Annotated in this window: 44 protein-coding genes and 1 pseudogene (1 of these 45 only partly in view); 16 read left to right on the forward strand and 29 right to left on the reverse strand. The window is 74.9% G+C overall.

Annotated features, from left to right (window positions below):
* Both WCD58_RS28515 and WCD58_RS28520 read right to left on the reverse strand, forming a co-directional pair.
* Nucleotides 1-107 carry the beginning of a hydroxymethylglutaryl-CoA lyase gene (locus tag WCD58_RS28515; protein WP_337706505.1) on the reverse strand. Its footprint begins 781 nt before the window's first position, so 107 of the gene's 888 nt are visible here — the first part of the coding sequence; the start codon lies at nt 105-107; its stop codon lies beyond the left edge, outside the window.
* Nucleotides 108-123: 16 nt separating this feature from the next.
* On the reverse strand, nt 124-1,185 hold the full coding sequence (locus tag WCD58_RS28520) for a hypothetical protein (protein ID WP_337706506.1): 1,062 nt from the start codon (nt 1,183-1,185) through the stop codon (nt 124-126).
* 283 nt (nt 1,186-1,468) lie between these two features.
* Between WCD58_RS28520 and WCD58_RS28525 the strand changes: the two genes are divergently transcribed.
* Complete coding sequence (locus WCD58_RS28525; RefSeq protein WP_337706507.1) at nt 1,469-2,608, forward strand: lysylphosphatidylglycerol synthase transmembrane domain-containing protein; 1,140 nt, start codon at nt 1,469-1,471, stop codon at nt 2,606-2,608.
* A gap of 4 nt (nt 2,609-2,612) precedes the next feature.
* Here WCD58_RS28525 and WCD58_RS28530 read toward each other — a convergent pair whose 3' ends face one another.
* From WCD58_RS28530 to WCD58_RS28555, 6 genes are all read right to left on the reverse strand, one after another.
* Nucleotides 2,613-4,487, reverse strand: a complete 1,875-nt coding sequence (locus WCD58_RS28530; RefSeq protein WP_337706508.1) for an Hsp70 family protein — start codon at nt 4,485-4,487, stop codon at nt 2,613-2,615.
* Between the two features lie 60 nt (nt 4,488-4,547).
* On the reverse strand, nt 4,548-6,437 hold the full coding sequence (locus WCD58_RS28535) for a hypothetical protein (RefSeq protein ID WP_337706509.1): 1,890 nt from the start codon (nt 6,435-6,437) through the stop codon (nt 4,548-4,550).
* A gap of 31 nt (nt 6,438-6,468) precedes the next feature.
* Entirely contained in the window at nt 6,469-8,088 is a 1,620-nt protein-coding gene (locus WCD58_RS28540; RefSeq protein WP_337706510.1) for a dynamin family protein, read from the reverse strand.
* Nucleotides 8,088-9,995, reverse strand: a complete 1,908-nt coding sequence (locus WCD58_RS28545; protein WP_337706511.1) for a dynamin family protein — start codon at nt 9,993-9,995, stop codon at nt 8,088-8,090. The genes WCD58_RS28540 and WCD58_RS28545 overlap by 1 nt, the downstream gene beginning before the upstream one ends.
* A gap of 38 nt (nt 9,996-10,033) precedes the next feature.
* Entirely contained in the window at nt 10,034-14,260 is a 4,227-nt protein-coding gene (locus WCD58_RS28550) for a beta strand repeat-containing protein (RefSeq protein WP_337706512.1), read from the reverse strand.
* A gap of 224 nt (nt 14,261-14,484) precedes the next feature.
* The gene (locus WCD58_RS28555; RefSeq protein ID WP_337706513.1) at nt 14,485-17,124 is read right to left on the reverse strand and encodes a helix-turn-helix transcriptional regulator; all 2,640 of its coding nucleotides are present in this window, start codon (nt 17,122-17,124) and stop codon (nt 14,485-14,487) included.
* Between the two features lie 398 nt (nt 17,125-17,522).
* On the opposite strand from WCD58_RS28555, the gene WCD58_RS28560 reads away from it, so the two are divergent.
* The 3 genes and pseudogenes from WCD58_RS28560 (at nt 17,523) to WCD58_RS28570 (ending at nt 20,358) form a co-directional block, all read left to right on the forward strand.
* Nucleotides 17,523-18,266: a (Fe-S)-binding protein gene (locus WCD58_RS28560; RefSeq protein ID WP_337706514.1), complete on the forward strand. Its 744-nt coding sequence runs from the start codon at nt 17,523-17,525 to the stop codon at nt 18,264-18,266.
* A 17-nt stretch (nt 18,267-18,283) separates the two neighbouring features.
* Nucleotides 18,284-19,736: pseudogene (locus WCD58_RS28565) on the forward strand (LutB/LldF family L-lactate oxidation iron-sulfur protein).
* Nucleotides 19,723-20,358: a LutC/YkgG family protein gene (locus tag WCD58_RS28570; protein ID WP_337706515.1), complete on the forward strand. Its 636-nt coding sequence runs from the start codon at nt 19,723-19,725 to the stop codon at nt 20,356-20,358. Before WCD58_RS28565 ends, WCD58_RS28570 begins: the two are co-directional and overlap by 14 nt.
* Before the next feature lie 43 nt (nt 20,359-20,401).
* On the opposite strand, the gene WCD58_RS28575 is transcribed toward WCD58_RS28570, so the two are convergent.
* Entirely contained in the window at nt 20,402-21,922 is a 1,521-nt protein-coding gene (locus WCD58_RS28575) for a class I adenylate-forming enzyme family protein (protein WP_337706516.1), read from the reverse strand.
* Complete coding sequence (locus WCD58_RS28580) at nt 21,919-22,890, reverse strand: phosphotriesterase family protein (RefSeq protein WP_337706517.1); 972 nt, start codon at nt 22,888-22,890, stop codon at nt 21,919-21,921. The genes WCD58_RS28575 and WCD58_RS28580 overlap by 4 nt, the downstream gene beginning before the upstream one ends.
* Nucleotides 22,891-23,001: 111 nt before the next feature.
* Between WCD58_RS28580 and WCD58_RS28585 the strand changes: the two genes are divergently transcribed.
* Entirely contained in the window at nt 23,002-23,523 is a 522-nt protein-coding gene (locus WCD58_RS28585; RefSeq protein WP_337706518.1) for a class I SAM-dependent methyltransferase, read from the forward strand.
* Here WCD58_RS28585 and WCD58_RS28590 read toward each other — a convergent pair.
* A complete protein-coding gene (locus WCD58_RS28590) occupies nt 23,511-23,723 on the reverse strand; it encodes a hypothetical protein (RefSeq protein ID WP_337706519.1) in 213 nt (70 codons plus the stop codon). The genes WCD58_RS28585 and WCD58_RS28590 overlap by 13 nt on opposite strands.
* A 143-nt stretch (nt 23,724-23,866) precedes the next feature.
* Here WCD58_RS28590 and WCD58_RS28595 point away from each other — a divergent pair, with 143 nt between their 5' ends.
* Nucleotides 23,867-24,964, forward strand: coding sequence for an SPL family radical SAM protein (locus WCD58_RS28595; protein WP_337706520.1), 1,098 nt, complete (start codon nt 23,867-23,869; stop codon nt 24,962-24,964).
* A 285-nt stretch (nt 24,965-25,249) separates the two neighbouring features.
* Here WCD58_RS28595 and WCD58_RS28600 read toward each other — a convergent pair whose 3' ends face one another.
* Both WCD58_RS28600 and WCD58_RS28605 read right to left on the reverse strand, forming a co-directional pair.
* Complete coding sequence (locus tag WCD58_RS28600) at nt 25,250-26,053, reverse strand: thioesterase family protein (protein ID WP_337706521.1); 804 nt, start codon at nt 26,051-26,053, stop codon at nt 25,250-25,252.
* Nucleotides 26,054-26,070: 17 nt separating this feature from the next.
* Nucleotides 26,071-26,550 carry an Lrp/AsnC family transcriptional regulator gene (locus WCD58_RS28605; RefSeq protein ID WP_337706522.1) on the reverse strand — a complete coding sequence of 160 codons (480 nt, stop codon included), beginning with the start codon at nt 26,548-26,550 and terminating at the stop codon, nt 26,071-26,073.
* A gap of 188 nt (nt 26,551-26,738) precedes the next feature.
* On the opposite strand from WCD58_RS28605, the gene WCD58_RS28610 reads away from it, so the two are divergent.
* On the forward strand, nt 26,739-30,302 hold the full coding sequence (locus WCD58_RS28610; RefSeq protein ID WP_337706523.1) for an indolepyruvate ferredoxin oxidoreductase family protein: 3,564 nt from the start codon (nt 26,739-26,741) through the stop codon (nt 30,300-30,302).
* Nucleotides 30,303-30,348: 46 nt separating this feature from the next.
* On the opposite strand, the gene WCD58_RS28615 is transcribed toward WCD58_RS28610, so the two are convergent.
* The 9 genes from WCD58_RS28615 to WCD58_RS28655 form a co-directional block, all read right to left on the reverse strand.
* The gene (locus WCD58_RS28615) at nt 30,349-30,828 is read right to left on the reverse strand and encodes an OsmC family protein (protein ID WP_337706524.1); all 480 of its coding nucleotides are present in this window, start codon (nt 30,826-30,828) and stop codon (nt 30,349-30,351) included.
* A complete protein-coding gene (locus WCD58_RS28620; protein ID WP_337706526.1) occupies nt 30,828-31,229 on the reverse strand; it encodes a DUF3224 domain-containing protein in 402 nt (133 codons plus the stop codon). Before WCD58_RS28620 ends, WCD58_RS28615 begins: the two co-directional genes overlap by 1 nt.
* A gap of 36 nt (nt 31,230-31,265) precedes the next feature.
* Nucleotides 31,266-32,099, reverse strand: a complete 834-nt coding sequence (locus WCD58_RS28625; protein ID WP_337706527.1) for an SDR family NAD(P)-dependent oxidoreductase — start codon at nt 32,097-32,099, stop codon at nt 31,266-31,268.
* A gap of 93 nt (nt 32,100-32,192) precedes the next feature.
* On the reverse strand, nt 32,193-32,474 hold the full coding sequence (locus WCD58_RS28630; protein WP_337706528.1) for an antitoxin: 282 nt from the start codon (nt 32,472-32,474) through the stop codon (nt 32,193-32,195).
* A 25-nt stretch (nt 32,475-32,499) separates the two neighbouring features.
* Entirely contained in the window at nt 32,500-33,903 is a 1,404-nt protein-coding gene (locus WCD58_RS28635; RefSeq protein WP_337706529.1) for a carboxylesterase/lipase family protein, read from the reverse strand.
* On the reverse strand, nt 33,900-35,009 hold the full coding sequence (locus WCD58_RS28640; RefSeq protein WP_337706530.1) for a DUF3500 domain-containing protein: 1,110 nt from the start codon (nt 35,007-35,009) through the stop codon (nt 33,900-33,902). Before WCD58_RS28640 ends, WCD58_RS28635 begins: the two co-directional genes overlap by 4 nt.
* Before the next feature lie 38 nt (nt 35,010-35,047).
* Complete coding sequence (locus WCD58_RS28645) at nt 35,048-35,380, reverse strand: putative quinol monooxygenase (RefSeq protein WP_337706531.1); 333 nt, start codon at nt 35,378-35,380, stop codon at nt 35,048-35,050.
* Between the two features lie 53 nt (nt 35,381-35,433).
* Entirely contained in the window at nt 35,434-35,970 is a 537-nt protein-coding gene (locus WCD58_RS28650; RefSeq protein WP_337706532.1) for a hypothetical protein, read from the reverse strand.
* Nucleotides 35,971-36,037: 67 nt separating this feature from the next.
* Nucleotides 36,038-36,532: an inorganic diphosphatase gene (locus WCD58_RS28655; protein ID WP_133826150.1), complete on the reverse strand. Its 495-nt coding sequence runs from the start codon at nt 36,530-36,532 to the stop codon at nt 36,038-36,040.
* Between the two features lie 151 nt (nt 36,533-36,683).
* Between WCD58_RS28655 and WCD58_RS28660 the strand changes: the two genes are divergently transcribed.
* Nucleotides 36,684-37,718: a YihY/virulence factor BrkB family protein gene (locus tag WCD58_RS28660; RefSeq protein ID WP_337706533.1), complete on the forward strand. Its 1,035-nt coding sequence runs from the start codon at nt 36,684-36,686 to the stop codon at nt 37,716-37,718.
* On the opposite strand, the gene WCD58_RS28665 is transcribed toward WCD58_RS28660, so the two are convergent.
* Nucleotides 37,636-38,355 carry a hypothetical protein gene (locus WCD58_RS28665; RefSeq protein ID WP_337706534.1) on the reverse strand — a complete coding sequence of 240 codons (720 nt, stop codon included), beginning with the start codon at nt 38,353-38,355 and terminating at the stop codon, nt 37,636-37,638. The two genes, WCD58_RS28660 and WCD58_RS28665, sit on opposite strands and share 83 nt — an antisense overlap.
* A 223-nt stretch (nt 38,356-38,578) precedes the next feature.
* On the opposite strand from WCD58_RS28665, the gene WCD58_RS28670 reads away from it, so the two are divergent.
* Nucleotides 38,579-39,802, forward strand: a complete 1,224-nt coding sequence (locus tag WCD58_RS28670) for a protein kinase family protein (RefSeq protein ID WP_337706535.1) — start codon at nt 38,579-38,581, stop codon at nt 39,800-39,802.
* A 78-nt stretch (nt 39,803-39,880) separates the two neighbouring features.
* Here WCD58_RS28670 and WCD58_RS28675 read toward each other — a convergent pair whose 3' ends face one another.
* Both WCD58_RS28675 and WCD58_RS28680 read right to left on the reverse strand, forming a co-directional pair.
* Entirely contained in the window at nt 39,881-40,435 is a 555-nt protein-coding gene (locus WCD58_RS28675; protein ID WP_337706536.1) for a YceI family protein, read from the reverse strand.
* Between the two features lie 114 nt (nt 40,436-40,549).
* Nucleotides 40,550-40,984, reverse strand: coding sequence for a hypothetical protein (locus WCD58_RS28680; RefSeq protein ID WP_337706537.1), 435 nt, complete (start codon nt 40,982-40,984; stop codon nt 40,550-40,552).
* Nucleotides 40,985-41,181: 197 nt separating this feature from the next.
* Here WCD58_RS28680 and ilvD point away from each other — a divergent pair, with 197 nt between their 5' ends.
* The 3 genes from ilvD to WCD58_RS28695 all read left to right on the forward strand — a co-directional run bounded on the left by ilvD (nt 41,182) and on the right by WCD58_RS28695 (nt 44,157).
* A complete protein-coding gene (gene ilvD, locus WCD58_RS28685) occupies nt 41,182-42,876 on the forward strand; it encodes a dihydroxy-acid dehydratase (RefSeq protein WP_337706538.1) in 1,695 nt (564 codons plus the stop codon).
* Entirely contained in the window at nt 42,873-43,313 is a 441-nt protein-coding gene (locus WCD58_RS28690) for a GNAT family N-acetyltransferase (RefSeq protein WP_337706539.1), read from the forward strand. The genes ilvD and WCD58_RS28690 overlap by 4 nt, the downstream gene beginning before the upstream one ends.
* An 88-nt stretch (nt 43,314-43,401) precedes the next feature.
* Entirely contained in the window at nt 43,402-44,157 is a 756-nt protein-coding gene (locus WCD58_RS28695) for a hypothetical protein (RefSeq protein ID WP_337706540.1), read from the forward strand.
* A gap of 7 nt (nt 44,158-44,164) precedes the next feature.
* Here the strand turns inward: WCD58_RS28695 and WCD58_RS28700 are convergent, their stop codons facing one another.
* Genes WCD58_RS28700 through WCD58_RS28710 form a run of 3 tightly spaced genes read right to left on the reverse strand, consistent with a single transcriptional unit; the run spans nt 44,165 to nt 46,172 of the window.
* On the reverse strand, nt 44,165-44,764 hold the full coding sequence (locus WCD58_RS28700) for an SMI1/KNR4 family protein (protein ID WP_337706541.1): 600 nt from the start codon (nt 44,762-44,764) through the stop codon (nt 44,165-44,167).
* A complete protein-coding gene (locus tag WCD58_RS28705; protein ID WP_337706542.1) occupies nt 44,761-45,075 on the reverse strand; it encodes a protealysin inhibitor emfourin in 315 nt (104 codons plus the stop codon). The genes WCD58_RS28700 and WCD58_RS28705 overlap by 4 nt, the downstream gene beginning before the upstream one ends.
* Nucleotides 45,072-46,172: a M4 family metallopeptidase gene (locus WCD58_RS28710; protein WP_337706543.1), complete on the reverse strand. Its 1,101-nt coding sequence runs from the start codon at nt 46,170-46,172 to the stop codon at nt 45,072-45,074. The genes WCD58_RS28705 and WCD58_RS28710 overlap by 4 nt, the downstream gene beginning before the upstream one ends.
* A gap of 100 nt (nt 46,173-46,272) precedes the next feature.
* Here WCD58_RS28710 and WCD58_RS28715 point away from each other — a divergent pair, with 100 nt between their 5' ends.
* The 4 genes from WCD58_RS28715 (at nt 46,273) to WCD58_RS28730 (ending at nt 50,171) form a co-directional block, all read left to right on the forward strand.
* Nucleotides 46,273-47,940 carry a DEAD/DEAH box helicase gene (locus WCD58_RS28715; RefSeq protein ID WP_337706544.1) on the forward strand — a complete coding sequence of 556 codons (1,668 nt, stop codon included), beginning with the start codon at nt 46,273-46,275 and terminating at the stop codon, nt 47,938-47,940.
* 130 nt (nt 47,941-48,070) lie between these two features.
* Nucleotides 48,071-48,991, forward strand: coding sequence for a TIGR04222 domain-containing membrane protein (locus tag WCD58_RS28720; protein WP_337706546.1), 921 nt, complete (start codon nt 48,071-48,073; stop codon nt 48,989-48,991).
* Nucleotides 48,988-49,818 (forward strand): MbnB/TglH/ChrH family RiPP precursor modification enzyme, encoded by an 831-nt coding sequence (locus WCD58_RS28725; protein WP_337706547.1) that lies wholly within the window; start codon nt 48,988-48,990, stop codon nt 49,816-49,818. Before WCD58_RS28720 ends, WCD58_RS28725 begins: the two co-directional genes overlap by 4 nt.
* Nucleotides 49,815-50,171 (forward strand): SCO6045 C-terminal-like domain-containing protein, encoded by a 357-nt coding sequence (locus tag WCD58_RS28730; RefSeq protein WP_337706548.1) that lies wholly within the window; start codon nt 49,815-49,817, stop codon nt 50,169-50,171. The genes WCD58_RS28725 and WCD58_RS28730 overlap by 4 nt, the downstream gene beginning before the upstream one ends.
* Before the next feature lie 252 nt (nt 50,172-50,423).
* On the opposite strand, the gene WCD58_RS28735 is transcribed toward WCD58_RS28730, so the two are convergent.
* Nucleotides 50,424-50,918 carry an Hsp20/alpha crystallin family protein gene (locus WCD58_RS28735; RefSeq protein ID WP_337706549.1) on the reverse strand — a complete coding sequence of 165 codons (495 nt, stop codon included), beginning with the start codon at nt 50,916-50,918 and terminating at the stop codon, nt 50,424-50,426.
* Between the last annotated feature and the right edge of the window lie 196 nt (nt 50,919-51,114).

Genomic DNA, 51,114 nt, shown 5'->3' on the forward strand with positions numbered 1-51,114 from the left:
CCGGCCGCCGTGGCCCGCTCGATCAGCTCGATCTTCGCGCCCGTCTCCAGCAGCGCCCGTTCGTTCTGGAGCCCGTCGCGCGGGCTGACCTCCACGATCCCGACCACGGGCCCGATCCTGCCCCTAGCCGCGGACCGCGGCCACCACCCTGGCGTGCTCGCGCAGCGTCGCCGCGGGATCCTCGCCACGTTGCCGGCCCATGCCGCAGTACTGGGCGACGCCGAAGTCGGCGAGGTGGCGCGACGCCGTGGTCCGGCGCCGGCGCAGCCCGTCCTCGCCGTCGATCGGCAGCACGATGCCCAGGAAGACACGGGAGTCCGGGGCGTCGAGGTCGGCCAGCGGGGCGAAGAAGCGGTCGTCCTCGCTGCGCAGGTAGCGCGGACCGGCCAGGTGCACCCAGTCCAGCGGGCGCCCGGCGTGCGCGACGGCGTGGTTGGCCATCCGCACGATCAGCCCCATGTCGCGGGCCTCGAACATCGGCCACTCCGGGAACGTGCCGTAGCAGAGGTGCAGGCCCATGAGCACCTCCTCGGGCACCTGCGGCGCCAGGCGCGACCAGGGCCCGGCGAAGCGCTCCCACGCGTCCCCCTCGGTCCAGCCGACGACGCCCTCGATGTCGATCACCTCGTAGGCGAGGTCCCACTGCAGGGCGAGGTCGGCGGGCGGGATCACCGCGAGCAGCTCGCCGACCGCCCGGGCCCAGAGGTCCTCGAGCGCGGGCCCGACGACCGCCCAGTCGCGGGCGTAGGCGTCCTTGAACGCGCCGGTGAACACGCTCGAGGGGAACGGCAGCCCGACCTGGAAGCGCAGGCCCGGGGGGATCACGCCCTCGGCGCGCAGGGCGGCGAAGCGCTCGTAGGACGCGAGGGTCTCGGCGACGCGCGGCCAGGCGTCGAACCGCAGGTGGTCGACGCCGTCGCGCACCGTCAGCCGCGCGGTGTCGTAGGCGTGGCGGGCGCGGCCGGTCGGCGACCCGGTGGGGGCGAGCACGGTGATGTCCGGGTGCGGCTCGAGCAGCGTCGTGCGGTCGTAGCCGACCCACGCGCCGCGGGGACCGGACTCCCCGTCGGGCAGGGCGGCGACGCGGTCGGCGAACAGTTCGGCACCCCGCCGGAACCCCTCGTCGGTCGAGTCGACGGGCAGGCTCCCGACCAGGAGCAGGTCGCTGTCCACGCGGCGGGCCATCGGCGCGATGCCTCCTCGGACGGCCCCGGCGGGCCGGAAGGGACGCGGCGCGTCGGGGCGCCGGAGTCGTCGGACGGGTCGTCGGGCAGCATGTCACCGCCACGTCGTCGGATCACCCGGCGATCGCGGCGCCAGCAGGACCCAGCAGGACCCAGCAGGACCCGGAAGGACCGCTCGTCGCCGGCCGATCACCGGTCGGGTGATCTCCACGGCGGGCCGCGCGTGCGGCCGGACGTGATCGGTCACCCAACGGTGGACGTCCGGGCAGGAGGACACTGGAGGGGTGAGCGCGACCGTGACCACCGCGTCGGCGGGACCGACGGGCGCCTCCCCGCGCACCCGCAGAGTGCTCCGGATCGCGACCGGGCTGGTGGTGGCGGCGGCCATCACCACGGGCATCGTCATCGTCTGGCCGACCGTGAAGGACGCGGGCGCCGCGCTGATCGGCGCCGACCCGATGTGGGTCGCGATCGCGATCGCCTGCGAGGCGGGCGCCCTGGTCGCCTTCTCGATCCTGCACCACCGCCTGCTCGTGGCCGCCGCCGTCCGCGTCTCGCTGGGCGCGGTCACCATGGCCACGCTCGCGGCGAACGCGCTGCACCTCACCGTGCCCGGCGGCGCCGCGCTCTCGACGGCCTACACCTACAAGCGGCGCCGGGCGTGGGGCGCGACCGGCCCGGCCACCACGTGGACGATGGTCGCCGGCGGCGTCGCCGCGAGCCTCGCGCTCGCCGCGATCGCGCTGGGCTCCGCGCTCGTGGTCGGGGGCCGCCCGACCTCCTTGCCCTGGCTCGTGGTCCAGATCGTCGGCGTCGCCGCGCTGGGCGCCGGTGTGATCGTCGTGGCCAAGCGCCCGGGCCTGCTCGTCACGGGCGGGTCGTGGGGGCTGCGCCTGGTCAACCGCGTGCGCCGCCGGCCTCGCGAGGACGGCGTCACCGAGCTCGCCGAGCAGATCGCCGCGCTCCAGTTCATCGAGCTCCGCGGCAAGGGCCGGCTCGTCGTCGGCACGTCCGCGCTCGCCAACTGGATCCTCGACATCGGGTGCCTCGCCGCCTGCTGCGCGGCCGTCGGCGCGCGGGGGATGACGCTGGCGCTGGTGCTCGTCGCCTACGCCGCCGCCACCGCGGCCTCGAGCGCCGCGTTCCTGCCGGGTGGCCTCGGCCTCGTCGACGGCGCCCTGCTGGCCGCGCTGGTCGCCGGCGGCGTCCCGTCGCGCCCCGCCCTCGCGGCGGTGCTGCTCTACCGCCTCGTCAGCTTCGTCGGCGTCGCCGTCGCGGGCTGGGTCGCGTGGTTCGTCATCCACGCGAAGGAGACCCCGTCGTCGGCGGAGGTCGACGAGGACCAGGCCGCCGCGGAGGACCCGCGCGGGTCGATCGACACCGGCGAGATCGACGTGCCGAGCCGGGGCCACCGACCCCGCTGACCCCTCAGGGGGTCGTGCCGTCGGTCGTGCCCCCGTCGGTGGTGCCGCCGTCGGTCGTCCCGCCGTCGGTGCAGCAGTTGGTCTCGGAGTGGCTGGTGGTCGGCCAGGTCGTGCGGTGGCCACCGCCACCCCCGCCCCCGCCGCCTCCACCGCCGCCGCCACCGCCGCCACCCCCGGAGCTCGACCCGCCGCCCCCGCCGCTGCCGGCGGAGTTGCGGGGCGCCTGGGTGGGAGCGACGGAGGCCGCGGGCTGCTGGCTGGGGACCGGCTCGCTCGTCGTGGGCCCCGGCGCGACGGCCGTGGGCGGGCCGACCGGGGCGGTGGACGTGGCGTTGGAGACCTGCCCGTAGACGATCGCGCCCCCGCCGACGAGCAGCAGCAGCGCGGCCGCCGCGATGACGAGCGGCAGCCGGCGGCGCAGGGCGGCGGCGGCGCCGGAGCCGCCCGCGCCGCCCTTCGTGTCGGAGCCCGACCCGGACAGGGCCGGCGCCGGGATCCCGGCCGCCGGGGTGCCCGACGCGTTGAGCGCCGGCGGCGGCACCTTCGTGCCGGGCGCCACGGGACGCATGGGCGGGCCCATCCGCACCGCCCCGGTCCGGCCGGTGGGGATGGGGCCCGTCGGCGGGCGCATGCCCGGGCGGTTGGCGGCGGGGAAGCCGCCGGTCCGGTGCGCCACCGGGATCATGCCGCTGTTCGGGCCGGTCGAGGACCCGCCGGTCCGCGGGCCGGCGCCGGTGCGGGGCCCGCCCTGGTTCATGGTGGTCGTCACCGGCGCGGCGCCGCTGCGCGGCCCGGTGAACTTGCCGCGGTCGTCGGTGTAACCGCGGCCCGACATCGCCGCGGCGCCGAGGACGATCGCGTGCTTCGGGTGTGCGTCGACCGCGGTCGGCCTGCCGAGCTCCGCGGACACCATCTGGGAGACCAGCGGGATGCGCGACGAGCCGCCCACGAGCAGGACGGTGGTCAGGTGGTTCGGGGTCACCCCGGCCGAGAGCAGCGCCCGGTTGAGCGTCTCGATGGTGGCGCTGATCGAGGGCCGGATCATCTCCTCGAACTCGCCGCGCGTCAGGCGCACCTCGGTCTGCAGCTTCGGCAGCATCACCGGGATCGTCGCCTCGGTGTCGGCCGACAGCGCCTCCTTGGCCCGCGCGCAGTCCTGGCGCAGGCGGATGACGGCGCTGGTGTCGTGCGGGTCCGACGGGTCGAGCGCCGCGAGCGGGCCGCCGAGGCTGCGGTCGACGTGGTTGAAGACGGCCTCGTCGAAGTCGATGCCGCCGAGGCCCTCGAGACCCTCGGGCGTCCCGAGGATCTCGAAGCCCCGGCCCGCGGTGCGCAGGACGGTGGCGTCGAAGGTGCCGCCGCCGAGGTCGTAGACGGCGACGAGCGCACCCTCGTCGAGGCGCTCGTTCGAGGCGTAGTGCGCGGCCGCCGCCTCGGGCTCGGTGAGCATGCGGACGTCGCGCAGGCCGGCGTTCTGCGGGACCTGGCCGAAGAGCTCCTTCTTGTACGGGCCCCAGTTCGCCGGGTGCGTGAGGGTGACCGCGGACGGGGCGGCGCCCTCGCGCTCGCTGACGAGCTTGACCACGTCCTTGAGCTGCATGCTCATGATCTGCGCGGCCGCGTAGGGCGAGCCGCCGAGGATGAGGGGCATCGGGTCGCCGAGACGCCGCTTGACCTCCCGGGCGACCCGGTCCGGCTCGGTCGCGGCCCGGCGGTCGGCGGCGTCGCCGGTGAGGACGCCGCCGTCCTCGCGCACCAGGACCACCGACGGCACAGCAGCCGACCGGTCGCCGAGCGTCACCATCTCGACGTGACCGTCGCGCTCGACAGCGGCGGCGGTGAACGTGGTGCCGAGGTCGACACCGAGTCCGTATCCCACCGGTCTTCCCTCTCTGTCCGTGTCGTTGCGTGGCCCTGCGTGGCCGTGCCTGGAGGCCGATCAGCCGAGGTGCCCGAGCTGCTCGGACCCCTCCGCTCCTCCGCCCGTGTCGTGGCTCGACGCCGCGGCCTCGTGGCCGGAGCTCTCGTGCCCGGAGCTCTCGCTGCCGGAGCTCTCGTGGCCCGCGCTCTCGTGGCCACTGGTCTCATGCACGCCTTCGCCCGTGCCGCCGTCGTCGTTACCGCTCTCCGACCCCGAGCCCGCCGTCGGGCCCCCGGCGCCGCTGTCCTGCGGATCTCCGGTGCCGTGTCCGGTGGAGGCCGGGTCGTGCGTGCCCGTCGGGGCCGGGTCGTGCGCGGGCGGCGTCGTGCCCTGGAAGGGACCGGTGTCGGCCGGGGTCGTCGGTGCGTGCCCGCCGAACACCTGGTCGTGCGCCGGGGGCGCGCCGGGGTCGGTGCCGGTGGGAGCGGTCGTGGCGGGGCCGCCGATCCCGCCCGGGGGCGGCCCGTCCAGGTCGTGGGTGGGGCCGGCGAAGCTGACCGTGGTGGTGGGCGTCGAGGACAGCGAGCTCCCCAGGGGGACGACGCCCGTCGCGCCGGCCGCGCCCGCGGCCCCGGTCGCGCCGAGGACGGCGACGGGGCCGGCGGCGCCCGCGGCGGCGGCCGCTCCGACGGCCGGCGGCGCGTCGGGGAAGCCGGTGCTGGTCGGCTGGGTCGGGGGCTGGGTCGGGGGCTGGCTCGGCTGAGTGGTGGGCTGCGTGCCTGTGGTGGGCTGGGTTCCGGTGGTCGGCTGGGTTCCGGTGGTCGGCTGGGTTCCGGTGGCCGGCTGGGTGCCGGTGGTCGAGGTCCCGGTGCCCGTGGTCCCGGTTGTGCCCGTCGTGGGCTGGGTCGTGCCCGTCGTGGGCTGGGTCGTCGTGCCGGTGCCGTTGCTCCCGCCCGGCGTGGTGGTCTCGGTGCCGCTCGGGAGCCCGGCCCGGCCGCCGCTCTGGTTGACCTGGTTCCCCGCGCCGATCCCGGTGCTCTGGTCGATCTCGCTGAACGCCTCGTCGCCGGTGTCGTGGCTCTCGGTGCGCGCGTTCTCGGTGAGGACGACGGTGGTGTCGCCGGGGCTGGGACGTCCGTGCTCGGTGACCTGCACCGACTCGTCCTGGCGGATGGCGATCTCGTCGCGGCCGTCGCCGTCGGACCCGACGGTCACCGAGATGCTGTGGTCGACCGAGACCGGGGTGAAGCTGCCGTCGGGGTTCTCGACGATCTTCACGTGCCCGGACTCGTGGATCATCAGGTCGGTCTCCTGACCCGGCGGGTCGGGGACGGTGACCTGGAAGTGCTCGATGAACGTGTACTCGTTGCCCTGGCTGTCGGTGATGACGATGTACTGGAAGGCGTCGACCTGGAAGAAGCCGTCGGCGGTCTCGACGACGCTGACGTCCTGGAAGATCGAGACGCTGAGCGTGTGCTCGGGGCCCGGGGCGTCGTCCTGGTGGACCTGGAAGTGCGTGCCGAGGCCGGACGAGACCGGTCCGTCGCCCAGGTGACCGGACGTCTCGTGCGACGCGCCGAACCCACCGCCGCCGTGCCCGCCGGCGCCGCCGCCGTCACCGGAGCCACCGCCGGAGCCACCCGGTCCGCCGGGCTGGTCGAAGCCGTCGAGCCCGGCGAGGCCCGGACCCGGGGGTGGGACGGCGCCGTCGAAGCCCGCGAGGTCGACCGCCGGCTCGGCGGCCGCGGTGCCCGCGGTGAGCGCGACGGCGGCCGCGGCCGCGCCGAAGGTGGCGCTGGCGGTGGCCGCGCGGCGGGCGATGGCGCGGATGCTCGCCGGGGCGGTCTCGCTGTTGTCGGTCGCCTTCTTGATCCGCTCGGGCACCTCACCGTGGGCGTCGCGCTTGGCGAGCTCCCACAGGTGCGGCGGCATGCCGACGGGAGGTCGGCTCGCGGTCGATGCGGTCATGACGCCACCATGACCTGCCGGGTGTCCGTGGTCATGAGCAGCCGACTACTCGGTCGTGCCCGCCGCCGGTCCACCGATTGCTCATGGGTCCGCCGCCGTGACTACTCATGGGGCCGCCCGGCGCCTGGCCCATCGGGGTCCCGTTGGCCTGCAGGGCGCCCATGAGCAGGCCTTCTCCGGTGCGGACGAGCACGCGCGCGGCCTCGCGGACGTCCCGTGCCGACGCCGGGTGCTCGGCCCGTCGCTGCCACTGCGCCAGGGTCGCCTGGGCCGCCTTGACGATCTCCTGCTGCGGGGCGTCGGGCGGGAGCGCGAGCCGTGCCGCCGGTTCGACGCCGTCGACGCCGAGCACGCGCTCGGCGTCGGCGCGCTCCTGGGGCGTGAGCATGAGGCCGCCGCCGCGCAGCGTGTCGAGCAGGCGGACCTCGGCGAACTCGTGGGCCCCGGAGTTGATCACCTCGAGCTCGTGGCGGAGCCCGTCGGCGGCCGGGAACGGGTAGCGACGCAGGACCGACTCGGTGGCGAGCAGGGCCGAGCGCGCCTTGAGGACGTCCGCGCGCGCGGCGAAGCGGCTGATCAGCGCCTCGCGCAGGGGCACCAGGCCGCTGCGGGCGAGCAGCTCGCGGGACAGCGCCCCGGCGGTCGTCGCGACGCCGCTGTGGACGAGGCGCAGCGAGAGCCGCAGGCCGAACATGCCGTAGCGGTCGAGCAGCGCGGCGCGCAGGCCCGGGTTGAGGCTGATCTCGGTCTCCGCGGTGGCGAAGCGGTCGGCGCTGAGCAGCAGGCGCTCGACATCGGCCTCGGGGGCCTCGGCGAGCACGTTGATCGCGCGGAACTCGTCCTCGCGCAGCGTCGCCGCCGTGACGGCGAGGAGGCCGGCCACGGGCATGACGGTCTGGCAGAGGGCCCGCACGCGCGGGTCGTCCCGGTAGCGCCCGGCGATCTTCGCGGCGCTGTCGAGCGCGTCCGGACGCCCGTGGCCGACCTCGTCGGCGCGCGCGAGGACGCCGAGGGTGTTGATCGGGCGGCGCTCGGCGGGGTCGTCGCGGAAGGACTCGAGGAAGCGCACGTCGGCCGCGTGGACGTGGCGCATGAGGTAGACGACGGCGTCGGCCTCGGAGGCCTTCGGCTCGGTCTCGTCGTCGTCCTCCTCGCCGCTCGCGCCCAGCATCGACTCCGTCTTGCGGGAGAGCTCGGCCGACAGCGACCCCATGCCGGGGGTGTCGATGAGCGTCATCGTGCGCAGCGCGGGCGAGGGCCAGTCGACGACGAGGCGCTCGACGTCCTCGGCCCGCATCCCCTGGAGGTCGATGTCGAGCAGGCCGCCGGTCGGTCCCGGCGGCAGCTGGCGCGGCGGCCCCTGCCGCGGGTGGGCCATGACGCGGTAGGTGTGGCCGTCGCGGAACCAGGTGACGATCCGCGTGCACTCCCCGGCGTCCGTGGCCGCCAGCTCCTGGCCGACCAGCGCGTTGAGCAGCGTCGACTTCCCGGCCTTGATCCGCCCGGCGAGCGCGACGCGCAGCGGCTCGTCGAGGCGTGCCGCCGCCGTCTGCAGGTCCGGCAGCGCGGGGCCGCCGCCGTAGATCTGGCAGGCCCGGTGCACGAGGCCGCGCACGCGGTTGATCAGCGGGGGAGCTGCCGGTCCCGTCATCACGCCACGCCCTGGGGGTCGGCCGCCGCGGCGGCGAGGTCCCGGGCACGCTGCTCGGCCTGGGCCTTCTCCACCGCGGCCTGGGCCCGTTCGAGGTGGCTCTGCAGGTCGGCGACGCGGGCGCGCAGCATCGTCATCGACTTCTGGTCGCCCTCGAGGCGTTCGCGGGCGCTCGCGTCGCTCTCGGTGCTCTGGGCGGCCTGCTGGGCGGCCGAAAGCCCGTCGGCGGCCGAGCGCTGGAGCTCGCTGACCCGGTCCGACCAGGCGTTGCGCAGCTCGCGCTGGACGTGGCGGATCGCGTCGCGGGAGTCCTTGCCGATCTGGATGTTGAACTCGTCGACGAACCGCCGGACGGTCGTCTTGGCCTCGTTGCGGCGCCGCTCGAGCTGCTGCTTGCGCTGCTCCTTGAAGCCGAAGCCGCCGATCAGCGCGCCGGCCGCGAGCCCGACCGGCAGCGGCACCGCGAGCCCGAGCATCGTCGGCAGCATCGTGAACATCAGGACGCCGCCGTAGCCCTTCTGCATGGCGGCGAGGCCTGCGCCCTTGGCCTTCTTCTCGACGAACGCCGAGTCGACGGTGAAGTCGCGCAACTTCTCGATCGGCGCGGAGACGTCGCGGGCGGTGACGATCTGGGACTCGGCGAGCTCGAAGTGCTCGCCGACCTGCGCCGCGACCTCCTTCGCCCGGCGCACGAACATGCCGTAGTTCTCGAGGGCCTCGCCGGCGAGACGCTGGCGCAGCCACTCCTCGAACTCGGTCCAGTTCTTGGCGGGGTCGCCGTCGTCGATCGCCGCCTCGGCCTCGTGGAGCACGGCGCGGGAGCGCTGGCGCAGGTCGAACTCGACGTCGGAGTTGATGTCGGCGAAGCCGTCCTGCAGCACGAGCTGCCACTTCGACGAGCGCTCCCGCAGCGCGTCGGCGCGCTGCTTGGTCCGCTCGAGCGTGGCGATGATCCGGCCCGCGTTCTGCGGGTCGACGAGCGTGTCGCGCTCGGCGGCGATGGCGATGTCGAGCTGGTCGAGCGCCCGGATGACGTGGGTGACCGTCGAGTCCAGGGCGACACGCTCGGCGTTGCCGATGGTCTGGTGGAGGCGGTTCACGAGCACCGGGAACCCGGACTCGTTGTTCAGCGCCTGGTCCGCGGACCGGGCCGCGATCTGCCGGATCTCCGAGGACAGGGGGATGATGTCGATCTCGACCCCGGCCCGTCGCAGGTGGTTGGCGTTGAGGTCACGGATGCGCGACCAGTGCGGGTACAGGTCGGTCTTGCTCAGGATCATGACGATGTTGGGGCACAGGTCCTGCACGGTGCGCAGGAAGCGCAGCTCCGCGTAGGTCAGCTCCTGCGATGCGTCGCTGACGAACAGCACCGCGTGCGACTGGGGGAGCGAGCCGATCGTCGTGGCGTTGTGGACGGACCCGAGCCCGCCGACGCCGGGGGTGTCGATGAGGACCAGGCCACCGGACAGCAGCGGCCGGTCGATCCCGACGGTGACCGCCTTGAGCCGGCGGCTGTTGCCCGGGTTGCCGGCCTCGGAGACGTAGGACGCGATGTCCGACGGCGAGATCGGCTCGGTCCACCCGGGCCCCCCGGAGCCCGGCGCGGAGTCGAAGCTGGCGCTGGCCGCGACCTGGTCGGCGTAGCGCACCTCGGTCGGCACCGACGTCGCGATGTCGTCGTCGACCGGGCAGATGGGGGCGGTCAGGAGTGCGTTGATCAGTGAGCTCTTGCCCTGCTTGAACTCCCCCACCACGTGCACCGTGATGGTGGAGTCGGTCAGCAGGCGCCGAGCGCGGGTCAGCCGTTCCGCGAGGTCTTCTCGCTGGTAGGCCTTGGCTCCCTTGACGGTCATGTCGAGGGTCTCCAGGGCGTGGCCGACCGCTGCGCTCGGCGCCTGCTGAGCCATCGTTCTCCTCTCGTCGTCAGTTCAGGTGGGTGGCGAGATCAGCCGCCGTGGTGCTCGCCGCCGCCGGAGTCGCTCCCGCCGCTGTCCGAGCCGCTGTCGTGGCTGCTGCTGGCGCTGCTCTCGTGCCCGCCGCCGCTCTCCTGGCCGCCGCTCGACTCGAAGCCGCTGTCGTGGCTGCTGCCGCTGCTCTCGTGGCCGCCGCCGGAGTCGCTGCTGTCGAAGCCGCCGCCGTGGTCACTCGAGCCGCTGTCGTCGGAGCGGAAGAGCGCCGAGGAGTCGCTGCCCCCGGCGCCGTGGCTCGCGCCGCCGCTGCCGCCGTCGTCGCCCGACTCGCCGCCGGCCCGCGGTGCGAACACGCCGGTGTTGTCCGGGCCGGTGTTGCCACCGCTGTGCCCGCCGAACGGCTCGCCGCCGCCCGCGTCACCGCCGCGGTCCAACGTGCCGGACAGCCCGCCCGGGCCCTCCGAGTTGCCGCTGCCACCGTTGAAGATCGAGCCGGAGTCGGGGACGAGGTCCCCGGGGGTGTGGCCACCCTCGGAGAAGACGCCGCCCGGTTCCCTCCCGATGTTCGGCTGGTTGAGGCCCTCCGACCCGAACGGGCCGGGCTGACCCTCCTGGCCCGTCGTGTGGACCGGGGCCTCGCCGAACGGGTCGGAGTGCCCGAAGCCGCTGTCGCTCGGCGGGACGCCCAGGTCCGGACGGCCGCCGCCCGGGTTGAAGCCCAGGTTGCCGACCGCCGGGTTGCTCGACGACGGGTCGAAGTGCACGGCCGCCGCAGCGCCGCCGGCACCACCGACGCCGGCCGCGCCCGCGAGATGCGCCGGAGCCGCGAGACCGGGGTCGACCGCCGCCGCCTGGTTGGCCTGGTTGCCCACGCCCGCCTGGTTGGCCTGGTTCCCGGCACCGCCCTGGTTGGCCTGGTTCCCGGCACCGCCCTGGTTGGCCTGGTTGCCCGCGCCGCCCTGGTTGGCCTGGTTGCCCGCGCCGCCCTGGTTGGCCTGGTTACCACCGAGGCCGCCCTGGTTCAGCTGGTTCCCGTCGCCACCGGCCTGGTTGGCCTGGTTGCCGACACCGCCCTGGTTGGCCTGGTTCCCGGCTCCACCTTGGTTGGCCTGGTTGCCACCGAGCCCGCCCTGGTTGGCCTGGTTCCCGGCCCCGCCGCCCTGGTTGGCCTGGTTGCCAGCTCCACCCTGGTTGAGCTGGTTCCCGGCTCCGCCCTGGTTGGCCTGGTTGCCACCGAAGCCACCCTGGTTGGCCTGGTTGCCACCGAGACCGCCCTGGTTGGCCTGGTTCCCCGTGCCGCCCTGGTTCAGCTGGTTCCCGGCACCGCCGCCCTGGTTGGCCTGGTTCCCACCGGGTCCACCCTGGTTGAGCTGGTTGCCGTCGCCACCAGCCTGGTTGGCCTGGTTGCCGAGACCGCCCTGGTTGGCCTGGTTGCCGCCGAGACCGCCCTGGTTGGCCTGGTTGCCGCCGAGACCGCCCTGGTTGGCCTGGTTACCGCCGAGCCCACCCTGGTTGGCCTGGTTGCCGGCACCACCCTGGTTGAGCTGGTTCCCCGCGCCGCCGCCCTGGTTGGCCTGGTTGCCGCCGAGCCCACCCTGGTTGGCCTGGTTGCCACCGAGACCGCCCTGGTTGGCCTGGTTCCCCGTGCCGCCCTGGTTCAGCTGGTTCCCGGCACCGCCGCCTTGGTTGGCCTGGTTCCCACCGAGTCCACCCTGGTTGGCCTGGTTGCCGCCGAGCCCGCCCTGGTTGGCCTGGTTACCGGCACCACCCTGGTTGAGCTGGTTGCCGTCGCCGCCGCCCTGGTTGGCCTGGTTGCCAGCTCCACCCTGGTTCGCCTGGTTGCCAGCTCCACCCTGGTTCAGCTGGTTCCCCGCACCGCCGCCCTGGTTGGCCTGGTTCCCGCCGAGCCCACCTTGGTTGGCCTGGTTCCCCGTGCCGCCCTGGTTGGCCTGGTTCCCCGTGCCGCCCTGGTTCAGCTGGTTCCCGGCGCCGCCGCCCTGGTTGGCCTGGTTGCCGCCGAGCCCGCCCTGGTTGAGCTGGTTCCCGGCGCCGCCGCCCTGGTTGGCCTGGTTGCCGCCGAGCCCGCCCTGGTTGAGCTGGTTGCCGTCGCCGCCGCCCTGGTTGGCCTGGTTGCCGCCGAGCCCGCCCTGGTTGAGCTGGTTGCCGTCGCCGCCGCCCTGGTTGGCCTGGTTGCCGCCGAGCCCACCCTGGTTGGCCTGGTTCCCGGCTCCGCCCTGGTTCAGCTGGTTCCCGGCACCGCCGCCCTGGTTGGCCTGGTTCCCGGCTCCACCCTGGTTCGCCTGGTTGCCAGCACCGCCGCCCTGGTTGGCCTGGTTCCCGGCTCCGCCCTGGTTGGCCTGGTTGCCAGCTCCACCCTGGTTGAGCTGGTTGCCAGCACCGCCGCCCTGGTTGGCCTGGTTGCCAGCACCGCCGCCCTGGTTGGCCTGGTTACCGCCGAGCCCGCCCTGGTTGGCCTGGTTACCACCGAGCCCGCCCTGGTTGGCCTGGTTCCCGCCGAGCCCACCCTGGTTGGCCTGGTTGCCGGCTCCGCCCTGGTTGAGCTGGTTGCCGTCGCCGCCGCCCTGGTTGGCCTGGTTGCCGCCGCCACCACCTTGGTTGGCCTGGTTGCCGGCACCGCCGCCCTGGTTGGCCTGGTTGCCCGTGCCGCCCTGGTTGAGCTGGTTGCCGTCGCCGCCACCCTGGTTGGCCTGGTTGCCGCCACCACCTTGGTTGGCCTGGTTGCCAGCACCGCCGCCCTGGTTGGCCTGGTTGCCGCCGAGCCCGCCCTGGTTGGCCTGGTTGCCGGCTCCGCCCTGGTTGGCCTGGTTCCCGGCACCACCCTGGTTCGCCTGGTTGCCGCCGCCACCCTGGTTGAGCTGGTTGCCAGCACCGCCGCCCTGGTTGGCCTGGTTCCCCGTGCCGCCCTGGTTGGCCTGGTTCCCGCCGAGCCCACCCTGGTTGGCCTGGTTCCCGGCTCCACCCTGGTTGGCCTGGTTACCGGCACCGCCCTGGTTGAGCTGGTTGCCAGCACCGCCGCCCTGGTTGGCCTGGTTGCCGCCGCCACCACCTTGGTTGGCCTGGTTGCCGGCACCGCCGCCCTGGTTGGCCTGGTTGCCGCCGCCCTGGTTGAGCTGGTTGCCGTCGCCGCCGCCCTGGTTGGCCTGGTTGCCGCCGCCGCCCTGGTTGGCCTGGTTGCCGCCGAGCCCGCCCTGGTTGGCCTGGTTCCCGGCTCCACCCTGGTTGGCCTGGTTGCCAGCTCCACCCTGGTTCAGCTGGTTGCCAGTACCGCCGCCCTGGTTCGCCTGGTTCCCGCCGCCACCACCCTGGTTCAGCTGGTTGCCTCCGCCACCGCCCTGGTTGGCCTGGTTGCCGGCGCCCGCGCCGGCCTGGTTGAGCTGGTTCCCGCTGCCGGACTGGTTGGCCTGGTTGATGGTGCCGTCGCCACCGATGGAGGCGCTCTGGTTCACCTGGTTCCCGCCGCCACCGCCCTGGTTGGCCTGGTTCCCGCCGCCGCCACCCTGGTTGGCCTGGTTCCCGCCGCCGCCACCCTGGTTGGCCTGGTTACCGCCACCGCCACCCTGGTTGGCCTGGTTCCCGCCGCCGCCACCTTGGTTGGCCTGGTTGCCGGCGCCCGCGCCGGCCTGGTTGGCCTGGTTCCCGCTGCCGGACTGGTTGGCCTGGTTGATGGTGCCGTCGCCACCGATGGAGGCGCTCTGGTTGGCCTGGTTACCGCCGCCGCCACCCTGGTTGGCCTGATTACCGCCGCCGCCCTGGTTGGCCTGATTACCGCCGCCGCCGCCCTGGTTGGCCTGATTACCGCCGCCGCCACCCTGGTTGGCCTGGTTCCCGGCTCCGCCGGCCTGGTTCAGCTGGTTGCCTCCGCCACCGCCCTGGTTGGCCTGGTTGCCACCGCCGCCGCCGGCCTGGTTGAGCTGGTTGCCCCCGTCGCCGCCCTGGTTGGCCTGGTTGCCGCCGTGGTCGTGGTCGAACGCCTGGCGGGTGTCGCACGTGCCGGGGCAGAACGCGTAGGTGCCGTGCATGGGGCACGTGTAGCCGAGCTGGTTCGCGACGTCGACCAGCGAGACCGGGGCGGCCTGGTTGAGCTGGTTGCCGGCATCGCCGGCCTGGTTGGCCTGGTTGCCACCGAGGCCGCCCTGGTTGAGCTGGTTGCCTGCCCCGCCCTGGTTGGCCTGGTTCCCGGCACCGCCCTGGTTGGCCTGATTGCCACCCGCGGTGGGAGGCGGCTCGACCGTTTCGGTCATCTCGTGTCCTCTCTTCTGGTCGGGCCGCAGACCGCGCGCGGCGCGTCCGCGCCGACCGGTGGCTCACACGACTCCGGGGGAGAGAGCCGGTCCGGGCCTTTCGTGACGAGAGAGAGCTTGGACACTCCGTAGCGGAGGGTCATGAGTACCGGAGTACTCACTTCCGCGACCACGGCCTTCGTCACCTACTCGCCGAGTCGAAGGTTGTGGATGCTCACGGACTGTCAGCGGGTGGTGCGGATGCCCGTGACGTGCGCGAGGTCGCCGCGGCCGGAGACCCCGAGCTTCGCGTAGACCATCCGCAGGATGTTGTCGACCGTGCGGACGCTGACGACGAGCTGGCTCGCGATGGCCTTGCTCGTGAGCCCGGAGGCCGCGAGGGAGGCGATCTCCATCTCGCGGCGGGTGAGGTCGGCCACCCCGTCGAGCTGCTCCAGAGCGGGTGTGGAGGCGTCCTCGCACGACTCCGCCCAGGCCCGGGCCCGCGACGCCGACCCGCCGCCCGACCCCGTCGCCCCGTGGGCGCGGTGGACGATCGCGGCCTGCGCGGCCGCCTCGGCGGCGTCGAGGCACAGTCCCGACGCGGCGTACCGCTCGGCGACCTCGTCGAGTGCGTCGCCGTCACCGTCGGCCAGCGCCCGTCCCTGCGTCGCGTAGAGCGTGAGTAGTTCGCTCGTCGTCTGTCCAGCGAGCTCGTCGAGGAGGTCGGTGACCGGCCCGCTGATGCCCAGCCGGACGGCCGAGTGGAGGGCTGCCATGCGGGGTCCGAGCGCCGCCCGGCCCGCGCCGACCTCCAGCGCGATCCGCTCGGCCTCGCTCGTCTGGCCGACCATGCCGGCCAGCCAGACCTGCGTGGCGCCGCTCCACCCGGGCACGGGGCCGTCGACGGCGAGGTCGCCCGCCTCGTCGAACAGCGAGTGGGCGCGGGGGGTGTTGCCCAGCGACGACACCGCGATCGCGAGCTCGCTGACCAGCGGCACGGTGAAGAGGAAGCGATCCGCGGGCACGCCCGCGGCGGCCTCCAGCAGCCAGCGCGTGGCGGAGCTCAGCAGGCCCCGCCGGGCGGCGACGACCCCGACCCACGTCGCCCCGACCGCGGCGGTCGCGCGTTGGCCGGTCTCGATGGCCCGGGCGTGCGCCGCCAGCGCCGTGGCCTCCGCGTCGTCGAGGCGGCCGGCCTCGAGGTCGGCGTACCAGCGGGCACCGGTGAGCTCCACCAGCATCCAGCCGCCGGTCGGGTCCTGGTCCTTGGCCTCCAGACCCCTGTCCGCGAGGGCCCGGGCACGCTCGGGGTGACCGGACCGTGCGGCCGCCGTCGCCGCCACCGCGAGGACCGGCAGCGGTGCGGCGTCCCCGCTCGTCTCGTCGACCAGGGGGGCGAGCGCCGCGCTCGCCGCCTCGTGGTCACCGGCGAGCAGCAGCCCGAACGCCCGGAGGGCCTCGGCGTCGGCGCTGTCGGGGAGCTCGGTGCCGGCGTCCGCGATCGCGCGGCGGGCTCCGCTCGCGTCGCGCAGTCCCCAGAACAGGTTGTAGGACCGCGCCAGGGCGACGACGACCCGCACGTCGGCGGCCAGGTCGTCGTTCGCCAGCGGCGCGAGGACCTCCTCGGCGTCCGCCGACCGTCCGAGCCGGACCAGCACCCGGGCGTGCTCGAGCTGGGCCCCGGTGCCCCCGACGGACGCCGCCTCCCGCAGCAGCCGCTCCGCGAACGCCGGATCGGTGTCGGCCGCGCCCGCCGCGGCCGTCACGAGGTCCGCCGGGTCGGACCACGCGCCCTGACCGACCCGCCACGCCAGCAGCCGCCGCTGGTCCTCCTCGCGGCGCACGCCCCGCTTCTCGAGCGCGTCGGCGAGCTGCTGGTAGTTCTGGCGCTCCTGGAACGGTGTCGCGCCGCGGCGCAGCACCTCGGTGTGCAGCGGGTGGGCGAGCGAGATCTCCACCCGCCGTCCCGCCCGCCGGGAGGTGACGATCCCGCGTTCCTCGAGCGCCGCGACCGTCTCGGGCGACGTCAGCTCGGCCGCCAGGTCGCTCCCGAGCGGCTGACCGAACGCGAGCAGCCGCATGAGGCTCTGCTCCAGCGGCGCGGACCGGTCGGTGCGCTGCTGCATGATCTCGGCGAGGCGCGCGGAGACCGGCAGCGTCCCGTCGGTGTGCCACACGCGGCCGGTCGGCTTCAGGGCGCCGCTCGCGCGCCCGCCGCGGACCAGCTCGCGCAGGAAGAGCGGGTTGCCCAGCGACAGCGACCAGAGGCGGTGCAGCGTGGCGGCGTCGACGTGGCCGCCGAGCACCGCGACGACGAGGTCGTCGCTCTCCTCCCGGGTGAGCTCGGGCAGGTCGATCCGCTCGACCAGCGACTCCTTCCACAGCGCGAACACCGGCTCCGGCACGGACACGCCGGTCGGCGCGCTCAGGACCAGGAAGGCGTCGCCGGAGGACGCGAGCTGGTGGAGCAGCACCGCGGAGGTCTCGTCGAGCAGGTGCACGTCGTCGACGCCGATGAGCAGCCGGGCCGGTCCCTTGGCGCGCAGGAGCACCTTCCGGGCCTCGTGCAGCAGCCACCCCGGGCTCCCGTCGCCGGGGTCGTGCCCCGGCAGCAGGTGGCTCAGCGCCCCCAGCGGGATCCCGGCCGTCGCGCGGGCCGCCATCACCCAGACCGGGTGCCAGGACGGGCCGTCGGGATGGCCCTCACCGGGACCGGTGTTCCCGACGCCGACGAGGGCGGCCCGCGCGAAGCGGGTGCGCCCGACCCCCGGCGGACCGACGACGAGGATCCCGGCGCGCTCTCGGCGGGCGGCGATGCGGCTGACCGTCGTCAGCGCCTCGGCGCGTCCCGCGAGGGGCCATTCCTGCTCGTGAGCGGTCACCGGCGCGCCGCCCCGGGCGTCCGCGGGGAAGGCGTGTCCATGGCGCCGCCTCCCCTGCCGATCGGATGCCTCAGTGTCGTCCTCATCACGCGGATGCGGAACGGCCGGGCGCCTCGATACGTCGTAGTGCGGATGTCGGCCCGAGGCCTCTGCTCGTCGGGTGAACCGCCGTCCGCGCACGTCGGAACCGGCGATCCATGATCGCTGTCGGGAGCAGTGTCCTCACCCGGGCGGCCTCACCGGAAGCGTTCGGGACGGCTTTGCGTAGTCAGGCCGCCGCGATTCAGGTAACCGCGGGTCACAGGTATCCCGGGGGACCGGACGGATCACCCGAATCTGCGCGGTGGGCCCCGCTCGGGGGACACTGCTCGGACCACCACCACCCTCCGAGGAGCCCCGTGAGGATCGCCCTCGTCGCCACGTGTCTGGGCGACGCGATGTTCCCGCAGGCGCCCCGGGCCACGGTCGAGCTGCTCGAGCGCCTCGGGCACGAGGTCGTGTTCCCCGCGGACCAGACGTGCTGCGGGCAGATGCACGTCAACACCGGCTACCTCGACCTCGCCCTGCCGCTCGTGCGCCACCACGTCGACGTCTTCGCGGGCGCCGCGGACGTCGTCGTCGCCCCCTCCGGCTCGTGCGTGGGCTGCGTGCGCCACCAGCACGCGATGGTGGCCCGCCGTGGCGGCGACGAGAAGCTCGCGCAGGCGGCGGAGGACCTGGCGGCCCGGACCTACGAGCTCTCCGAGCTGCTCGTCGACGTCCTCGGCGTCACCGACGTCGGCGCCTACTACCCGCACCGCGTCACCTACCACCCGACGTGCCACTCGCTGCGCATGCTGCGCGTCGGCGACAAGCCGCTGCGCCTGCTCCGGGAGGTCCGGGGCCTGACGCTGACCGAGCTGCCCGACGCCGAGGTCTGCTGCGGGTTCGGCGGGACGTTCGCGGTGAAGAACGCCGACACGTCCACGGCGATGCTCGCGGACAAGATGGCGAACGTGCTCGCGACGCACGCCGAGGTGTGCACCGCGGGGGACACGTCCTGCCTCATGCACATCGGGGGCGGGCTCTCGCGGCTGCGCTCGGGGGTGCGCACGGTGCACCTCGCGGAGATCCTGGCGTCGACGTCGGAGGGGGCGGCGTGACCACCGTCGAGCTGGGCATGCCGACCGTCGCGTCGGACCCCCACCACCACCTGCGCGGCACCGAGCCGTTCCCCGTCGCCGCCCGGCGGGCGCTCGCCGACACCCAGCTGCGCCAGAACCTCGGGCACGCGACCCGCACGATCCGCGCCAAGCGCGCCGCGGTCGTCGGCGAGGTCGACGACTGGGAGGAGCTGCGCCGCGCCGGCGAGGGCATCAAGGCCGACGTGATGGCGCGGCTGCCGGAGCTCCTGGAGCAGCTCGAGGCGTCGGTGACCGCGCGGGGCGGCGTCGTGCACTGGGCGCGCGACGCCGAGGGAGGCGAACCGGATCGTCGTCGACCTCGTGCGGAAGACCGGGGCCGACGAGGTCGTCAAGGTCAAGTCGATGGCGACGCAGGAGACCGGGCTCAACGAGGCCCTCGGCGAGGCGGGGATCGCGGCGCTCGAGACCGACCTCGCCGAGCTGATCGTCCAGCTCTCCGACGACAAGCCGTCGCACTTCCTCGTCCCCGCGATCCACCGGAACCGCGCGGAGATCCGCGACATCTTCCTGCGCGAGATGCCCGGCGTGGACCCGTCGCTGACCGACGAGCCGCGCCGGCTCGCGATGGCCGCCCGCGCGCACCTGCGTCGCAAGTTCCTGTCGGCGAAGGTCGGCGTCTCGGGGGTCAACTTCGCGGTCGCCGACACCGGGACGATCTCGGTGGTCGAGTCCGAGGGCAACGGTCGGATGTGCCTGACGCTGCCGGACACGCTGATCACGGTGATGGGCGTCGAGAAGATCGTGCCGACGTGGTCGGACCTCGAGGTGTTCCTGCAGCTGCTGCCGCGCAGCTCCACCGGCGAGCGGATGAACCCGTACACGTCGACGTGGAGCGGCGTCACGCCCGGCGACGGGCCGCAGGCGTTCCACCTCGTGCTGCTCGACAACGGGCGGTCGAACGTCCTGGCCTCGCCGGACGGGCGCCAGGCGCTGCACTGCATCCGCTGCTCGGCGTGCCTCAACGTCTGCCCGGTCTACGAGCGCGCGGGCGGCCACGCGTACGGGTCGATCTACCCCGGCCCGATCGGCGCCGTGCTCTCGCCGCAGCTCACCGGCATCGACGGTCCCGACGACGTCAACGCGTCGCTGCCGTACGCGTCGTCGCTGTGCGGGGCGTGCTTCGACGCGTGCCCGGTGCGCATCGACATCCCGCACCTGCTCGTGCAGCAGCGCGCGGCGGCGGTGCAGGCGCACGGTCGGCCGAGCGCGCAGGACGTGGCGATGCGCGCGGCGGCGGCCGCGATGGCGACGCCGGGACGGTTCTCGCTGCTCGAGCGGGCGATGAAGCTGGGCCGGCTGCTCGGGCGGTCCGGGCGGATCCGGTCGGCGCCGGGCCCGGGTGCCTCGGCGTGGTTCGGGGCGCGGGACATGCCGGCGCCGCCGGCGGAGACGTTCCGGGAGTGGTGGTCGCGTCGTGAGCGCTCGTGACGAGGTCCTGGCCCGGCTGCGCGCCGCCCGCGACGCGGGTGGGGCGAGCCCGCCGGACGTGGCGCGGGACCACCGCCGGACCGGGGCGCACGCGCCGGGCAGCGCCGGGGCCGTCGACCGGCTCGACGAGACGCTGACCGACTACCGGGCGACGGTGCACCGGGTGGGCGGCGAGGACGAGGTGGCCGGCGCGGTCGCGGCGGTGCTGGGCGACGCCTCGAGCGTGGTCGTCCCCGCCGGCCTGCCCGCCGGGTGGCTGTCGGCCTACGACGGCGAGGTGCGCACCGACGACCCGCCGCTGTCGGTCGCCGACCTCGACGCGACCGACGCCGTCGTCACCGGCGGGGCGGTCGCGATCGCGGACACCGGCACCTTCGTCCTCGACGCGCTCGCGCCGGACCAGGGGCGGCGCGCGATCAGCCTCGTCCCGGACCACCACGTGTGCGTCCTCCGGGCCTCCGACGTCGTGTCCTCGGTGCCCGAGGCGCTCGCGCGCCTGGACCCGAACGGCCCGCTGACCTTCGTCTCCGGCCCCTCGGCGACCAGCGACATCGAGCTCGACCGCGTCGAGGGCGTCCACGGCCCCCGCCGCCTCGACGTGGTGCTGGTCGGCCCTATGTGAGCGAACTTCGGTGCCGTAGCACCGAAGTTCGCTCACATACCCCTCAGCGGCCCCGGACCGGCGGGCCCCAGTCGGTGCCGTCGCGCAGGGTCCGCTTGAGCAGCTTGCCGCCCGGGTTGCGGGGCAGCGGGTCGGGCGAGACGACGACGAACTGCGGGACCTTGAAGTCGGCGATCTGCGTGTCGAGGTAGGCGAGCACCGCGTCGACGTCGACGTCCGCGCCGACCAGCACCGCGCCGACCTTCTCGCCCATGACGTCGTCCGGGACCCCGACGACCGCCGCGTCGGCGACGCCCGGCGCGCCGGCCAGCGCGTTCTCGACCTCCACCGAGTAGACGTTCTCCCCACCGCGGTTGATGACGTCCTTCGCGCGGTCGACGATCCGCACGATGCCCTCGTCGACGCGCGCGAGGTCGCCGCTGTGCAGCCAGCCCTCGACGAAGGTGCGCGCCGTCGCCTCGGGTGCCGCCCAGTAGCCGTCGACGACGTTGGGCCCGCGGATCAGCAGCTCGCCGACCCCGGCGTCGTCGACGTCGGCGAGCGCGAGGTCGACCACCGGCGCCGCGAACCCCACCGAGTCCGCGTTCTCCGCCGCCCACTCGTGCGGGAGGAACGTGGCGATCGACGAGGTCTCGGTGAGCCCGAACCCGTTGCCGAGCCGGGCCTGCGGGATCCGCTCCATGAGGCGCCGGACCAGCGCCGGTGCGATCGGGGCGCCGCCGTAGGAGATCCGCTGCACGTGGGACAGGTCGACGCCGAGGTCGTCGCGGGCCAGGGTCAGGCCGTAGATGGCCGGCACGCTGACCAGCGTGTCGATGCGCTCGTCGACGATCGTGCGCACGAACGTCGCGCCGTCGAACACCGGGAGCACCACCGTCGTCCCGCCGAGCGCGAGCTGGACGAGCAGCTGCGAGTTGCACCCGGTGACGTGGAACAGCGGCACCGAGACGAGGTTGCGCAGCGACGGGCCGGTCGCGCGGTCGATCCCGATGACGCGGATCGCGGTCTCGACGTTGGACAGGAAGTTGCGGTGGGTGGTCCGCGCGCCCTTGGGGCGGCCGGTGGTGCCGCTCGTGTAGAAGATCGCGGCCAGGTCGCCGGGGACGAGGTCGTCGAGCGCCTCGGGATGCCCCGCCGGCAGCGCCTCACCGGGCCGGAGCACGGCCGCCGCGTCGCTGTCGGACAGGACGTACTCCACCTCCGGCGCGGCGAAGCGGGTGTTGACGGGCACCGCGACGGCCCCGGCGAGCAGGGTGCCGAGGAAGCCGACCACCCAGTCGAGCCCGGCGGGCAGCAGCGAGGCCACCCGGTCGCCGCGCCGCACCCCGCCGCCGACCAGACCGCCCGCCACCCGCGCCGCCCGGTCCCACAGCTGCGCGTAGGTGACCCGCTCGCCGCCGACCTCGACGAGCGCCTCCACGTCGGGGTGGCGCTCCACCGACGCGCGCACCATCGCGACCACCGACGGCGCGAGGTGGTCGTAGCGCGCGATGCCGTCGGCACCGCGGGTGATGCCGGTCGTGTCGAAGGGCGCGGCGCCGCGGGGGAGCGGGGTGGGGCTCACGAGAAGTACCGCCGCGGGTTGTCCACCAGCATCGTCGTGATCTGCTCGTCGGTGACGCCCTGCTCGCGCAGGGCGGGCAGCACGTCGTGGTGGATGTGCTCGAAGTGCCAGTTCGGCAGCATCTGCTCCTTGGTGGCCTGGCTGTCGCCGGAGAAGAAGTCGATGTAGCAGGACGCGTCGTGGGCCAGCACGATCTTCTCGGCGTACCCCTGCGCGCAGAGGGCGGCGATGGTGGCCACCCGCTGGTCGGTGGGGTTGAAGACGTCGATGCCGAAGCGGTCGGCGCCGATCGTGGCGCCGCGGTCGGCGATCTCGCGCAGGTAGTCGAGGTCGTTGCTGTCGCCGGCGTGCCCGATGACGACCTTGGTGAGGTCGACGCCCGCCTTCTCGTAGAGGTCGAGCGCGAGCCGTCCGGTCTGGTGCGCGGCGTTGGTGTGCACGGTGATCGGCACGCCGGTCTCGAGATGGGTGTTCGCGATGGCGTGCTGGATGCGGGTCTGGTCGGGCGTCAGGCCGCGCTCCTCGACGACGCCCTTGAGGAACGCCGCCTTGATGCCCGTGCCGCCGATGCCCTCGCGGATGTCCTTGAGGAACATCTCGGTCATCGGCTCGTCGCCGCCGAGCACGGTGCCCGGGCCGCGGTAGTGCAGGAAGTGCGGGATCTCGTCGAACGTGTAGAGCCCGGTCGCGACGACGATGTTGAGGTCGACCTCGGCGTTGATCCGGGCGACGCGCGGGACGTAGCGGCCGAGCCCGATGACGGTGGGGTCGACGATCGTGTGGACGCCGAGGTCGCGCAGGCGGCGCAGCTTGTCGATCGCGTCGGCGACCCGGACCTCCTCGTCCCAGTACTCGTCGCCGTGGTTCTGCATGATGTCCGGGCTCAGCACGAACACGTGCTCGTGCATCAGCGTCGTGCCCAGATCGCCGACGTCCACCGGGCCCCGCACCGTCTCCACCGTGGGCATGCCCGCACCTCCCCTGCTCGGCCCTGTGTGACCCGGACCACTCTATGGGGTGACGGTGCCGTTGCTGTTGGATCGCTCGTCGGCGCTCCTGCGGCGGAGGGACGATCGGCGATGGCGGTCCCACCCCGGCTCGCGGCCGCCGTCGACCTGGTCGACCCGGCCCCGGACGCGCGGGTGCTCGAGGTGGGGTGCGGACGCGGGGTGGCGGCCGCGCTGCTCGCCGACCGGCTGCCGCGCGGGCACTACACGGGCATCGACCGGTCGGCGGCCGCCGCCGCGGCGACGCTCGCGCGCGCTCCCGCGGGCACGGTCGTGACGACCGCGCTCGCCGCGTTCCGGCCGTCGCCCGGCGCGTTCGACCTCGCGCTCGCGGTCAACGTCAACCTCTTCTGGACCGGGCCCGCGCACGCCGAGCTGGCGGTGCTCGCCACCGCGCTGCGGCCGGGCGGGGTGCTGCACCTCGTCTACGGCTCCGACGGCGGCGCGGCACCGCGCACGGACGTCGTCGACCGGCTCCGCGACCACCTGGTCGCCGGCGGGTTCGCGCCGGAGGTGACGATGCCGACGCGGCGAGGCGTGCGGTTGCTGCACGTCCGCGCCACGTCCACCACGTCCGGCGATCAGGTCCGGTAGGCCAGCAGGCGCACGCCGAGGGCGGACTCGGTGCGCTGGATCTCGGCGAGCTGGTCGGCGCTCAGCTCGGCGTAGGGGCTCGCGGCCTCGTAGGCGACGACCGGGGTGCCGAGGCGCTCCTCGAGGCGGTGGAGCTCGTCGAGCGCGGTGTCGTCGAGCGCCGCCGGGCGCAGATCGGGGCCGGTGGACGGAGCGGACACGGGAGCCTCCTGGAGAGGGTCGAGCAGTCGGTCGGTGTGACCGGCGACACCGCCGGACGTCGGCGAGTATCCCGCGCACGAACGGCGCAACCACCCCGGTCGGGCGGAAGTCGCCGAACGTGCGACGCGTTGACGTGAGTGCGATGACGACACCCCTCGCGGCAGGACCGCGCCCCCGCCTCTGGACCCCACAGCACGTCCTCGTCACCCGCTCCGCGCAGGAGCACCCCCACACCGCCGAGATCCTCCGCCGCTGCGAGGCGGCGGGCGTCGACGACGTCGAGCTGCTGCGCGGCGACCGCATCACGGGTCTGCGCGGCGGGAGCGAGCGCGAGACCTACGCCCGCGCCAAGGCGACGCTCGCCGTCGTCACGAGCCCGGCGTCGGCGCGCAAGCTCGACCCGATCCCGCCGAGCGCGGACTGGCGCGTCGACCTCGCGCGCGGCTGCCCGGCGCACTGCCAGTACTGCTACCTCGCGGGCTCGCTGACCGGGCCGCCCGTGACGCGCGTGTTCGGCGACCTGGAGGAGATCCTCGCCGGCCTCGACGCCTACGTCGGGCACGGCACGATCACGTCGACCTCGGCGGCGCGCGCCGGCGAGGGCACGACCTTCGAGGCCTCCTGCTACACCGACCCGCTGGGCATCGAGCACGTCACGGGCAGCCTGTCCGCGGCGATCCGGCACGTCGGCACCCACGACTTCGGCGGTCCCGTGCAGCTGCGGGCGACGACGAAGTTCGCCGACGTGGACGGCCTGCTCGGGCTGCCGCACGGCGGGCGCACCCGGCTGCGCTTCTCGCTGGGACCGGAGTCGGTGACCGGGCGGTTCGAGGGCGGCACGGATTCGGTGTCCGCGCGGATCGCGGCGCTGGCCCGGATGGCGCGCGCGGGGTGGCCGGTGGGCGTCACGATCGCGCCGATCATGCCGGTGGGGGACTGGCGGGCGGCGTACAGCGACCTCCTGGCGCGGGTGGCCGCGGCGCTCGAGGGGATCGAGGACCTCGACCTCACCGCCGAGTGCATCACGCACCGCTTCACACCGGGCAGCAAGGAGACCCTCGAGAGCTGGTACCCGCGCACCCGGCTCGAGATGGACCCCGAGCAGCGGCGGACCAAGCGCGGCAAGTTCGGCGCGGTGAAGCACGTCTACCCCGACGACGTGATGGCCGACCTGCGGGCGCACGTCACCGCGGAACTCGCCGATCACCTCCCCGTCGCCCGCGTCCTCTACTGGACGTAGCCGGCTGCTCCATGACCCTGTCAGCGGCGTGGCGCCGCTGACGTCGAGTGTCCGTATCGCCACGCGCTCGGCCAGAGGGTCGGGCGTGTCGGGATCTCGACGTGTCGTGTCAGCGGTGGGCCACCGCAGACGTCCAGTGTCCGTATCGCCACACGCTCGATCGGCGAGCGTGCCGGGTGCGCGGCTCGGACCGGCTCCGTGATCGTGGGGGAGTTGCTGACGCTCAACGTCAGCGTGGCCGCCACGCTGACACCACCCCGTGCGTCGCCGCCCGGCCGCGGGCGGTCAGAGGAGCAGGGCGAGCTGCCGGGACTGCGCGACGAGGACGCCCCGCGAGTCCCAGACCTCGACGTCCTCGTCGTGCAGGCCGTGCGCGAGGTGGTTGCTCACCGTCCGGCAGACCAGCGGGCCGGGGGCGGGGTGCTCGCGCAGGTGCACCGTGAGCTGCGCCGTGCTCGAGCCGTGTCCCACCTCGAGCACCACCGGCGCCGCGCCGTCCACGACGAACGCCAGGTCGACGAGCGTCGCGTCCGACCCGTCGGCGAAGGCGAACCAGAACTCCGCGGACGGGTCCCCCGACGGCTCGCCGCGCACCCAGCCGGGCAGCTCGCGCACCCCGTAGCGGATCCGCTGCCCCACGGTGGCCCCGTCCGGGGGCGCGTCCGGTCCCCCGAAGGTCCGGCACGCCTCGAACGGCGGCAGCGACGGCGGCGCGGTGCGGTCGACGGGGTCGGCCGGCGAGGCGGACAGGTCGGCGAACGTCGCCTCCAGCCGCAGCACCTCCCGCTCGGCGCCGTCCGGGCCGGCCTGCAGGAGCCGCGACGTCCCGGTCGCCAGCCGGCGCCCCGCCCGCACCACCGTCGTCAGCACCCGCGCCGGACCGGGCCACGCCGGGCGGAGGTACGACGCCGACGCCACGACCGGGTCCGGCAGCGGGATCTCCGCCGCGAGCGCCCGCAGCGCGACGCTCAGCTGGTAGCCGCCGTTGAGCCGGCCGTCGAGCAGCCCCCAGCGGTCGGACAGCACGATCTCGTGGACCCCGTCGCCGACCCGCTCGGCCGTGCTGTCGAGCGCGAGCTCACCGATCACGCCGCCGAGTAGACCACCTACGACCCGCGGCGACCGCGCGGCAGGGCGCGCACGAGCGGCAGGACGCGGTGGGCGACGCGCTCGGTCAGCGCGATCTCCGTGCGGGTGCGCTCCACCCCCGGGGTGCCGATGATCCCCTGGACCACCTGCTCCAGGTGCGCGTTGGTCCGGGCGACCACGCGGGCCCAGAGGTCGCCGTCGCCGGTGATGCTGTGGGCCTCGACGACCTCGGGGATCGTGGCCAGGTGCTCGGCGACGGCGTCGAGCCGGCCCTGCGTGATGTGCAGGGTGACGAAGGCGTGCACGTCGTAGCCCAGGGCCTCGGGATCGACCTGCGGCTCGAAGCCGACGATCACCCCGCGCTCCTGGAGACGCAGGAAGCGGGCCTGCGCGGTGCCGCGGGCGATGCCCAGCGCCCGCGCGTGCTCGCGCAGCCCGGCCCTGGGGCGTTCGAGGAGCGCGAGCAGCAGCGCCCGGTCGAGGTCGTCGAGGTCCATGGCGTCGTCCAATGGCCGAAGCGGATCAGTCGAAGGCCGTGAGGACTGGACCAATGGCCCAGTTCTCGAAGACGAGGATAGACCACTGGCAAGTAACTCCCTACCTTCTGCGTCACCGCCACGACGTGTGGCCCGGCACCGAGGACCCACCCCGCGCCCCGCGCGCCGGACCACCCAGGAGGTCCGTCATGACCGTCGACGTCCGTCCCCCCGCCTTCGACGTCCCGTTCGGCGGCTCCGACGACAGGGAGCCGCGCCACCCGGTGTCGCTGCGTGACCGCTACGCGATGACGCGCGGGCGCATCCACCTCACCGGTGTGCAGGCGCTGGTCCGCCTCCCCCTCGACCAGCACCGCGCCGACCTCGCCGACGGCCTGCGGACCGGCGGCTACATCTCGGGCTACGAGGGCTCCCCGCTCGCCGGCTACGACCTCGAGCTCGCCCGCCACCGCGACCTGCTCACGGAGAACGACGTCGTCTTCGCGGCGGGGCTCAACGAGGAGATCGCGCTGACGGCGGTCGAGGGCACCCAGCTCGCGGCGGCCACCGGCGGCCTCACGCGCGACGGGGTCGTCGGCTACTGGTACGGCAAGGCGCCGGGCCTCGACCGCGCCACCGACGCCCTGCGCCACGCCAACCTCACCGGCACCCACCCCCGCGGTGGCGCGGTGGCGTTCGTCGGCGACGACCCGGCGGCGAAGTCGTCGAGCGTGCCCTGTGCCTCCGAGGCCGCGCTCGCCGACATGGCGGTCCCCGTGCTCTACCCCGCGGACTCGCAGGACGTCCTCGACCTCGGCCGGCACGCCGTCGCGCTCTCGCGGGTGAGCGGGCTGTGGACCGCGCTGAAGATGGTCACCGCGGTCGCCGACGGCTCCGGCACCGTCGACGTCGACCCCGACCGCCTGCACCCGGTCGTCCCGGACACGACGATCGACGGCCGCCCCTACGTGCACACCCCGTCGGCGACGCTGCTCCAGCCCGCCCTCGGGCCGATCGAGCGCGACCTCTACCGCGCCCGCCTGGTCATCGCGCAGCGCTACGCCGCGGCGAACCGCCTCAACCGGATCGTCGGCGACGGTCCGGCGCGCCTCGGCATCGTCGCGGCGGGCAAGAGCTGGCTCGACCTGCGCCAGGCGCTCGCCACCCTCGGTCTCGACGACCGGGCCCTCGAGCGCCACGGGGTCCGCCTGCTCCGCGTCGCTATGCCCTGGCCGCTGGAGCCCGGGATCGTCGACGAGTTCGCCGAGGGCCTCGACGAGATCGTCGTCGTCGAGGAGAAGCGCGCGTTCCTCGAGACCCAGATCAAGGAGCTGCTCTACGGCCGCGCCGACGCCCCGCGCGTCCACGGCAAGCGCGGGCCCACCGGTGCCGCGATGTTCCCCGAGGCCGGCGACCTCGACCCCGACGTCGTCGCCCGCCGTCTCGGCGAGCGCCTCCTGGCGCACGGCGACGTGCCGAGCGTGCGGGCCTGGCGCGACGAGAAGGCGCGCCGCAGCCGCATCGACCTGTCGCTGACGCCGGTCGACGGCGCGAAGCGCACGCCGTTCTACTGCTCGGGCTGCCCGCACAACACCTCGACCACCGCGATCCCCGACGGCTCGCTCGTCGGCGCCGGCATCGGCTGCCACACGATGGTGCTGCTGATGCCCGAGGAGCAGGTCGGCGAGGTCACCGGCCTGTCGCAGATGGGCGGCGAGGGCGCGCACTGGTTCGGCATGGCGCCGTTCGTCGAGGGGCCCAATGGAAAGACACCGCACTTCGTCCAGAACATGGGCGACGGGACGTTCCACCACTCCGGGTCGCTCGCCGTGCGCGCGGCCGTCGCGGCCGGCTCGCACATGACGTTCCGCCTGCTGCACAACGGCGCCGCCGCGATGACCGGCGGCCAGGACGCCGTCGGTGCCCTGCCGATGCCGGCGCTGACGCGGTCGCTGATGGCCGAGGGCGTCACGAAGATCCTCGTCACCACCGAGGACCGGTCGCGGTACAGGGGCGTCAAGCTGGCCCGGGGCGTCGAGGTCTGGGACCGCTCGCGCTACGAGGAGGCCCAGCGCGTCCTCGCCGACACCCCTGGCGTCACCGTGCTCATCCACGACCAGGAGTGCGCGGCCCAGAAGCGCCGCAAGCGCAAGCGCGGCCTGTTGCCCGACCCGAGCACGCGCGTGATGATCAACGAGCGCGTCTGCGAGGGCTGCGGCGACTGCGGGCAGACCTCGAACTGCCTGTCGGTGACCCCGGTGGACACCGAGTTCGGCCGCAAGACCCGCATCCACCAGGCGTCCTGCAACAAGGACTACTCCTGCCTCGACGGCGACTGCCCGGCGTTCCTCACCGTCGAGCCCGGCGCGGGTTCGGGGACGGCCGCCGCGCCGCGCGGGCTCGAGCCGCTGGACGCCGACACGGCGCCGACGCCGCCCGCGGTGGTCGACGACCGGGAGTTCACGGTCCGGCTCGCGGGCATCGGCGGCACCGGCGTCACCACGGTGTCGCAGGTGCTCGCCACGGCGGCGCTGGTCGCCGGGCGCCACGTGCGCGGTCTCGACCAGACCGGGCTGGCCCAGAAGGGCGGCGCGGTGATCTCCGACATCAAGATCAGCCGGGACGCCACCGAGGCCGCCGGACGCGCCGCCGAGGGCGAGTGCGACCTCTACCTCGGCGCCGACCTGCTCGTCGCCGCCGAGCCGGCGAACCTCGCGACCTGCGCGTCGTGGCGCACCGTCGCCGCGATCTCGTCGGCGAAGGTCCCGACGGGGTCGATGGTCGTCGACCCGACGGTCTCGTTCCCCGACCCGGACGCGGTGCTCGCGCGCATCACCGAGCGGGTCCGCCGCGACGTCGGGGTCGTCGTCGACGCCCGGGCGCTGGCCGACGCGCTGTTCGGCGACGACCAGTTCGCGCTGACGATCCTGCTCGGCGCCGCGTTCCAGGCCGGCGCGCTGCCGCTGCCGGCGTCGGCCGTCGAGGAGGCGTTCACGCTCAACGGCGCCGCGGTCGAGAAGAACCTGCAGGCCTTCCGCCGCGGGCGCCAGTCGGTCGCCGACCCCGAGGCGTTCGCGATGGTGGTCGCGCTCGTGACCGGCACCGGGCCCGACACCGGGGTCCCCGGCCTCACCGCCCGTGGGGCCGCCGAGGCCGCGGAGATCGTCGCGTCGATCGGCGCGCCGGCCGGGAGCGAGCTGGAGCGCCTCGTCGGCGTCCGGGTCCCGGAGCTCGTGGCCTACCAGGACGCGTCGTACGCCCGGTCCTACGCCGACGTGGTGCGGGGCTGCGTCGACGCCGACCCGCGGCTCGCCGAGGCGATCGCGACCGGGCTGTACAAGCTGATGGCCTACAAGGACGAGTACGAGGTCGCGCGCCTGTCGCTCGACCCGGCGCTCGAGGCCTCGGTGCGCGCGCAGTTCGGGGACGGCGCCAGGTACGCGTGGAAGCTGCACCCGCCGGTCCTGCGGGCCGTCGGCATGCAGCGCAAGATCACGCTGGGCCGCTGGTTCCGCCCGGGCTACCGCACGCTGCGCGCGATGCGCCGCCTGCGCGGCACCCGCCTCGACCCGTTCGGCGTCGCCGAGGTGCGGCGCGTCGAGCGGGAGCTGGTGGGCGAGTACCGGGAGCTGGTCCCGGCGCTGCTCGCCCTCGACGACACCGACCGCGCCGTCGAGATCGCCGCCCTGCCGGACATGGTCCGGGGCTACGAGGACATCAAGCTCGGCAACGTCGCCCGCTACCGCGCCCGCCTGGCGGAGCTGCTGCCCTGACCGGCCCATCGTGAGTACTTTCCGGCCCTATAGGGCCGGAAAGTACTCACATGAAGGTGACCACGGGCTCCACGGCGACCGGGGTGGCCAGGCTGTTCGCGACGTAGCACTCCTTGTGCGCGAGGTGCACGAGCCGCTCCACGCGCGGGACGCTCGGGCCCGCCGCCACGGTGATGTGCGGGCGCAGCACGATCGCCGCGATCCGCGCCGGGCCGTCGTCGTGCGACATCGTCGCCTCGGCGTCGTCCCGGTACTCCGTGACGTCGATGCGGGCGCGCGCGGCGATCGCGAGGAACGACAGCAGCTGGCACGACGACGCCGCCGCGAGCACCAGCTGCTCGGGGTCGAGCCGGCTCGCGTCGCCGCCCATCGCCGGGTCGTTGGAGAGCTCGAGCGTGGCCGCGGCGGGCGGCGAGGAGATCGCGTGCGCGCGCTCGTAGCCGTCGTAGCCCACACCGGTCGACCCCGACCACGTGCAGGTCGCGGCGTAGCGGTGGGTGCCGTCGGGGTCGGTGGTGAACGCCATCAGGGCAGCTCGTAGTCGAGCGTCAGCAGCTCGTGCGCGATGACCCCGGTGCCCGACAGGCCGGTCAGCCCGCCCGTCCCGGACCCGGCGACGACGAACGCCCACTGCCGCATCTCCTGGCCGTCGCCGCCGGACGCGCCGTGCTGCAGGACGAAGCTGCCCGCGCGACCGTCGAGCTCGCCGACCACACGCTCCTGCGCGAGGTACGCCGCGCCGCTCTCGCCCTGGGTGGTCAGCAGCTCGGCCACCGACGTGCCCACGAGCGGCCCGGAGTAGGTCTTGCGCACCTGGGCCCGGCCGGTCGCGGGGCCCCGGCCCTCCGGATCGGCGAGGGCCCCTCCTTCAGGGCCCTCGGCCGGCTCCCAGAGGTCGATCGTGAACGGGCTCTCGAGGTGGGTCACCCCGTCATCCTCACCGGTGAAGGCTGACACCTGCCGTCAGGGTCGGGTCAGCTCGTCGGCGATCGCGCGCAGCCGCGCCCGGGCCAGCGTGTCGAGCGCCTGCGGCTCGGGCTCCGCCTCCCGCAGGCCGTTGTAGTAGCGCCCGGTGACGCCGGCGAGCTCCGGGCCGACCGCGAGCCGCGCCGTCGCCTCCACCCCCTCGGCGATCGTGCTGACCGGCGACGGGACGATCTTGGTCGGCATGAAGGTCGCCGGGTGCAGGGCGGTCGCGGTGACCACGGCCGGGTCCAGCTCGTCGGCGAGGTCGAACGCGTCGAGGATCTGCGCGAGCTTGCTCCGGCAGTACGCCCGCCAGCCCGAGTAGTCCTTGCGGAGCATGAGGTCGTCGAAGTCGAGCGCCGCCTGGCCCGCCGAGGCCACCATGACGATCCGCGCCGGCCCCTGGGCACTCGCGGCGCCCGCCGCCTTGAGCGGGCCGAGCAGCCGGTGGGCGAGCAGGTGGCCGGCGAGGAAGTTGACCGCGAACCGCAGCTCGTGGCCGTCGGCGCTCTCCTGGCGCACGCCGCCGCCGGGCACGTCGGCGCCGATGCCCGCGTTGTTGACGAGCACGTCGAGGCGGGGGTGGTCGGCGGCCACGCGGTCGGCGAGGTCGCGCACCTGCGCGAGATCGGCGAGGTCCGCGCGGTACCAGGACAGGGCCTCGTTGCCGGTCGCCTGCCGGATCTCCTCGAGCGCGGCCTTCCCGCGCTCGTCGTCGCGCCCGTGCAGCAGGACGGTCAGGCCGCGGCCCGCGAGGTCCTCGGCGAGGCCGCGACCGAGGCCGTCGGTGGCGCCGGTGACCAGGACGGTGGCGGGGACGGGGGCGCTCACGTCATCCACCGTCCGCGAGTCGCCGGCAGCGGGTCGTCGTATCCCATGGACGTCCTGTGCCCGCTGCCGGCCGGTGACTCACCTCGCGAGGAACTAGGGCCGGTCGGTGCGCTGGCTCGGGTAGCGCGTCGCCGACTGGGGCCCGTAGTACTGCGGCTCGGGGAACGGCACGGTGCGGCCCGGGACGCAGGTCTGCTTGCGGACCTGGCGCACCGCGGAGTCGACCTGCTTCTGGTACTTGCCGCCGGTGCGGCTGTTGACGAACGCCGCGGCCTGGTCGGCGTAGCGGTTGACCTTCTCCGGGTTCTGCTTCGCGTACCGCCGCGCGGCGGCGACGGCGGCGCCGAGCGCCGCAACCCTGCGCATCAGGGGCATCGGTTCCTCCTCGGGGGAACGGTCTTCACCATCGAGTGTGCCCGTTTCGGGCGGGTGAGGTGACGAGGGCGGTGTCCAGCACGGTCGTCGGGCCGCGGCCGGCGGTGTGCGGGGGCCACGGCACCGCGTCGGTCGACGGGTCCCCGGTGCGCACGAACCGCAGCCATGCGGCGCGCACCACGGCACCGAGCGGCTCGACGTCGTCGTCCCAGTCGGCGCCCCGCAGCATCGGCGCGCCCTCCCACGCCGCGCGGTTGCCGAACAGGAACGGCAGCTCGAGGCAGTGGCAGGCGCCGAGCCCGGACGCGGGCGCCCGCCACGCGAAGCGGTAGCTGAACGCCTGCACGCCGGCGCGCGCCGCGTCGTCGGCGAAACGATCCGCCGAGGCGGTGAACACCTGCCGGGTGGCCACGGCGGAGACGGCGCCGACGAGGTGACGCCCCACCGGCACCCCGCGCAGGTCCCGCAGGATCGGGCTGATCGCCATGAACGTCTCGGCCTCGTCCGCGGTCGCGCCGACGAGCACGTCGTGCCCCGCACCGGCGGCGTCGGCCCAGGTCGTCCCGGCAGCCAGGGGCGCGACCCCGTCGACCGGCGCGAACGCCGGGGACGAGTTCACCCCGCCCGGCCCGGCGGCGCGGATCATCGCGTGCCGCTGGGCGGCGAGCAGCGCGTCGACCGGGGCCGTGGCGGGGTCGGCGCCGTCGAGACCCGCGGCGACGTAGCCCGCCACCCGGGCCGCCCGCCGCGGCGAGGACAGGCCGAGGCCGAGCTGGCCGCTCTGCAGGATCGCCCGCCGGAACAGCGGCCGCGCCGCGGGCACCGTGAGCAGGCAGGCGGTCGCGTGCGCGCCCGCGGACTGGCCCGCGACGGTGACCTGCGCGGGGTCGCCGCCGAACGCCGCGACGTTCTCGTGCACCCAGCGCAGGGCGGCCAGCACGTCGAGCAGCCCGAGGTTGCCGTCGGACACCCCGGGCGCCGCGAGCCAGCCCAGCACCCCGAGCCGGTAGCTCACGTTGACCGTGACGACGTCGCCCTCGGCGACCAGCCGCGAGGTGTCGTACCAGGACGTCGAGGCCGCGCCGATCACGTAGGCGCCGCCGTGCAGCCAGACGAGCACCGGGCGCGGGACGCCGTCGACGAGCGCGGCCGCCGGCGCCCGGACGTCGACGCGCAGGCAGTCCTCGTCCTGCGGGGCGTCGTCGTCGGAGGACGGGCCGGTGACCGCGGCGACGCGTGCCGGCAGCTGCGGGCTGATCGGGCCGGGCCCGAGCGCGTCGCGGACCCCGTCCCAGGGAGCCGGCGGCTCGGGCGGCGCGAACCGCGCGGCCGTGGCGTACCGGAGGCCGCGGAACGCGACGACGTCGCCGTCCCGGCGGCCGCGCACCCGGCCGCCGGCGACCGTGACGACCGGTTCCGGCGGGCTCACCCGGGGTGGTGCTCGACGAGGTGCTCGCCCAGCAGGTCGAGCCCGAAGTCGTGCCCGGGGTCGCGCCAGACGGAGTGGGCGTGGTTCACCCCGCGCTGGGTGTTGTCCCACTCCGCGAGCAGGCGGGGGCCCTGCAGCCGGTAGTAGTGCGGGTCGCCGCGCTGCGCGCCGCCGGCCCACGCGAAGTGCACGGCGTCGAGGGCGTCCCCGTCGAACCGGGCCCGCTCGCGCTCGACCAGTCCCGGCGGCATGCGGCCGACGTAGGTGTCGAGCAGCGCGCGCAGGATCGACTTCTGCCCCGCGCCCAGGTCGGCCCCGGCGATGCCGCGCGGCGCGGCGGTGAGCTCGGTCGCCGCGTGGTCGGCCTCGGTGACGCCGAGCTGGGCCTCGAGCCCGTCGTGCATCGCCCACATGCGGTCCTCGAGCTGCTGCTGGAAGTGCCCGCGCCACAGGTCGGGCAGGGGGATCAGCCGGTCGCCGGGGCGGGGCTGGACCCGGTTGCCGCCGATGATGTCCGGGACCGCGGTCGTGGTGAGCACGGCGCGCGAGCGCTGCTCGGCGTCGAGGGCAGCCAACAGCTCCCGGGCGGTGTCCTCGACGCCGCCGAGCGGGCGCAGCTCGCGGCCGCCGAGCAGCGGCGAGACCATCGGGTCCGCGCCGAGGAAGCACGGGCTGCCCGCGACCGCCTCGCCGTCCATGACCAGGTGGTGGACGGAGACGTGGTGCCCGCCGAAGCGCCACGACCAGGGGCCGTCACCGCGCGGATCCCCGAAGACGCGCAGGTAGTACATGGCGGGGTCGCGGCCGCGGTCGCGCTCGAAGCCGGCGGTGAAGCCCTCGGTGCGGTCGAGGACGTTCTCCAGCCCCATGATCGTCGCGGCCGAGACGTACCCGGCCTCCGAGAGCCCGGTGGACAGCAGCCGCATCGCGGCGCGCTGCTGGTGGGGACGCTGCTGGTGGAGCGTGAGCCCGCCGTGGTCGGTCGGCGTGTAGAACCAGAGCACGCGTTCCGCGTCGGCGGCCTTCGAGCCCGGCCAGTCCCAGACGCCGGTGGCGCGCTGCTCGTCGTCGAGGGTGTCGATCCACGCCGCGGCCGCCTCGGCCATGGCCGAGGCGACCGTGCGCGGGGTGGGCGGCGGGGACGTCACTTGATGCGCTGCAGCTGGGTGATCACCAGCCCGTCGGCTCCCCCGACGAGGTACTCGTCGAGCTTGCCGGCGAACTCCACGAGGTGGCCGTTGCCCAGGTGGGCCTCGAGGTGGCCGGGGCTCTGCCAGTTCTCGTAGAAGACGAACGTGGCCGGGTCGTCCACGGCGACGTGCAGGTCGTAGTTGACGACGCCCTCCTCGGCGAGCGTCGGCTCGACGAGCTGCTCGAGCTCCGCGCGCAGCTGCGCCTCCTTGCCGGGCAGGGCGGTCATCTTGGCCACGACCGTGAGCAGGGTGCGGTCGTTCTCGGTGGGCGTGGGGGTCGGCACGCGGAGCCTCCTGGGTTGGGTGTCGACTGCTCGATACCCGGGTGTCTACCGCGTCACGCGTCCCGGCGGGGCGGGTCGTCCTCGTCGGTCGGCGACCCCGTGCCGTCCTCCTCGTCGGAGATCGACCGCGACGAGCGCTGACGCTCCGACGCGCTGTCCGCGTCCTCCGGCTCGGCGTCGATGACGATGGACTGGTCGTCGTCCGACCCGTCGCCCGAGCCCGCGCCGTCGTCGTCCGAGCCCTCGTCCGGCGAGCCGACCGGGGCCTCGGCGCCACGCGACCGCAGGTCGGCCGCGCGCGGTGACCCCGGCGGCGGAGCCGGCGGGCCCGAGGGATCCGGCGGTCCCGGCGGACCGGGTGGTCCCGGCGGGCTCGCCGACGGCGGTGCCGCGGGCGGGGGCGGCGTGTTCGTCAGCGTCCGCGAGGCGCGGATCGCCGAGCGCGCCCGGACGTGCTGGATCCCGACCAGCCCGACGCCGAGCAGCAGCGCCAGCACCCCGAAGATCACGATCGCGAACACCGTCGCGAACACCCCGACGATGATCGCCAGCCCGCCCACCACCGCCCAGACCATGCCGATGGTGCGCATGGTTGCGATGGTCGGCGGCGGGTCCGGGGGCTCGGTCACGGCGTCGGGTCCCGGGTCAGGTCCGGGGTCACGTCCGATAGCCCGCCTTCTCGGCGCGGTCCAGGGAGGCCTGGACCTCCTTCTCCGCGGCGGCCCGGCCGACCCACTCGTGGCCCTCGACCTTCTTGTCGGGCTCGAGCGCCTTGTAGACCTCGAAGAAGTGCTGGATCTCCATGCGGTGGTACTCGTCGAGGTGGTGGATGTCGCGCAGGTGCTCGAGGCGCGGGTCGTCGCTCGGCACGCAGAGCACCTTGTCGTCGCCGCCGGCCTCGTCGGTCATCCGGAACATCCCGATCGCGCGGCTGCGCACCAGGCATCCCGGGAACGTCGGCTGCTGGACGAGGACGAGCGCGTCGAGCGGGTCGTCGTCCTGGCCGAGGGTGTTCTCGATGTAGCCGTAGTCGGCGGGGTAGCGGGTCGCGGTGAACAGCGTGCGGTCCAGCCGCAGACGGCCGGACTCGTGGTCCATCTCGTACTTGTTGCGGCTGCCCTGCGGCACCTCGACCAGCACGTCGAAATCCACGCTGCTCCTCCGGTGTGTTCGGCGTGTGGGGGTCGTCAGTGTCGCGCCCCGCCTCGTCGGCCGGCCACTCCACCCCTGCTCGGTGTGACGAGTGGGTGGATACCCACCCCGGCGGGGTATCAGTGATGCAGGCGGGTCGGGAGGTGGCGCGATGGGCGTGTCGCAACGGTTCGACGCCTTCCAGCGCCGGCACCGGTGGGCCGCGCTGCCGATCGCGGTCGTCTACAAGTTCGTCGACGACCAGGGCGCCTACCTGGCCGCGCTGCTGACGTACTACGGCTTCCTGTCGCTGTTCCCGTTGCTGCTGCTCGGCGTGACGGTGCTGGGCTACGTGCTCCACGACGACCCGGCGGCGCAGCAGGCTGTCGTCTCCTCCGCGCTGCGCAACGTGCCGGTGATCGGCGACCAGATCCGCGAGAACGTGCACACCCTCAGCGGCAACACCGCCGCGCTCGTCGTGGGCGTCGTCGTCGCGATGTACGGCGCGCTCGGCGTCACCCAGGCCGCCCAGCACGCGCTCGACGAGGTCTGGGCGGTCCCGCGCGCGGAGCGTCCGAGCATCTGGGCGGCCTACGCCCGGGGCGCGCTGGTGGTGCTGCTCGTGGGCGTCGGGATGATGCTCACCGCGGCGCTGTCGGCGCTGGCGACCACGGCCGGCGAGACGACCGGGCTTGGCGGGCTCGGGCGCGGCACCGCCACCGTGGTCGGCGTCGTCGTGAACATCGGCCTGTTCCTCCTGGCCTACCACGTGCTGCCGGCGCGGCGGGTCGCCGTGCGCGACCGCTGGATCGGGGCGGTCGTGGCCGGGGTGACCTGGCAGGTGCTGCTCTCGGCCGGCACGTGGCTCGTCGGCACCCGGCTGCAGGGCGCCAGCGCGACCTACGGGCTCTTCGGCATCGTGCTCGGCCTGCTGGCGTGGATCTACCTGGCGGCCTCGGTGTTCGTGCTCTGCGCGGAGCTCGACGCCGTCCTCGCGCGCCGTCTGCACCCGCGCAGCCTGTTCAGCATGTACCCCGACGACCGCGACACCACGGCCGCCGACCGCCGCGCCTACGCCTCGTACGCGGAGTCCGAGCGGCAGAAGGACCACCAGACCGTCGACGTCAGCTTCCACGAGGAGCCGGCGCCGGAGGTACCGCGCCCGCGGGCGCCGCAGGAGCCGCCGCAGCGGGCGCCGTCCGAGTGAGCGCCCGGCGCCGCGCGACCCCGACCACCCCGAGGACGACCACCTCCAGCAGCGGCGCCGGGACACCGAGCGCCACGGTGAGGGCGACGTCGCCGACCGGGGCGAGGACCCCCGCGGCGACGAGCGGCGTACCGGCCGGCGGGAGCTTCGTGCGTCCCCGCGCCCGCTCGCGGCGCGCGACCGGCGTCCGCGACCAGGGCTTGGCCACCGACAGCCACGCCTGGAAGGCCACCGCCGACGCCATCGCCGCGGCGCCCGCCACCTGCGCCGCGGGCGCCGGGGTGCCGCCCGCGACGAGCTCGTCGAGCACCGGCGAGAGGATCGCGATCCCCGCGTAGAGCTGTACGAGCGTGATCGCCGCCTTGGCCGCGACCCACCAGTGGTGCACCAGGCCCCACGACGTCGTCCACGCCAGCACGAGCCCCGTGCTCGCCGACGCGTTGGCCGCGACGGCCAGCAGGAACACGTCGAGATGCCGCGCCGCGCCGACCGCGGCGCCGGCGAGCGCCGGGTCGCTGCGCGAGAGGCCGAGCAGGATCGCCAGCCCGGCGGCCCCGCTCATCCAGGCCGTGGAGCTGACGACGTGCAGCCACACGAGGAGGTGACGCCAGGGCTTGCCGGTCCGCGGGGTGGTCACGGCGTCCAGCGTCGTGACCACGGGTCATCGCGACATCGGGGCGACCCCGGGAACGGCCCCGACGGCGCGTACGTCGCAGGGCGTAGGGGGACCCGATCGCGTGGAGTCGGGGGTTCGAACGGCTGGCCGAGTGGTACTCAGGGCCGTCGCGGCCTGATGATCGGGCCCGTCTCCGCTGCACCTCCGCGGCGTCCACTCCTCCCCGTCCGCGAAGGAGCCCCGCGTGGCGAGTGCGTCCCCTCCCGATCGCTACCGCCTCCACGAACGCCTCGGAGGGGTCACGAGCCGCGTCCACCGCGCGCGCGACGTCCTCCTGCAGCGCGACGTGGTGGTCAAGTCCTTCCCCGGTGACGACGGGCGGGAGCGCTGGGAACGCGACGCCCTCCTGCGGGAGCGGCTCGGTCCGGACCGGGCGATGGAGGTCCTCGACGGCGCCCCCGACGGCGCCGACGGACCGTTCGTCGTCATGCCGCTGGCCCGCGACGGGAGCCTCGACGACGCCCCCGGCCCGCAGGACCCGGAGTCCGCCGCGGTGCTCGTCGCCCGCCTCGCCGTGGGGCTGGGGCGCCTGCACCGCCGCGGCGTCGCGCACGGCGGCGTCGCGGCCGACGCGGTGCTGCTCGACCCCTCCCTCGGCCCCCGCTGGACCGGCGGCGGCGCGCCGGCCCCGCCCGACGCCTCCCCGGAGGACGACGTCGCCGCGCTGGCGCACCTCGCCGTCGTCGCCGCCACGGGCCCGCTCCCGGTGGTCCCCGAGCCCTCCGGTGACGTCGTCGACGCGGTGCGCGCCCTGGTGCTCGACGCCGCCGACACCGGCGCGCGCGAGCGGCTGCGGGCCGGCCTCGCGACCCACGCCGCGGCCGTCGCGGCGCGCGGACGACCCCGGCAGTGCGCCGCGTCCCGCGGGCTCCCGGCCCGGGGGCGCCCCGGTCGCTCCCGGCTCACGGTGCTCGCGGCCGTCCTCGCCGCGGCGATCCTGGGCGGCGCGTTCGGCGCGGGCGCGGGCAGCGCCCCCGCCTCCGTGGTCGCGGGCACGATCGGCGAGCCGGCGCTGGTCGGCCCCGGGCCCGCGCTGGCCCCGGCCCGTGCCCTGCTGGTGCCCGACACCGAGCCCGCGCCCGATCCCGCCGCCCTGCAGCCGGCCGCTGATCCGGCGCCCGCGCCCCCGAGCGGGGACCGCGCGGGTGCGGGCGGCTCCTCGTCGGGTCTGCGGGCCACGTCCGCCGTCCGGGACCGCTCCGAGAGCCGGTCCGGGAGCAGCCACGCCGAGGAACGGTCGGCGAGCCGCTCGGAGGAGCGCTCCGACGACGCCGAGGAGAGCTCGTCCGACGCCGGGACCGAGGAGCACGACGCCGACTCCGACGGCGGTGACGACGCGGACGACAGCGGCTCCGGTTCCCGCACCGGTCGCGGTCTCGTCGGCGGCCTGCTCGACGCGGTGCTCTGACCACCCTGCTGACGCACGACGGCCCGCGTCCCCGGTGGGGGCGCGGGCCGTTGTCGGTGCCGTCGCAGCGGCGGAGCGTCAGGCCTGCTTGATGGCCGAGACGTCGAACTCGAGGCCGACCTTCTCGGACACGAGCACGCCGCCGGTCTCGAGCGCGGCGTTGAAGGTGATGCCCCAGTCCTTGCGGTTGATCGAGGTGGAGCCCTCGAAGCCGGCGCGGACGTTGCCGAACGGGTCCTTGGCGAGGCCGGTGAACTCGAACGGGACGGTCACGGACTTGGTGACGTCGCGGATCGTCAGGTCGCCGGTGATGTTGTAGGTGTCGCCGTCCTGCTCGACCGAGGTCGAGCGGAAGGTGATCTCCGGGTAGACGTTCACGGCGAGGAAGTCGTCGCCCTGGACGTGGCCGTCGCGCTGCTCCTGGCCGGTGTTCAGGCTGTTGGCGGCGATGATGATCTCGGTCGACGAGAGCGACGCGTCGGCGCCGATCGAGGCGGTGCCGCGGAACTCGCCGAACGAGCCGCGGACCTTCGTGACCATGGCGTGCCGGGCGGTGAAACCGATGCGCGTGTGCGCGGGGTCGATCTGGTAGTCACCCGCGAGCTCGAGGGTCGGCGCGGCGGTCTCGGTCATGTCGTCCTCCGTGGGACTTGAAGCATCAACTTTCAACGCAGAGCCTAGCACCATCAGTTGAGACGTCAACTATCAGGCCGCGCTGTGACCGGGGTCTCCCCGGCGGTACGTGGGTCAGTGCGCCAGTGCGCCGAGGTCCCCGTCGCCCACGACGACGGGGCCGTCCCAGCGGGCGGTGACGGCGCCGACGAAGGCCTCCGCGCCACTGCCGCGCACCTGCACGATCAGCCGCTCGCCGGCGAGCCCGGTGGCGCTGCGGGCGAAGCGGACGATCGCGTCGGGCTCCCACGCCGCGGGGACGACGCTGACGGCGACCCGCACGGTCGTCGTCGCGAGCAGGACGGCGAGCGCCTGTGCGGTGGCGGGCCAGTGGTGGCGCGCCGGGGCGTTCTCCGCGCCGCACGGGACGACGACCACGGCGACGCCGTCGGCCTCCGCCGCGCGGGCCCGGTCGAGCATCGCGTCGAGGTCGCGGGAACCGCCCGCGGGGGTGACGAGGCCGTCGTCGACACGATCGAGGACGACCACGCGGGGAGGGGCGAGGGTCACGGTGGGGCTCCAGAGCGAGAGGTCCGGTCGGGCACTCAGGGGTGGCACCCGCCGTCCGGGGTGCTCAGGTGTCCCGACGACACCACTCGTCGAAGGAGCCGGGGCGACGGCTCGGCCAGAACGGCTCGAGCGTCTCCCGGGTCATGCGCGCGAGTCTGCCCCCGGCCCCGGGGAGGGACAAGCGTTACCTTCACCTCATGGAGCAGGCCGACCTCAAGCCCCGCAGCCGCGACGTCACCGACGGGATGGAACGGGCCGCGGCCCGCGGGATGCTGCGCGCGGTCGGGATGCGCGACGAGGACTTCACCAAGCCGCAGATCGGCATCGCGTCGTCGTGGAACGAGATCACCCCGTGCAACCTCTCCCTGGACCGCCTGGCCACCGCCTCCAAGGAGGGCGTGCACCACGCCGGGGGCTATCCCATGGAGTTCGGCACGATCTCGGTCTCCGACGGGATCTCCATGGGGCACGTCGGGATGCACTACTCGCTGGTGAGCCGTGAGGTCATCGCCGACTCGGTCGAGACCGTGGTGTCCGCCGAGCGCCTCGACGGGACGGTCACGCTCGCCGGCTGCGACAAGTCGCTGCCCGGCATGCTCATGGCCGCCGCGCGCCTCGACCTCGCCTCGGTGTTCCTCTACGCCGGGTCGATCATGCCGGGCATGGTCGACGGCAAGGAGGTGTCGATCATCGACGCCTTCGAGGCCGTCGGCGCCTGCGCCCGCGGGCTGATCAGCCGCGAGAAGGTCGACGAGATCGAGCGTGCGATCTGCCCCGGCGAGGGCGCCTGCGGCGGCATGTACACCGCGAACACCATGGCCTGCGCCGCCGAGGCGATGGGGATGTCGCTGCCCGGGTCCGCCTCCCCGCCCAGCGCCGACCGCCGCCGCGACGGTTTCGCCCGCGCCTCCGGGGACGCCGTCGTCGGGATGCTCGCGCGCGGCCACACCGCCCGCGACATCATGACCCGCGAGGCCTTCGAGAACGCGATCGCGATCGTCATGGCGTTCGGCGGGTCCACCAACGCCGTGCTGCACCTGCTGGCGATCGCGCGGGAGGCCGGCGTCGAGCTCGTCCTCGACGACTTCAACCGCATCGGCGACAAGGTCCCCCACCTCGCCGACGTCAAGCCGTTCGGGCGCTGGATGATGAACACCGTCGACCGGGTCGGCGGCGTCCCGGTGGTCATGAAGGCGCTGCTCGACGCCGGGCTGATCCACGGTGACTGCCTCACGGTCACCGGGCGGACGGTCGCGGAGAACCTCGAGGAGCTGCGCCCGGAGGGCCTCGACGGCGAGATCCTGCGCCCGCTGTCGAACCCCATCCACCCCACCGGCGGGCTGACGATCCTGCGCGGCTCGCTGGCCCCCGACGGCGCGGTCGTGAAGTCGGCGGGCTTCGACACGGCGTCGTTCGAGGGCACAGCCCGCGTCTTCGACGGCGAGGCGGGCGCGATGGCGGCCGTCGAGTCGTCCGGTCCCGACGGGCTGCAGGCCGGCGACGTCGTCGTCATCCGCAACGAGGGCCCGCGCGGCGGACCCGGGATGCGCGAGATGCTCGCGGTCACCGGCGCGATCAAGGGCGCGGGGCTCGGCAAGGACGTCCTGCTGCTCACCGACGGCCGCTTCTCCGGCGGGACCACGGGGCTCTGCGTCGGCCACGTCGCGCCCGAGGCCGACCACGGCGGCCCGATCGCGTTCGTCCGCGACGGCGACCGCATCCGGCTCGACCTCGCCGCCCGGACGCTCGACCTGCTGATCTCCGACGAGGAGCTCGCCGCGCGCCGCGAGGGCTGGACGACGCCGCCGCCCAAGCACCGCACCGGCGTGCTCGGCAAGTACGCCCGCCTCGTCGGGTCCGCGGCCGAGGGTGCCGTGGTCGGCTTCGCGTGATCCGTCGGGCGTTCGCCGACCTGACGCCCGCCGAGCTCTACGACGTCCTCGCCCTGCGGGTGCGCGTGTTCGTCGTCGAGCAGGACTGCGCCTTCCAGGAGCTCGACGGCCTCGACGACGTCGCCGAGCACGTGTGGACGCGCGGGCCCTCCGGCGAGGTCGCCGCGTACCTGCGGGTGCTCGCCTCGGAGGGTGTGACGCGCCTGGGCCGGATCGTCACCGCGCCCGAGCACCGCGGCACGGGCGCCGGGGCGGCGCTCGTGCGGGCGGTCCTGTCGGAGATCGACGGGCCGGTCGTGCTCGGCGCGCAGGTGCAGGCGCAGGGGTTCTACGAACGTCTCGGCTTCGCGGTCGACGGGCCGGGTTACGACGAGGACGGCATCCCGCACGTGCCCATGCGCCGAGTTCCTGACCGAAGGGCACCGTCGGTCGGATAGACGGGCGAGGGTCACCCCTCGCCGGAACGCGCCGATCGCCCAGGTGGCTCACAGCCGCCTCTCAGGAGCCGCGCGGATCGTGGAGGACGTGGAACTCCTGCTTATCGTCCTCGTCATCGGCGGCCTGCTCGCGCTCGTGGCCACGCGCGGGCGGGGCCGGGGCACGACCGCCCAGAGCCGGCTGGGCGACGCCGAGGCCGAGGCGCGCCGCTGGTACGAGCGGCTCGGCGGCCAGGTGCTGAACCTGACCGGCTCCGACGACCCCTCGAAGCAGGCGCTCGCGGACGCCGCCGAGCGCTACACCGCCGCCGGCTCGCAGCTCGAGCAGGCGACCACGGCGCCGCAGTACCGCCTGGTCACCGACACCGCGCTCGAGGGTCTCTACTACGTGCGCGCCGCGCGCACGGCGATGGGCATGGACCCCGGCCCCGAGCTCCCCGGCTCCGCCGAGCGGTCCCGCGCCGGGGCCCTGGACGCCGAGCAGTCCGTCGACGTCGAGGGCCGCAGCGTCACCGGCTCGCCGCAGCCGTCCGCGCAGAACAACCACTACTACCCGGGCGGCATGGTCGGCGGGCGCCCCGTGCCCGCCGGCTGGTACTCCGAGCCGTGGTGGAAGCCGATGCTCCTCGGCGGCGTCGGCGCATTCGGCGGGATGATGGTCGCGAGCGCCCTGTTCTCCGGCTTCGGCGCCGCGGCGGTCGGGGGCGACGCGATGGCCGCCGACATGGGCGGCGGGTTCGACGGCGGCATGGACCCGGGCATGGACCCCGGCATGGACCCCGGCATGGACCCCGGCTTCGACGGCGGCGACCTCGGCGGCGGCTTCGACTTCGGCGACTGGTGACCCGGGCTCAGCGCAGGTGCGGCGCGTCCCACCAGGCGAAGCCCTCGCCCAGCGCGCCCGGCTCGGGGTCGTCGAGCTCCGCGTCGAGCAGCGCCTGCAGGTAGGCCCCGACGGTCGGGGCGAGCACCCGGCGCTCGTCCTCGTCGGGGCCCGCGACCAGCACCTGGCCGACGGTGCCGCCGGCCGGCGGGACGAGGTCGACCATGAGGTGGTTGCCGCCACCGTCCTCGGCCAGCGGCCACCACGGCGCGCGCGTGTAGACGCGGTGCACGGGGTCGTCGCCGCGCACCGTGATCATGTCGTCGAAGTCCTCGGGCCGGTACTCGCCGCGGATGTCCGCCCAGCCCTGCCAGGCGCGGCGCGCGTGGGCGAGGGAGAGGAACTCGTGGCCCGGGAACAGGTTGGTCGCGGGCCCCGTCACCTCGCGCGACGGGATCTGCCCGTCGGCGAGGCGGTAGAGCGCCGCCAGCTCGTCGGGGAACCCGCCGACGACCTCGCCGGCCGCGGCGATGACGTCCTCCTCGGCCGGCGGGCGGAGCATCGCCCGCGCGTGCCAGCCCCGGCCGTCGAGCCGGTCGACCCAGCGCCACCAGAGTTCGTCGATCATGTGCGTCCCAGTCGTCGGTGTCCGTGCGGGCCGTCGAGCACCCAGGTGACCAGCGAGTCGGCGCCCCGCGGTGCCGCGCCCTGGTCGAAGCGGGCGCGGCGCAGCGTCCCGTCGTCGCCCTCGACGGCGAGCTCGTAGGCGAAGGCGTCCGCGAGGCCCTTGGTGGCGGCGGGCTCGGCGTCGGGGAACTCGCAGGCGTCGACGAGCCCGGTGAGCTGCGCGGTCGCGTCCGCGTCGAGCTCGCCGGCGTCGACCTCGACCGTGAGCACCATGCCCGCGACCCCGCCGGAGCGGACCACGATCACCCTCATCGCGGATCCGGCGCGAGCCGCACCTTGACCGCCTCCCACCCGCCGCGCACCGCGTCCTGCTGGGCCGAGGCCTCGCCGTAGCGCTCGCCGGCCGCGGCGACGGTGAGCGCCGCGCAGGCCGCGAAGTCGGCAGTGGGGGCCAGCTCCCCGCCCGTGAGCACCGCGTACCAGACCGGGCCCACGGTCTCCCACGCCTTCCCGCCCAGCTCGCGGGCGGCCTCGGCGAAGGCGCGGTTGGGGATGCCGGAGTTGACGTGCACGCCGCCGTTGTCGTTGCGCGGGTCGTCGTCGGCGGGCAGGTCGGCGTAGGAGTCCATGTCCGCGGGCTGGTCGTCGCCGTCCCACGCCGTGCCCGGCGCGATCATGTTGCGCAGCGCGGCGCCGAGGGACGGCTCGAGGATCCCCTCGCCGACCAGCCAGGTCGCCGACGCGGCGTCGACGCCCTCCGCGCGCTGCCGGACGAGCGCCCCGAAGACGTCGGAGAACGACTCGTTGAGCGCCCCGCTCTGCCCCCGGTACTCCAGGCCGGCGCTGAACTGGGTGACGCCGTGGGTGAGCTCGTGGGCGACGACGTCGAGCGCACGGGTGAGCCCGCCGGCGACGAACACGCCGCCCCCGCCGTCGCCGTAGACCATCTGGTCGCCGGTCCAGAACGCGTTGTCGTAGCGGCGGCCGAAGTGCACCGACGAGACGAGGTCGAGCCCGCGCCCGTCGATCGAGTCGCGCCCGAAGACCTCGCGGAAGAAGGCCGCCGTGGCGGCGGCGCCGTCGAAGGCCTCGTCGACCGCGGCGTCGCCGGTCGGCGGATCGTCGGTGCCCCGCACCCGCCGCCCCGGCAGCGCCGACTCCTCGCCGCCCGCGACGTCGTAGACGGTGTTCTCCGGGCCGTCCGCCGACACCTCGGCCGGCAGGAAGGCCAGGTCGGCGGGGGAGAGGCCGAACCGGCGCAGCGTCGTGCCCAGCGTGGCGCGGCGTGACCGGAGCTCGGCCGAGAGCAGCAGCGTGCGCAGGGCCGCGTCCCGCGCCCGGCGATCGCCCCGCTCCGCGACCGTCAGCAGCAGCGAGGGCGGGGCGATCTCGCAGCGGCAGCCGATCACGCCGGTCAGTCTGCCCGAGACCACCGACACCCCCCGTGCTCCCACCCGCGGGATCGATCTCTGGGAGACTGGGGGTGTACGCGGCGCCGCACCGGCGCCCGTGGGTCGTCAGCACCGCGCACGACGCGGCCCCCTTCCACGACGGACGGGCCGACGCTCGCGGCCCTCATCGTTCCCCCGTGGAGAGGTCTCCGACATCCCGACGACGTCTGCCCCCCGCTCGCCCTTCGCCGCCCTCGGCTTCCCCGCCGCGGTCGTCGACGAGCTCGCGGGCCGCGGCATCACCGACCCCACCCCGATCCAGCAGGCCGCGATCCCGGACGCGCTGTCCGGCCGCGACGTGCTGGGTCGCGGTCGCACCGGCAGCGGCAAGACCCTGGCCTTCGGGCTGCCGCTGCTGTCCCGCCTCGCCGGCGGGCGCCGCATCCCGAAGCGGCCGCGCGGCCTCGTGCTGCTGCCCACCCGCGAGCTCGCGAGCCAGGTCCGCGACGCGCTCGCGCCGCTGGCCGAGGCCCTCGGGCTGCGCCAGACCGTCGTCTACGGCGGTGTCGGCCAGGGCCGCCAGGCCGAGGCGCTGCGCAGCGGCGTCGACCTGCTCATCGCGTGCCCCGGGCGCCTCGAGGACCTGCTCGGGCAGGGGCTCGTCGACCTCGACCGCGTCGAGGTCACCGTGCTCGACGAGGCCGACCACATGAGCGACCTCGGCTTCCTGCCTGCCGTGCGCCGCCTGCTGCGCCGCACGCCGCGCGACGGCCAGCGGATGCTCTTCTCCGCGACGCTCGACGGCGAGGTCGACCGCGTGGTGCGGGAGTTCCTGCACGACCCGGTGACCCACAGCGTCGACACCGCGGCGGAGCCGGTGCCCGACATGACCCACCACGTCTTCACCGTCGACCCCGCCCACCGCGCGGCCGTGGTGCAGGAGCTCGCCGCCGGCCAGGGGCGCAGCATGCTGTTCACCCGCACCAAGCACGCCGCGCGCAAGCTCTCCCGCCAGCTCACCGCGGCCGGCATCCCGTCGACGGAGCTGCACGGCAACCTGTCGCAGCCCGCCCGCGACCGGAACCTGGGCGGCTTCGTGTCCGGCGACGTGCGCGTGCTCGTGGCCACCGACATCGCGGCGCGCGGCATCCACGTCGACGACGTCGGGCTCGTCGTCCACGTCGACCCGCCGGCCGAGCACAAGGCCTACACCCACCGGTCCGGGCGCACCGCGCGCGCCGGCTCCGCCGGTGACGTCGTCACGCTCGTGGTGCCGGCCGAGCGCTCCGAGGTCGCGTCGATGACGCGCAAGGCGGGGATCAAGCCGCGGGCCGCGACCGTGGGACCGGGCGCGCCCGAGATCGCCGCGCTCGTCGGCGAGCCCGCACCGCGCGTCGACCCCGAGGACGGGCCGGCGTCCGCGTCGCGCAAGCCGGCGCCCCAGCCGGCGGGCGGCTCCGGCGGCTCGCGGCGGGGTGGCCGGTCCGGTGGCGGCGGTGGCGGTCGGTCCGGTGGTGGCGGCGGTGGCGGTCGCGCGGGCGGCGGTCGCGGGTCCGGTGGCGGACCCTCTGCGGGCGCGTCCGGTTCCGGCGGCGGGGGTCGGCCCCGGCGTCGGGGCGGCGGGTCGTCCGGCGGGTCGTCCGGTGGTGCGTCCGGGGGCGGTCGTCCGCGGTCCGGGGCACCCTCGGGCGGCGGCCAGGGCTCGTCCTCGTCCTCGGCGTCACACTCCGCCGCGGCGCACTCCGCCCGGTCGAGCGCGGGCCGGGGTCGCGGCCGGGGTCGCTGACGTTCTCACCGTGCGTAGCTGATCGCTAGGCCATCAGAGTGGCTTTGCTTGCTGTGTGCGGTCGCAGCGCCGACGCTGCGTTCGGGCGCACGGCCGTGCGCGATCACGGTCGTCGCGCGCGGAGGTCGTCGTGGGGAACACGTGGGGGATCTCCGGGTTGGCCTTCCTCGGCCTCTACGCACTCCTGCTCGTGGCGACGGCCGTCGTGGCGCCGCTCCTGCTGCGGAGCCTCGACCGGCGCGTCGCGCGCACCGCGGGCGAGGCGCCGGCGGCCGACGCCACCGTCGAGGACCTGGCCCTGCTCGCCGGCGGACCGCCCCGGCTGGTGCAGGCCTCGATCGCCCGTCTCCTCGAGGGCGGGGTGCTGCGCATCGGGCGCGACCGCCGGCTGACGGCCACGGGACGGGCGGCGATCGGCGAGCTCGACGAGGACGTGCTCGACGCGGTGGCCTCGACCCCGGCCGGGGTCACACCGATGGGCGTCACGATGCGCATGCGCGGAGCGGCGTCCATCCGTGATCTCCAGGCCGCCGCCCGTCGCCGCGGGCTCTTCCACGACCCCGCCGCCGTCGCGCGGTGCAAGACCATCGCGTTCGGCGTCGTCGGCGTCGTCATCGCCCTCGGGCTGGCGCGCCTGGCGGCGGGGATCGCCCGGGGCGCCGCGGTGGCGTTCCTCGTGATCCTGGTGGTGTTCGCCGTCGGCGTCGTGATCACCGTGGCCGCGTTCTCGGCGGACCGTGCGACCCGCAAGGGCCGGGCCACCGTGGCGGCCGCGCGGGCCTCCGCGTACCGGCCGGCCTTCGCGGCGGACCGGGCGTGGGGTCCGGTGGCCGCGGGCACGCTCGGCGTCGCCGGGCTGGTCGCGGTCGGCGGGTTCGCGATGTACCCCGACGCCGAGCTCGCGGGCCTGCTGGCGGCGCCGGCGGCCGGCGGGGGTGGCGGCTTCGACAGCGGGTCCTCCTGCGGGGGCTCGTCGTGCGGTGGCGGCTCGTCCTGCGGAGGCGGCGGGGGTGGCTGCGGGGGCGGCTGCGGCGGTGGAGGCGGGGGATGACGGCTGCCCGTTCCGTGCTGCCCGGCGGTCCGGAGGGCGTCGGCATCGGCTGGCGGCGCGAGATCGACCTGACCGTCGAGCGGATGGCGGGCGTCGACTTCGTCGAGGCGGTGGCCGAGGACCTGCACGCGGGCGCGCTGCCCGAGTCGGTGTCGGCGCTGCGGGCGCGCGGGGTGCCGGTGCTGCCGCACGCGGTGTCGCTCTCGCTCGGTGGCGCCGAGCCGCTGCGCCACGACCGCGTCGAGCACCTCGCCGCCGTCGCCGACGCCCTCGACGCGCCGCTGGCGAGCGACCACGTGGCGTTCGTCCGCGCGGGCGGGCTCGAGTCGGGGCACCTGCTGCCGGTGCCGCGGACCCGCGAGGCGTTCGGGGTGCTGGTCGACAACGTCCGCGCGGCGCAGGCGACGCTCGGGGTGCCGCTGGCGCTCGAGAACATCGCGCCGCTGCTGGCGTGGCCGGACGCCGAGCTGTCCGAGGGCGCGTTCCTCGCGGAGCTGTGCGAGCGCACCGGAGCTTGGCTGCTGCTCGACGTCGCCAACCTGCACGCGAGCGCGGTGAACCTCGGCCAGGACCCGGGGCAGGTGCTCGACGAGCTGCCGCTCGAGCGCGTCGTCTACGTGCACGCCGCGGGCGGCGTCGAGCGCGACGGCGTCTACCACGACACCCACGCCCACCCGCTGACCACCGACGTGCTCGACCTGTTCGCGGAGCTGTGCGCGCGCCACCGCCCGCCGGCGGTCCTGCTCGAGCGCGACGACCGCTACCCGCCCGACGACGAGCTGGCCGCGGAGCTCGCCGCCTTGCGGTCGGTGCACTCGCCGTCATGAGTCGCGAGGACCTGGCGCGGCGGCAGGCGGAACTGCTCGAGGCGCTGGTGGCGGGCGGTGCCGCGCCGCCCGGCGTCGACCCGGCCCGCGTCGCGCTCGAGGCCGAGGCGCTGCGGGCGAAGCGACGCCGGGCGCTGGCGCGCCTGCTGCCCGCCGACGTGCATGACGTGCTCGGGGAGGACCTGGTCCCGCGTCTCGACGCGTGGATCACGACGCACCCCCGCCGCGTCGGCACCTCGATGCACGCGGACGCCGACGCCTTCGTCGCGGCCCTCCGCGCCGAGGGCGTCGTCCCGCCCCGCCGCCGGGCGTTCCGGGGCTGGCGTGGTGTGTCAGCGTGGCGGCCACGCTGACGTTGGACGTCAGGAAATCCCCCAGCTCGATCGCCTCCGGCCCGGTACGAGCGATGCGGCATTGCTGGCGTCTGATGCCAGGATCGCCACAGCCTCGCTGCGCGACACGCCGGTGAGCAGGGCGCCTGACACGCCGACGCCCGCGGAACCGGATGGCTCCGCGGGCGTCGTGGGATCCCGTCAGGTCGTGATCAACGGGGACTTCGTGCGCCGAGAAGCAGCGAGATACCCGTTCGCTGCTCCCGAGGCGCGTCAGGCGGCGGCGCTGCCCGACTCGTCCGCCGACTCCGTCGACTCCGGGGAGTCGGTGGACTCGGCCTCGACGCCGGCGATCGCGATGCGCCGGGCGCCGGGCTCGGTGGCCTCGGCGTGGGCGCCCGCGACGCGCAGCGTCAGGACACCGGCGTCGTAGGACGCGGAGACCGCGTCGGCGTCGACGTGCTGCGGCAGGGTGAAGCTCCGGCGGAACGAGCCGTAGCGGCTCTGGCGGAAGCCCTCGCCGGACTGCTCGTCGCGGCGCTCACCGCGGACGGTGAGGCGGTCGCCGTCGACCTCGACGGTGACGTCCTTGGCGACGTCCACGCCGGGCAGCTCGACGCGCACGACGGCGTCGTCGCCGTCGCGCACCACATCGGTGGTCGGCGCGAACCAGGCCTGCCCGCGGCTGGGGCCGGGGCGGCGGAACAGGGCCGGGGCGACGGCGAACGGGTCGACGAAGCGCGGGCCCCAGGGGATCAGCGTGCTCATGGTGGGTTCCCTCTCGGTGCGAAGGCGGCCCGTCCTTGCGGGCCATCGACTCATGCAACATGAGTTGACACCACTCAATTCCCGAGCGCCGAGCTTTGCGCGAGCGACCGAGCCGGCGGGTTTCCTGACGTTGAACGTGAGCGTGGCCGCCACGCTGAAACACCCCGAGCCACGCCATCCCCGGCGTGTCGCGCGA

This window comes from Actinomycetospora flava, from assembly GCF_037400335.1.
In the GTDB taxonomy this organism is placed as follows: Bacteria; Actinomycetota; Actinomycetes; order Mycobacteriales; family Pseudonocardiaceae; genus Actinomycetospora; species Actinomycetospora flava.

What these genes read in the sequence shown, in the direction of transcription:
- WCD58_RS28660 (WP_337706533.1), top strand. Translation starts at nt 36,684, where the DNA reads ATGGGCGTGTCGCAACGGTTCGACGCCTTCCAGCGCCGGCACCGGTGG.
- WCD58_RS28700 (WP_337706541.1), bottom strand. Translation starts at nt 44,764, where the DNA reads ATGATCGACGAACTCTGGTGGCGCTGGGTCGACCGGCTCGACGGCCGG.
- WCD58_RS28675 (WP_337706536.1), bottom strand. Translation starts at nt 40,435, where the DNA reads ATGACCGAGACCGCCGCGCCGACCCTCGAGCTCGCGGGTGACTACCAG.
- WCD58_RS28605 (WP_337706522.1), bottom strand. Translation starts at nt 26,550, where the DNA reads ATGGACCTCGACGACCTCGACCGGGCGCTGCTGCTCGCGCTCCTCGAA.
- WCD58_RS28730 (WP_337706548.1), top strand. Translation starts at nt 49,815, where the DNA reads ATGAGTCGCGAGGACCTGGCGCGGCGGCAGGCGGAACTGCTCGAGGCG.
- WCD58_RS28640 (WP_337706530.1), bottom strand. Translation starts at nt 35,009, where the DNA reads ATGGCCGAGGCGGCCGCGGCGTGGATCGACACCCTCGACGACGAGCAG.
- WCD58_RS28535 (WP_337706509.1), bottom strand. Translation starts at nt 6,437, where the DNA reads ATGACCGCATCGACCGCGAGCCGACCTCCCGTCGGCATGCCGCCGCAC.
- WCD58_RS28520 (WP_337706506.1), bottom strand. Translation starts at nt 1,185, where the DNA reads ATGGCCCGCCGCGTGGACAGCGACCTGCTCCTGGTCGGGAGCCTGCCC.
- WCD58_RS28735 (WP_337706549.1), bottom strand. Translation starts at nt 50,918, where the DNA reads ATGAGCACGCTGATCCCCTGGGGCCCGCGCTTCGTCGACCCGTTCGCC.
- WCD58_RS28725 (WP_337706547.1), top strand. Translation starts at nt 48,988, where the DNA reads ATGACGGCTGCCCGTTCCGTGCTGCCCGGCGGTCCGGAGGGCGTCGGC.
- WCD58_RS28650 (WP_337706532.1), bottom strand. Translation starts at nt 35,970, where the DNA reads ATGCGCACCATCGGCATGGTCTGGGCGGTGGTGGGCGGGCTGGCGATC.
- WCD58_RS28705 (WP_337706542.1), bottom strand. Translation starts at nt 45,075, where the DNA reads ATGAGGGTGATCGTGGTCCGCTCCGGCGGGGTCGCGGGCATGGTGCTC.
- WCD58_RS28585 (WP_337706518.1), top strand. Translation starts at nt 23,002, where the DNA reads ATGGCGGTCCCACCCCGGCTCGCGGCCGCCGTCGACCTGGTCGACCCG.
- WCD58_RS28610 (WP_337706523.1), top strand. Translation starts at nt 26,739, where the DNA reads ATGACCGTCGACGTCCGTCCCCCCGCCTTCGACGTCCCGTTCGGCGGC.
- WCD58_RS28580 (WP_337706517.1), bottom strand. Translation starts at nt 22,890, where the DNA reads ATGCCCACGGTGGAGACGGTGCGGGGCCCGGTGGACGTCGGCGATCTG.
- WCD58_RS28615 (WP_337706524.1), bottom strand. Translation starts at nt 30,828, where the DNA reads ATGGCGTTCACCACCGACCCCGACGGCACCCACCGCTACGCCGCGACC.
- WCD58_RS28545 (WP_337706511.1), bottom strand. Translation starts at nt 9,995, where the DNA reads ATGGCTCAGCAGGCGCCGAGCGCAGCGGTCGGCCACGCCCTGGAGACC.
- WCD58_RS28550 (WP_337706512.1), bottom strand. Translation starts at nt 14,260, where the DNA reads ATGACCGAAACGGTCGAGCCGCCTCCCACCGCGGGTGGCAATCAGGCC.
- WCD58_RS28630 (WP_337706528.1), bottom strand. Translation starts at nt 32,474, where the DNA reads ATGCCCCTGATGCGCAGGGTTGCGGCGCTCGGCGCCGCCGTCGCCGCC.
- WCD58_RS28540 (WP_337706510.1), bottom strand. Translation starts at nt 8,088, where the DNA reads ATGACGGGACCGGCAGCTCCCCCGCTGATCAACCGCGTGCGCGGCCTC.
- ilvD (WP_337706538.1), top strand. Translation starts at nt 41,182, where the DNA reads ATGGAGCAGGCCGACCTCAAGCCCCGCAGCCGCGACGTCACCGACGGG.
- WCD58_RS28595 (WP_337706520.1), top strand. Translation starts at nt 23,867, where the DNA reads ATGACGACACCCCTCGCGGCAGGACCGCGCCCCCGCCTCTGGACCCCA.